51 protein-coding genes, 1 tRNA gene and 1 pseudogene (2 of these 53 only partly in view) are annotated in these 56,745 nt (G+C 66.2%); 20 read left to right on the forward strand and 33 right to left on the reverse strand.

The window, feature by feature from the left end:
- Positions 1-1,210, forward strand: the 3' portion of a protein-coding gene (locus B4K74_RS12100; RefSeq protein ID WP_286693153.1) for a Y-family DNA polymerase. It extends 332 nt beyond the left edge of the window; only the last 1,210 of its 1,542 coding nucleotides appear in the window; the start codon falls outside the window, past its left edge; it ends in the stop codon at positions 1,208-1,210.
- On the forward strand, positions 1,207-4,536 hold the full coding sequence (locus tag B4K74_RS12105) for an error-prone DNA polymerase (RefSeq protein ID WP_286693154.1): 3,330 nt from the start codon (positions 1,207-1,209) through the stop codon (positions 4,534-4,536). Before B4K74_RS12100 ends, B4K74_RS12105 begins: the two co-directional genes overlap by 4 nt.
- 138 nt (positions 4,537-4,674) lie before the next feature.
- Here B4K74_RS12105 and B4K74_RS12110 read toward each other — a convergent pair whose 3' ends face one another.
- The 5 genes from B4K74_RS12110 to B4K74_RS12130 all read right to left on the reverse strand — a co-directional run bounded on the left by B4K74_RS12110 (position 4,675) and on the right by B4K74_RS12130 (position 12,097).
- Complete coding sequence (locus tag B4K74_RS12110; RefSeq protein ID WP_286693155.1) at positions 4,675-5,517, reverse strand: recombinase family protein; 843 nt, start codon at positions 5,515-5,517, stop codon at positions 4,675-4,677.
- Between the two features lie 138 nt (positions 5,518-5,655).
- Complete coding sequence (locus B4K74_RS12115; RefSeq protein ID WP_286693156.1) at positions 5,656-7,326, reverse strand: P-loop ATPase, Sll1717 family; 1,671 nt, start codon at positions 7,324-7,326, stop codon at positions 5,656-5,658.
- 283 nt (positions 7,327-7,609) lie between these two features.
- Positions 7,610-10,288: a DNA polymerase gene (locus B4K74_RS12120; RefSeq protein ID WP_286693157.1), complete on the reverse strand. Its 2,679-nt coding sequence runs from the start codon at positions 10,286-10,288 to the stop codon at positions 7,610-7,612.
- Between the two features lie 446 nt (positions 10,289-10,734).
- Positions 10,735-10,896 carry a hypothetical protein gene (locus B4K74_RS12125; protein ID WP_286693158.1) on the reverse strand — a complete coding sequence of 54 codons (162 nt, stop codon included), beginning with the start codon at positions 10,894-10,896 and terminating at the stop codon, positions 10,735-10,737.
- 235 nt (positions 10,897-11,131) lie between these two features.
- Positions 11,132-12,097, reverse strand: coding sequence for a hypothetical protein (locus tag B4K74_RS12130; RefSeq protein ID WP_286693159.1), 966 nt, complete (start codon positions 12,095-12,097; stop codon positions 11,132-11,134).
- A 134-nt stretch (positions 12,098-12,231) separates the two neighbouring features.
- Between B4K74_RS12130 and B4K74_RS12135 the strand changes: the two genes are divergently transcribed.
- Both B4K74_RS12135 and B4K74_RS12140 read left to right on the forward strand, forming a co-directional pair.
- Positions 12,232-12,456: a helix-turn-helix domain-containing protein gene (locus B4K74_RS12135; RefSeq protein WP_286693160.1), complete on the forward strand. Its 225-nt coding sequence runs from the start codon at positions 12,232-12,234 to the stop codon at positions 12,454-12,456.
- Positions 12,457-12,480: 24 nt separating this feature from the next.
- Positions 12,481-12,759 carry a helix-turn-helix domain-containing protein gene (locus tag B4K74_RS12140; RefSeq protein WP_286693161.1) on the forward strand — a complete coding sequence of 93 codons (279 nt, stop codon included), beginning with the start codon at positions 12,481-12,483 and terminating at the stop codon, positions 12,757-12,759.
- A gap of 80 nt (positions 12,760-12,839) precedes the next feature.
- Here the strand turns inward: B4K74_RS12140 and B4K74_RS12145 are convergent.
- The 6 genes and pseudogenes from B4K74_RS12145 to rdgB all read right to left on the reverse strand — a co-directional run.
- A pseudogene (locus tag B4K74_RS12145) lies at positions 12,840-13,490 on the reverse strand (magnesium chelatase domain-containing protein); the annotation flags it as partial.
- A gap of 82 nt (positions 13,491-13,572) precedes the next feature.
- On the reverse strand, positions 13,573-14,520 hold the full coding sequence (gene gshB, locus B4K74_RS12150) for a glutathione synthase (protein WP_286693162.1): 948 nt from the start codon (positions 14,518-14,520) through the stop codon (positions 13,573-13,575).
- Positions 14,521-14,535: 15 nt separating this feature from the next.
- Positions 14,536-14,955, reverse strand: coding sequence for a YraN family protein (locus B4K74_RS12155; protein ID WP_286693163.1), 420 nt, complete (start codon positions 14,953-14,955; stop codon positions 14,536-14,538).
- An 8-nt stretch (positions 14,956-14,963) separates the two neighbouring features.
- A complete protein-coding gene (gene rsmI, locus B4K74_RS12160; RefSeq protein ID WP_286693164.1) occupies positions 14,964-15,845 on the reverse strand; it encodes a 16S rRNA (cytidine(1402)-2'-O)-methyltransferase in 882 nt (293 codons plus the stop codon).
- A gap of 42 nt (positions 15,846-15,887) precedes the next feature.
- Entirely contained in the window at positions 15,888-17,039 is a 1,152-nt protein-coding gene (hemW, locus tag B4K74_RS12165) for a radical SAM family heme chaperone HemW (protein ID WP_286693165.1), read from the reverse strand.
- A complete protein-coding gene (gene rdgB, locus B4K74_RS12170; RefSeq protein WP_286693166.1) occupies positions 17,032-17,634 on the reverse strand; it encodes an RdgB/HAM1 family non-canonical purine NTP pyrophosphatase in 603 nt (200 codons plus the stop codon). Before rdgB ends, hemW begins: the two co-directional genes overlap by 8 nt.
- A 466-nt stretch (positions 17,635-18,100) precedes the next feature.
- Between rdgB and B4K74_RS12175 the strand changes: the two genes are divergently transcribed.
- The 3 genes from B4K74_RS12175 to B4K74_RS12185 all read left to right on the forward strand — a co-directional run bounded on the left by B4K74_RS12175 (position 18,101) and on the right by B4K74_RS12185 (position 19,486).
- Positions 18,101-18,697 (forward strand): DUF2975 domain-containing protein, encoded by a 597-nt coding sequence (locus B4K74_RS12175; protein ID WP_123286014.1) that lies wholly within the window; start codon positions 18,101-18,103, stop codon positions 18,695-18,697.
- Between the two features lie 23 nt (positions 18,698-18,720).
- Complete coding sequence (locus B4K74_RS12180; RefSeq protein ID WP_123286013.1) at positions 18,721-18,969, forward strand: helix-turn-helix domain-containing protein; 249 nt, start codon at positions 18,721-18,723, stop codon at positions 18,967-18,969.
- Between the two features lie 154 nt (positions 18,970-19,123).
- Complete coding sequence (locus B4K74_RS12185) at positions 19,124-19,486, forward strand: Smr/MutS family protein (RefSeq protein WP_241153085.1); 363 nt, start codon at positions 19,124-19,126, stop codon at positions 19,484-19,486.
- A gap of 76 nt (positions 19,487-19,562) precedes the next feature.
- Here the strand turns inward: B4K74_RS12185 and B4K74_RS12190 are convergent, their stop codons facing one another.
- The gene (locus tag B4K74_RS12190) at positions 19,563-20,045 is read right to left on the reverse strand and encodes an Hsp20 family protein (RefSeq protein WP_123286011.1); all 483 of its coding nucleotides are present in this window, start codon (positions 20,043-20,045) and stop codon (positions 19,563-19,565) included.
- 285 nt (positions 20,046-20,330) lie between these two features.
- Between B4K74_RS12190 and B4K74_RS12195 the strand changes: the two genes are divergently transcribed.
- From B4K74_RS12195 to B4K74_RS12205, 3 genes are all read left to right on the forward strand, one after another.
- Positions 20,331-21,116, forward strand: coding sequence for a class I SAM-dependent methyltransferase (locus B4K74_RS12195; RefSeq protein WP_286693167.1), 786 nt, complete (start codon positions 20,331-20,333; stop codon positions 21,114-21,116).
- Positions 21,117-21,230: 114 nt separating this feature from the next.
- Entirely contained in the window at positions 21,231-22,169 is a 939-nt protein-coding gene (locus tag B4K74_RS12200) for a class I SAM-dependent methyltransferase (protein WP_123286009.1), read from the forward strand.
- Positions 22,166-23,224 carry an alpha/beta fold hydrolase gene (locus B4K74_RS12205; RefSeq protein WP_286693168.1) on the forward strand — a complete coding sequence of 353 codons (1,059 nt, stop codon included), beginning with the start codon at positions 22,166-22,168 and terminating at the stop codon, positions 23,222-23,224. Before B4K74_RS12200 ends, B4K74_RS12205 begins: the two co-directional genes overlap by 4 nt.
- On the opposite strand, the gene B4K74_RS12210 is transcribed toward B4K74_RS12205, so the two are convergent.
- Both B4K74_RS12210 and B4K74_RS12215 read right to left on the reverse strand, forming a co-directional pair.
- A complete protein-coding gene (locus B4K74_RS12210; protein ID WP_286693169.1) occupies positions 23,221-24,363 on the reverse strand; it encodes a serine hydrolase domain-containing protein in 1,143 nt (380 codons plus the stop codon). The genes B4K74_RS12205 and B4K74_RS12210 overlap by 4 nt on opposite strands.
- Positions 24,360-25,637 (reverse strand): NAD(P)/FAD-dependent oxidoreductase, encoded by a 1,278-nt coding sequence (locus tag B4K74_RS12215; RefSeq protein ID WP_286693170.1) that lies wholly within the window; start codon positions 25,635-25,637, stop codon positions 24,360-24,362. The genes B4K74_RS12210 and B4K74_RS12215 overlap by 4 nt, the downstream gene beginning before the upstream one ends.
- Before the next feature lie 352 nt (positions 25,638-25,989).
- Between B4K74_RS12215 and B4K74_RS12220 the strand changes: the two genes are divergently transcribed.
- Together B4K74_RS12220 and B4K74_RS12225 are read left to right on the forward strand one after the other, a co-directional pair.
- Positions 25,990-27,264: a polyhydroxyalkanoate depolymerase gene (locus tag B4K74_RS12220; RefSeq protein ID WP_286693171.1), complete on the forward strand. Its 1,275-nt coding sequence runs from the start codon at positions 25,990-25,992 to the stop codon at positions 27,262-27,264.
- Positions 27,236-27,952: a M48 family metallopeptidase gene (locus B4K74_RS12225; protein WP_286693172.1), complete on the forward strand. Its 717-nt coding sequence runs from the start codon at positions 27,236-27,238 to the stop codon at positions 27,950-27,952. The genes B4K74_RS12220 and B4K74_RS12225 overlap by 29 nt, the downstream gene beginning before the upstream one ends.
- Here the strand turns inward: B4K74_RS12225 and B4K74_RS12230 are convergent.
- Complete coding sequence (locus tag B4K74_RS12230; RefSeq protein WP_286693173.1) at positions 27,949-30,042, reverse strand: transglycosylase domain-containing protein; 2,094 nt, start codon at positions 30,040-30,042, stop codon at positions 27,949-27,951. The genes B4K74_RS12225 and B4K74_RS12230 overlap by 4 nt on opposite strands.
- Positions 30,043-30,172: 130 nt before the next feature.
- On the reverse strand, positions 30,173-31,084 hold the full coding sequence (locus B4K74_RS12235; RefSeq protein WP_286693174.1) for an alpha/beta fold hydrolase: 912 nt from the start codon (positions 31,082-31,084) through the stop codon (positions 30,173-30,175).
- Positions 31,085-31,135: 51 nt separating this feature from the next.
- Between B4K74_RS12235 and B4K74_RS12240 the strand changes: the two genes are divergently transcribed.
- Positions 31,136-32,251 carry an aromatic ring-hydroxylating oxygenase subunit alpha gene (locus B4K74_RS12240; RefSeq protein WP_286693175.1) on the forward strand — a complete coding sequence of 372 codons (1,116 nt, stop codon included), beginning with the start codon at positions 31,136-31,138 and terminating at the stop codon, positions 32,249-32,251.
- A 61-nt stretch (positions 32,252-32,312) separates the two neighbouring features.
- Here B4K74_RS12240 and B4K74_RS12245 read toward each other — a convergent pair whose 3' ends face one another.
- The 3 genes from B4K74_RS12245 to B4K74_RS12255 form a co-directional block, all read right to left on the reverse strand.
- Positions 32,313-32,531, reverse strand: a complete 219-nt coding sequence (locus B4K74_RS12245; protein ID WP_286693176.1) for a hypothetical protein — start codon at positions 32,529-32,531, stop codon at positions 32,313-32,315.
- A gap of 281 nt (positions 32,532-32,812) precedes the next feature.
- The gene (locus B4K74_RS12250) at positions 32,813-33,484 is read right to left on the reverse strand and encodes a TetR/AcrR family transcriptional regulator (RefSeq protein ID WP_286693177.1); all 672 of its coding nucleotides are present in this window, start codon (positions 33,482-33,484) and stop codon (positions 32,813-32,815) included.
- Positions 33,485-33,634: 150 nt separating this feature from the next.
- Positions 33,635-35,509 (reverse strand): cation:proton antiporter, encoded by a 1,875-nt coding sequence (locus B4K74_RS12255; protein ID WP_123285999.1) that lies wholly within the window; start codon positions 35,507-35,509, stop codon positions 33,635-33,637.
- A gap of 165 nt (positions 35,510-35,674) precedes the next feature.
- On the opposite strand from B4K74_RS12255, the gene B4K74_RS12260 reads away from it, so the two are divergent.
- Positions 35,675-37,822 (forward strand): M13 family metallopeptidase, encoded by a 2,148-nt coding sequence (locus tag B4K74_RS12260; protein WP_286693178.1) that lies wholly within the window; start codon positions 35,675-35,677, stop codon positions 37,820-37,822.
- A gap of 306 nt (positions 37,823-38,128) precedes the next feature.
- Here B4K74_RS12260 and hisS read toward each other — a convergent pair whose 3' ends face one another.
- From hisS to B4K74_RS12285, 5 genes are all read right to left on the reverse strand, one after another.
- Positions 38,129-39,646, reverse strand: coding sequence for a histidine--tRNA ligase (gene hisS / locus B4K74_RS12265; RefSeq protein ID WP_286693179.1), 1,518 nt, complete (start codon positions 39,644-39,646; stop codon positions 38,129-38,131).
- Positions 39,647-39,694: 48 nt separating this feature from the next.
- On the reverse strand, positions 39,695-40,945 hold the full coding sequence (locus B4K74_RS12270) for a DUF418 domain-containing protein (RefSeq protein WP_286693180.1): 1,251 nt from the start codon (positions 40,943-40,945) through the stop codon (positions 39,695-39,697).
- A gap of 102 nt (positions 40,946-41,047) precedes the next feature.
- The gene (locus B4K74_RS12275) at positions 41,048-41,617 is read right to left on the reverse strand and encodes a phthalate transporter (RefSeq protein WP_123285995.1); all 570 of its coding nucleotides are present in this window, start codon (positions 41,615-41,617) and stop codon (positions 41,048-41,050) included.
- The gene (locus B4K74_RS12280) at positions 41,614-42,492 is read right to left on the reverse strand and encodes a 3-hydroxybutyryl-CoA dehydrogenase (RefSeq protein WP_123285994.1); all 879 of its coding nucleotides are present in this window, start codon (positions 42,490-42,492) and stop codon (positions 41,614-41,616) included. Before B4K74_RS12280 ends, B4K74_RS12275 begins: the two co-directional genes overlap by 4 nt.
- Before the next feature lie 95 nt (positions 42,493-42,587).
- Positions 42,588-42,911 carry a YggT family protein gene (locus B4K74_RS12285; RefSeq protein WP_164461764.1) on the reverse strand — a complete coding sequence of 108 codons (324 nt, stop codon included), beginning with the start codon at positions 42,909-42,911 and terminating at the stop codon, positions 42,588-42,590.
- Between the two features lie 182 nt (positions 42,912-43,093).
- Here B4K74_RS12285 and B4K74_RS12290 point away from each other — a divergent pair.
- From B4K74_RS12290 to arsC, 4 genes are all read left to right on the forward strand, one after another.
- Positions 43,094-43,169 (forward strand) — tRNA-Ala (locus B4K74_RS12290).
- 81 nt (positions 43,170-43,250) lie between these two features.
- The gene (locus B4K74_RS12295; RefSeq protein WP_286693181.1) at positions 43,251-43,616 is read left to right on the forward strand and encodes an ArsR/SmtB family transcription factor; all 366 of its coding nucleotides are present in this window, start codon (positions 43,251-43,253) and stop codon (positions 43,614-43,616) included.
- Positions 43,617-43,618: 2 nt separating this feature from the next.
- Positions 43,619-44,674 carry an ACR3 family arsenite efflux transporter gene (arsB, locus tag B4K74_RS12300; protein ID WP_286693182.1) on the forward strand — a complete coding sequence of 352 codons (1,056 nt, stop codon included), beginning with the start codon at positions 43,619-43,621 and terminating at the stop codon, positions 44,672-44,674.
- Entirely contained in the window at positions 44,671-45,069 is a 399-nt protein-coding gene (gene arsC / locus B4K74_RS12305; protein WP_286693183.1) for an arsenate reductase (glutaredoxin), read from the forward strand. The genes arsB and arsC overlap by 4 nt, the downstream gene beginning before the upstream one ends.
- Here the strand turns inward: arsC and B4K74_RS12310 are convergent.
- The 6 genes from B4K74_RS12310 to B4K74_RS12335 form a co-directional block, all read right to left on the reverse strand.
- A complete protein-coding gene (locus B4K74_RS12310; protein WP_286693184.1) occupies positions 45,038-46,333 on the reverse strand; it encodes an APC family permease in 1,296 nt (431 codons plus the stop codon). The genes arsC and B4K74_RS12310 overlap by 32 nt on opposite strands.
- Positions 46,317-46,610 (reverse strand): HPr family phosphocarrier protein, encoded by a 294-nt coding sequence (locus tag B4K74_RS12315; protein WP_123286030.1) that lies wholly within the window; start codon positions 46,608-46,610, stop codon positions 46,317-46,319. Before B4K74_RS12315 ends, B4K74_RS12310 begins: the two co-directional genes overlap by 17 nt.
- Positions 46,607-47,011, reverse strand: coding sequence for a PTS sugar transporter subunit IIA (locus tag B4K74_RS12320; protein ID WP_123285989.1), 405 nt, complete (start codon positions 47,009-47,011; stop codon positions 46,607-46,609). Before B4K74_RS12320 ends, B4K74_RS12315 begins: the two co-directional genes overlap by 4 nt.
- A 109-nt stretch (positions 47,012-47,120) precedes the next feature.
- Complete coding sequence (locus tag B4K74_RS12325; protein WP_286693185.1) at positions 47,121-47,570, reverse strand: HPr kinase/phosphorylase; 450 nt, start codon at positions 47,568-47,570, stop codon at positions 47,121-47,123.
- Positions 47,567-49,216 carry an ATP-binding protein gene (locus B4K74_RS12330; RefSeq protein WP_414630939.1) on the reverse strand — a complete coding sequence of 550 codons (1,650 nt, stop codon included), beginning with the start codon at positions 49,214-49,216 and terminating at the stop codon, positions 47,567-47,569. Before B4K74_RS12330 ends, B4K74_RS12325 begins: the two co-directional genes overlap by 4 nt.
- Positions 49,167-49,871, reverse strand: coding sequence for a response regulator transcription factor (locus B4K74_RS12335; protein WP_123285986.1), 705 nt, complete (start codon positions 49,869-49,871; stop codon positions 49,167-49,169). The genes B4K74_RS12330 and B4K74_RS12335 overlap by 50 nt, the downstream gene beginning before the upstream one ends.
- Positions 49,872-50,079: 208 nt before the next feature.
- Between B4K74_RS12335 and B4K74_RS12340 the strand changes: the two genes are divergently transcribed.
- Entirely contained in the window at positions 50,080-51,792 is a 1,713-nt protein-coding gene (locus tag B4K74_RS12340; protein ID WP_286693187.1) for a hypothetical protein, read from the forward strand.
- Between the two features lie 7 nt (positions 51,793-51,799).
- Here B4K74_RS12340 and B4K74_RS12345 read toward each other — a convergent pair whose 3' ends face one another.
- Both B4K74_RS12345 and B4K74_RS12350 read right to left on the reverse strand, forming a co-directional pair.
- A complete protein-coding gene (locus B4K74_RS12345; protein WP_286693188.1) occupies positions 51,800-52,132 on the reverse strand; it encodes a zf-TFIIB domain-containing protein in 333 nt (110 codons plus the stop codon).
- A gap of 275 nt (positions 52,133-52,407) precedes the next feature.
- Complete coding sequence (locus B4K74_RS12350; RefSeq protein ID WP_286693189.1) at positions 52,408-53,595, reverse strand: NAD(P)/FAD-dependent oxidoreductase; 1,188 nt, start codon at positions 53,593-53,595, stop codon at positions 52,408-52,410.
- An 81-nt stretch (positions 53,596-53,676) separates the two neighbouring features.
- On the opposite strand from B4K74_RS12350, the gene B4K74_RS12355 reads away from it, so the two are divergent.
- Complete coding sequence (locus B4K74_RS12355; protein WP_206423361.1) at positions 53,677-54,648, forward strand: calcium/sodium antiporter; 972 nt, start codon at positions 53,677-53,679, stop codon at positions 54,646-54,648.
- Here B4K74_RS12355 and polA read toward each other — a convergent pair.
- Positions 54,645-56,745 carry the 3' portion of a DNA polymerase I gene (polA, locus tag B4K74_RS12360; protein ID WP_286693190.1) on the reverse strand. The gene runs 794 nt beyond the window's last position, so 2,101 of the gene's 2,895 nt are visible here — the last part of the coding sequence; the start codon falls outside the window, past its right edge; its stop codon occupies positions 54,645-54,647. The genes B4K74_RS12355 and polA overlap by 4 nt on opposite strands.

Consider the following 56,745-nt stretch of genomic DNA (forward strand, 5'->3'; position numbering starts at 1 on the left):
GGACGTTACCGGCTGCGCCCACTTGTTTGGCGGCGAGGCGGGGTTGATGCAGGCCGTCCATGCCCTGTCCGGGCGACTGGGGCTGGAGGCGCGTTGCGCCCTGGCCCGCACCCCTCAGGCCGCTCGCGCCTTGGCCCGCTTCGGGCGGCCGGGAGAGATCGTGGCCGAGGGCGGGGACCGCGCCGCAGCTCGCCAGTTGCCGGTCGCGGCACTGGAGCTGGCCCCGTCGGACATACAGGCCCTGAGACGGGCGGGACTTAAGACCATCGGCGATGTCGACGACCGTCCGCGGGCTTCGCTGGCGGCTCGCTTCGGGCAGGAGTTCTCGACCCGGCTGGACCGTATTCTGGGACTGGAGGATGTGCGCATCACGCCCGTCCGGTCCCCCGCGCCGGTTGTGACCGACCGGCTGTTGATGGAGCCGCTGGCCACCACCGAACCGCTGGAGACGGTGATTGGCGACCTGCTGACCGACGTCGCGGCGATCCTGCAGACCCGGCTTTCCGGAGCCCGCCGCTTTCGCCTGTCTGTTTTCCGGGTCGACGGCCACGTCCGCCGCATCGGCCTGGGTGTGGCCCGTCCCACGCGCGATGTCCGAAGCCTGCAGCGACTGTTCCGGGAACGACTGGCGGCGCTCACGACCCCTCTGGACCCCGGCTTTGGCATTGATCATCTTCGGATGGAGGCGCTGGATCTGCAGCGGCTGGACCCCGTTCAGGTCGACATCGACACCGCGACCGAGGGGAGCGAGGCGCTGGACGCCCTGATCGACCGGCTGGCGGCGCGCCTCGGGTCTGCGGCGGTCAGCCGGGTGCGACCGGCGAACTCCTATCTGCCGGAGCGGGCCAGTCAGTTGATCCCCGCCGGACATCCCGGAGAAAGGAAGACCACCTCCTGGCCCGAGCGGGATCCCCAATCCCCACCGCTGCGCCCCCTGCATCTGTTCGACCCGCCCCAGCCGGTCGAGGTCATGTCGCCTGTGCCCGACGGGCCCCCCGTTCGCTTCAAATGGCGGCGGGTCACGCATCGGGTTGTCAGTGCCGAGGGACCGGAGCGGATCGAGGGCGAGTGGTGGCGACGCAAGGGCGGGCGGGTGCGCGACTATTACCGGGTGGAGGATGAGGAAGGCCGTCGCTTCTGGCTGTTCCGGGCGGGCCATTTTGGCGAGCTGCCGCCGCCGCGCTGGTATGTCCACGGCCTGTTCGCATGACCCCGCCTGCCTGGGCCGAGCTGGTTGCCGCCAGTAATTTCTCGTTTCTGAGGGGCGCGTCGCATCCCAAGACCCTGGTGCTGACCTCGCTGCTGCTGGGACAGGCTGGCCTGGGTCTGGCGGACCGCAATACGGTAGCCGGCGTGGTGCGGGCCTGGAGCGCCCTGAAGCAGTTGCGCGAGGATGGCTGGTCCCCGCCTGAGAAGCTGCGCGATGGCGGGTCGCCCGGCGAAATCCGCTGGCAGGAGGACCCGCTGAACGATCCGGCTCTGGTCGATCAGGTCCGGGAACGGGCAGGGGCCTTTCGCCTGTTGACCGGCACCCGGCTGGGCTTTGCCGACGGCTCGCCCGACATCGTCGCCTATCCCGAGGATCGTGAGGGCTGGGGGCGCCTGACGCGGCTACTGACCCTGGGAAACCGCCGCGCGATCAAGGGCGACTGTCATCTCAATCTGGCCGATCTGCTGGCCAATCCCGAGGGACTGCTGCTGATCGTCATGCCCGGGCGGAACAGGGACGGCCTGCCAGCCCTGCTGGACCGTTTGAATGAAGTCCGACCGGGGGCCGTCTGGCTGGGGGCGACCATGCCGCGACGCGGGGACGACCGCCGTCAGCTGGCCCGGTTGGGAGAGATCGCGGCCCGGGCGAGCACGCCGCTTCTGGCGACCAATAATGTGCTTTATCACGCGCCGTCCGAGCGCGACCTGCAGGATGTGCTGACCTGTATCCGCGAGGGGACCAGCATTGATCAGGCCGGGCGTCGTCTGCTGGCCAATGGGGAGCGCCATCTCAAGACTCCGGCAGAGATGGCCCGTCTGTTTGCCGATACGCCCCACGCCCTTGCCGAGGCCATGGAATTGCTGAAGCGGCCGATCTTCGACCTGTCGGACATTCGCTATCAGTATCCGGAAGAGCCGATCCCGCCGGGCCGGACGCCGCAAGCCTGGCTGGAACAGCTGGTCGAAGAACGTCTGCCTCTGCGCTATCCAGAGGGCGTTCCGGACAAGGTTCGGGCCACCCTGGCAAAGGAGCTGGCTTATATCGATGCGCGGGACCTGGCGCCCTATTTCCTGACGATCCACGACATCGTCCGCGAGGCGGATAACCGCCGTATCCTGTGCCAGGGGCGGGGCTCGGCGGCCAATTCGGCGGTCTGTTTCGTGCTGGGCATCACCAGTGTCGATCCGGCCCATCACGACCTGCTGTTCGAGCGGTTCATGTCAGCAGACCGCAACGAACCGCCCGATATCGACGTCGATTTCGAGCACGAGCGCCGGGAAGAAATCATCCAGTACATCTACGGGCGATATGGCCGCGAGCGAGCCGGGATTGCCGCGACCGTCATCCGCTATCGCCCGCGCAGCGCCATCCGCGAGGTCGGCAAGACGCTGGGACTGACCGAGGATGTCACCGCCCGGCTGGCCGGGACCCAGTGGGGCAGCTGGGGCACCGCCATCGCCGACGAACGGATCGAGCAGGCGGGTATGGACCCGGCCAATCCCATGATCCGCCGGGCGGTGGATATGGCGGGGCGGATCATGGGGTTCCCGCGGCATCTGTCGCAACACGTCGGGGGATTTATCCTGACGCGCGGACGGCTGGATGAACTGGTCCCGATCGGCAATGCCGCCATGGCCGACCGCACTTTCATCGAATGGGACAAGGACGATATCGACGAATTGGGCCTGATGAAGGTCGATGTGCTGGCGCTGGGCATGCTGACCTGCATCCGAAAGGCCTTCGACCTGATGCACCTGCATGAGGGCATCGACCATGACCTGGCGACCGTTCCCGCCGAACAGGCCGACGTCTATGACATGCTGTGCAAGGGGGACTCGATCGGCGTCTTCCAGGTCGAGAGCCGGGCGCAGATCAACATGCTGCCGCGGCTGAAGCCGCAGGTCTTCTACGATCTGGTGATCCAGGTGGCGATCGTGCGTCCGGGACCGATCCAGGGCGACATGGTCCATCCCTATCTGCGCCGCCGCTCAGGGACCGAAGCGGTGGTCTATGCCAGTCCTGCCCCGCCTCATGAGCCCGATGAACTGAAAAAGGTCCTGCACCGGACGCTGGGGGTCCCCCTGTTTCAGGAGCAGGCGATGAAGGTCGCCATGGTCGCGGCCGAGTTCACCGACAAGGAGGCCAACGGCCTGCGCAAGGCCATGGGCACCTTTCGCGGTGACGGCACCCTGCACACCTATGAGGACCGCATGGTCGGGCGGATGATCGAACGCGGCTATGATCCGGACTTCGCCCGGCGCTGCTTCGAGCAGATCAAGGGCTTTGGCTCCTACGGGTTTCCCGAAAGCCACGCGGCCAGCTTTGCGCGGCTGGTCTATGTCTCCAGCTACATCAAATGCCGGCACCCGGCGGCGTTTGCCTGTGCCTTGCTGAACAGCCAGCCGATGGGCTTCTATGCTCCGGCCCAGATCGTGCGCGATGCCCAAGAGCATGAGGTCGAGGTCCGTGCCGTCGACGTCAACCATAGCCATTGGGACAATACGCTGGAAGGTCCGGCGGATGCGCTGGCCCTGCGGCTGGGCTTCCGCCAGATCGACGGCTTTCGCGAAGACTGGGCGGATGATCTCGTCCTGGCCCGGACCCGACCGTTCGACACGATCGAGGGGCTGATGCGCCGGGCGCGCCTGCCGGTTGCCGCGATCCGCAAACTCGCCGATGCCGATGCCTTCCGTTCGCTCGGCATGGACCGCCGTGAAGCTCTGTGGGAAGCGCGCCGCCTGCCGGACGATGACGCCCTGCCGCTGTTTGCCGTCGCCTCCGCTCGGGAACTGGGTGAGGAGCCGGACGCCAACCTGCCGCGCATGGGTCTGGGGGAGCACGTCGCCGCCGACTATCAGACCACACGGCTGTCGCTAAAGGCCCACCCCATGGCCATCCTGCGGCCGGCCTTTGCCGCCGAGGGCCTGCTGACCTGTCGTGAGGTCGAGGCCCGCCGGTCCGGATCGGTCGTGCGCACCGCCGGGGTGGTGCTGGTCCGTCAGCGGCCCGGCAACGGCAGGACCATCTTTATCACCCTGGAGGACGAGACCGGGGTTACAAATTTGGTCCTGTGGGTTCCGGTGTTTGAGGCGCACCGCCGCATCGTCATGAGTGCGCGCCTGCTGGGCGTCGAGGGCATCGTGGAAAAGAGCGCCGAGGGGGTAGTGCACCTGATGGCCCGGCGGCTCTGGGACCGGACGGGAGAGCTACAGCACCTGTCCGCCGACCACGACGCAGTGGTCCAGCTGTCAGGTGCCTATGAGTTCATCAAGCCTCAGCACCCCAGGAACCTGCGGGTCCTGCCGGGTTCGAGGGACTTTCACTGACGACTGAGCGCGATCAACACACATCAGCCAACCGCCCATAAGCAGCTGCTCCGAGTGGCTGTTATGAGTCACCTTTCGACTCGGGGACTGCAGGCTCGGATGTCCGCTAAGGGTGGCGGGGGAAGCGGACCTTCGCCATCAGCCCCGAGGCTGACGCTTTGCGGCTCCCCTAGCAGCCATTAGTCGAGCAGCAGTTGAAGCGTGCCATTTAGCGCCGCGTACGGTCGCGATACCTTGTCGGTTGAGCTCGGCCGCCACTGCCGACGGCTTTGTGTTTCCAGCAGACATAATCGCAGCAACGATGGGGGAGAGCTCCCGATACCGTTTAGCTGTTTGGCGCGCACGCGCCCGGCGAGCTAGCGTCAGATCTCCAGCATACCTCCCGAGTGCCTCTTCCGCCCGGGGATTACCCAGCCCTTTAACCGGCCGACCGCTTCGGCTGGATAGGTGAGTCTCCCCACGGGCAATCTTGCTCTTGATTGCTGCTAGAGCTTCGGTGGTTCGGCGGGAAATCATCTCTCGCTCAGCCTGAGCGATAACAGCCAGGACGCCGATTGTAAGGTCGTTCGCGTCCGGAACGTCCGCCGCCAAAAATCGCGCACCGCTGTCTCGCAGGGTCAACAAGAACGCAGCGTTGCGGGACAACCGATCGAGCTTGGCGATCACTAGGGTCGCCTCGGTCAGTTTCGCTCTCGCCAGCGCCTTCTTGAGCACGGGTCGGTCGTCGCGACGGCCTGTCTCGACCTCGGTAAACTCGGCCAGAAGAGACAGACCGCGCTGCACTGCAAGTTGCTGAACAGCGTGCCTCTGGGCAACTAGTCCCAGACCGCTTCGCCCTTGGGAAGCGGTGCTCACACGGTAATAAGCGATTGCCTTCATTGGCGTTTCCCGACCAAAGCTCGCGGCAAATGAACGTTTGCCGGAATGGTCTGGGGTCCGGGATTTATCGGAGAAGGACAACGCTTTGAGTTTGACCAGCACCACAGGCAGGCAGGCAGCTAAACCACGCCGAATAGCGGATGTCGCCCAGAAGGGTCGGCACACTCTCTGTCCGCCATCGCCCCTTGATTTCAGACGCTATTCTCGACACTCAGCCAATTTGGCCAATCACCCGCCATATCACGTGGTCGAGCTTGCGCGCTTCCACTGGCCGTACTCATTGAGCCGATAGGCCCCATGGAGCATCGGATGCACTCGGGCGTGAGTGGAAGAGCCGATTAAGTCGGGTGACACCAAGGGAGCGTCGATATGAGAAACGATGAATCGGTCCTCCTCGCGCGTCTTCAGTGAAACTGCCCCGACGCGGTACAGTATGGACAGGACGGCGGCGAGCAGCGCCTCCTTTGAGTTCCGCTTGGTGTCACAAACCGCTTGGCAGTGATCGTGAATGGGATCGTACGAGATTTTCCTGGCGCTGCCCACGCTGAGCGCCAGCTCTTCAAGCTTTGCGCTGGAGAGAAGCGCTGCGTAAGTGATCGAAACTGACTTTTCACTCGTAATAAATGAGAGCATTTCCGAAAGGCTGGGGAAGGTACTTTTCCACTCTTGCACCAGAGCATCACGGCGCTTTCGTGAATATTCCGCCTCAGCACGCTGTATGTGGGTTGGCGCAATCTCGTACTGACCGTCAGCTACGGTCAAGCATTCATTCACAAACGCAATAAGATCACGAGGGCGCATATGAGACCGCTCGATCATATAGTCGAACGGGTCCTTATTTTTGATATTCTTGGTGAAAACGTCCTTAAATAGAACATTTGTACCAGTGTATTGACGCCTAAGGACTGTTGATATGCGCTTATCAACTAATTGCCTGAGATCGTTCTTAGACCATTTAATATGGATAAAATGATCTTCGAACTTTTCCCGTTGGAAGGTGATATCGCTAGTTTCTTGCACGACGCGCTCAAGTATATCCGTTCTTAAAGCGACCAAGATTTTTAGGTTGCGGACCGCCTTAAACGACTTCAGCGATGCGATAAGTGCTCGGATAAGCCGAAACCGAATTGACTCGTCGACCCACCGTTCGTCCAACTTGTCGATCAGTATAAAACATCTCTGCATATCATCGTTGGATGTCGATGCGAGCATTTCGACGACGCCATGCAAATCCCGCAACTGCTCGGCACTGATTATGTCGCGGGCACGCGCAACTAGTTCGCTCTTTTTCTCTGTACTCAATCTCTTCTCGTACTGCCCACCTGCTTTGAACTTCGAAATCTCTGCTCCAAACACAGCGTTAAGCTTATCTTCGTAAGCTTCGGTGATCTCCTTGATGTTCTGGTCCATCGTGATCCAGAATTTGTTGCCCCACTCTTGCAGGTAGGCAACCGCACGCTTCTTGCGGTCATCTTTGGTAAATTTCGAGACGATCTTGTCGAAGATCGTCGCCGATTTCGCAGCGTTATCCACGCCCCAACGCAACCGTATAAACTCTAGGCAAAGGACGTGCTTCCAGAGAACTTGGAAAAGCAGGTCAAGATCGGCCCCGATGGCATGAAGGAATCTAAGAGCGTCGGAGTTCGCCACGTAGTTCATCGACATCTCGGCCGGATCAACTTCGGATGTGTGGGTTTCCTGCTCTTCAACGTAGCGCAGGATCGCCGTCTTGCCGGAACCAGTCCTGCCCGCGAGAATCATTCCCGCAGAAGCAATCTTCAGCGCCTCATCGACGGGGGGATAGGTAACGAAGCATTCGAACAACAGGTCATCGTCAGACTCGGCATTGCCAGTGCCGATCGACATCCCGGCCTTTAGGATGACTGGGTTTATGCGCTTAATCTTGCTCAACCTATTGCCCCCGCAGTGCCATAGCTCGGCTAAACCCGACCCGACCCGACCTGACCTGACCTGATCACGATCACTCTATGACCGTCGCCGCGTGATGCAACCGGTAGAGGCTAGGGCTTCCGTGACCCTGTGGACGAACAAGCTGACGTGATCCATCAACACGCGTGATGACGACGCTTGGAGGAGCTAGCTGCGGCGAGAGTCGACTTTATCGCTCTTATGACCCCATTCAACTAGTCGACTGGCTACGAGAGCGTCCGCCCTACGTCACTCGTGTCAGGGATCAGATATTGCTGAGCTTGTGAAGCTGCAGTCGCTGGGTGCGTTTCACCGTCTGCAAGGCCAACGGGCTCGATCGAGTGATATCAAGCGCGTGTTCACTTGATGCTAGAAACAGCTCGGTCTGCAGCTCAGGCCATAGCAATTTCAGCTTCTTGAGGGCAGCCAGAACCTCTTCGGTCCCCGCGCATAAGTGCGGTATGAACGGCTTGCTTCGTCCGTTCTCGACATCGTAACGCGAAGCCGCAAGGCCAACGTCAGTCAACAATTGAGCGAAGCCAGAGTTAGAGAGGCCGTCACGGTTTAGCGTCAGGCCGGCGGCGGAGCTGTACCATGCCGAACAGAGGGATTGGCGCAGGCGCGATAGATCCGGTGCATCCTTCTTCAGGTATCGGCCACGCTCGTCGTTGAGCGTGGTGTGGGTGAGCACGAACCTGGCGAAGGCGTGAAAGTCGTCCACCGACTTAAGGCAATGCCGCTCGTCGGAGTTGTAGCGCTCCCAGAGTTCGCGAACTTGGTCGATCTGCTCGATGGTGTCCCAGGGCTCTGTGCAAAATGCGAGGTGACGCGGGGTGATTGCATCGACCGCCGCTGATGGCCGTCGTTTCCAATCGAACTCCATGCTGAGCCGACGATCGGCCTCCTTGCGAACCAGATCGGCATCATATTCTACGATGTCTCGCAGGCCGGTTAGGATCGACATGTTGATCATCGAGTCCGGCCGACGGTTGATGAAGAGATCGACGATGTGCGCGTTGCGCTGCCGGGTCGTTTCGACCCCATCAGGCGACTTGATCCCGCCCTTGGCGAGGACGTAGTCGTAGTCCTCTCCATAGTTCGACCGGCCCGGAACAAGCGTCGCCTGGCCTCGGGTGCGCCACCCGAGGGGTCTGCGGATGGCGTGCTTAGTTTCAAGCACATCGGTCTTTCCTGTCAGAAAGCCTCGGCTTTCCCGGAACAGCGTCGCCAACGGCCCCTGCTGCGCGGCATCGATCTGAGCCTCCGTCGCATTGGTCAGGAACCCGTCAGTCGTGGCGCTAAAGACCGTCACGTCCTCAGGCAACGCGTTCAGGATTTCCGCCAACAGGGCGCGGGGAAACGAAGTGATATAGGCCGCATTGTATGCGTTAGTGATCGCGCTCTCGGGGAGAGGGACGGTCCCGTGTGCACGCATACTGTAGACCCGCTTTTCCATCAGGCCTTGAGCCGTCTTTCCGTAGGTAGCGTTCGCGTTCTCCTTCCAGAACAGGTTCATGAAGGACTTCTTCGGGTGCTCGTTCCGTCGCGCGATGGCGTCCTTGATGAAGGCCCCGTAGATTCGAAAATCGTCTTTGTACGGCACTATCAACCCGTGCTGGATCGTCAGTTTCGCGCCTAGCGCCGCAGCGACAGCGATCTCTGGGGAGGCGCAATAACTTCTCCCTTTGCGAGGAAAGAATAGGCCCCCTTGGCTCCTGACTGGCAATGACGGGAACCGGACCGAGTTCGGAAACTCGAAGTCGACCAGAGCCACCCCGAGTACGTCGGCAGTGAAGTCAGCCACCACCGTGCTCAGCTTCATGTTTTCCCAGTCCGGCGTGCGGATGAGCGACATTGCAGTCGGATACGCCCCGGACAAATCGTAGTCTGTCCACGTGTCCTCAAATCCGGGACCGAACCAGAACTGTTCGTTTCGGCCGCCGTGGTAACACTCTGTCGCCAGCCGCAGATGCAGCTCCACATTTTCTTGGTTCACAACGGTCTTTTTGGTGCGGTACCGCCCCTTACGGGGATCGTAGACCTTCTCCTTGATCAAGGTTTTTCCGAGCAGAGCGAACCGGTCCCTTTGCTCGGTGTCCCAGGCCTTCAGAAGGAGATTCACGCCAATGCCCGTCATCGTGACAGGCAGGACCGCTTCACCGAGCATCTCCTTATGCAGATCCAGCAACATCAGTGCGTATCTTACGCAGATCTGGGCGTCTCGGAGAGCATAGGTCTCGAACAGCTTCGGTTGGTCGGCCAGCAGCTGGTCCATATTCTCCTTGAAGAACTGTTCCTTTGCCGGATCGGGGTCGAGAACGATCTTGGGGGCGCCAACCAGATCACCGATGGCGGCCAGAGACTTTGACCCTTCAGGCGCTAAGAGCATTGTGTCTCTGAGCTGCACCTCCAGCGTCAGACTAGGATCGTCCACCAACGGCGAAATCCAGATTTTCTCCTTTAGAGTAAGGAAGGTGTTTCTCACACTGTCCATAAACACGGTCAGCTTTTTGAAGTCGCTGAGCGCCGGAATATCCGCTCGGGTAAAGTGGCCCACCAAAATGACCGAGGTTGGAAACTTGGACACAGAGCCATCCTTGATCCCGCACTCGACCGCAAAACGCAGCAGAGTGCCTGAATCGATGCGCTCACCCTTTTTAGGGTAAAGCACACCGCCCCACTCGACATCCGGTGCTTGGCCAGCGGGATCATAGATCCGACACCAAACTTGATACGACAGCACCTCAAACTTGGCGTCACCGGCCTTAACATCGGCACGGGAGACCGGCGTGTCAGGCGGCTTGTACTCCGTATCGAACCCCACCAGCAGCACATGGTGCTCCGGATCAGCGGCTCCGTAAAAGTGATGTCTCTTTACCCATACCCCACTTTTACTGAGGTCATTTTCCGGGTCTGGGGCGGGAGGTGAATTAGCGTTGGACATGATGGTGCTCCCCGGCCCGAAGGCCAGTTGTGAATTGATCTGCGTGGAGTGGTGAAAGCCCGAAATCCCGCTACGTCCGTACCGCAGGCGGTGACGGCTTCGGATAGGCTTCGTATTTAGTGCTGAGGCGTCATTTTTTTGAGCTCCTGAAGCGGGTCGGAGCAGGACTAAGGTGCACTTTCGTCGGCAGCGCCATACTAATTCAGCGTTCGAAGAAGTGCCTCATGGACGATGTATTTCGTCGTGATGCAGCGGCGAAACACTTGGCGATCAAGCCACAAGAAAAATGTCGTACACCTGCCAATCTCGATGGCAGGTGCTCATCGCCCGAAAGTTAAACCCCCTCGCCTGACCCCCCGGGAGAATCGATTTTACGCCGTGTTGGATCGGTCGATAAGAACCCAGTGAACGTAGCGTCTGGTGCAGTCAGATTTTGAACAGCGGCGTCATTCAGAGGGCTTCGGCCTGGGCTGATTGGCGAGCGTGTTGAGCGCCTGAATATCCTCATCCGTGTAGCCGTCGGGACGTTCGTCGCTGCGGAAATGAATGGTGGCGAACAGGGCCGGGATGTCCTTCGGTTTCTGGTCGCCTTCAGGTCTATCAGACATCCCTAGCCTCCGATGACATGCCATATGGCGGTAGCGAACAATGCAGTGGGCAACGCCAGCATCACGCAGCATCCGAGTGAAGCCCCCAGCTTGCGCTGTCTGGCCTGACGCCGAAGCGGGACGCCAAGCTGATCAGATGTGTGACGCTTTGCCTTCACCAGCCCTGTCGCTCGGCTGAGGGAGAAGCTGACGCCGGGAGGAAGACGGGAACGTCTCATGATCGGCTGATGGGTTCCTAGGGCTTGGGCTTCGAGCGAGCGAGCTGGAACACCACGAACAGAATGGCGACGACAAACGGCTGCACGACAGACATCGTCACGCCGGTCAGAAGGTCGGTCTTGCGGACGTTCACGGCCAGGACGATGAGCCAGATACCGCCGGCGACCACTAATCCGCCGAAGGGGGAGCCCATTGCTGCCCCGGCCCACAAGGCAAATCCGGCGACCAAGTGAAGGATGTTCCACCAGTTCAGGATCATCGGCCAACCGAACTTCCGCATCGAATGATCAGCTAGGGCCTTGGTCGCTAGCAGCGCAGCCAGAACCGCAACGATGAAGCCGAGGATGAGCCCGCCGCCGGCCATCTGCTCCATGCTGGAAGGTGGGGGGGCGCCAGCGTCCGACGGCGAGACAGCCTCCTCCGCCTGGTCAGGTTCAAAGGATCTATTTTCAGAGGGTCGCACTTCATCGGCGACAGGGTCCGAGACCTCGGTGCCCTCTGCACCCTGACCCATCAAATCCGAAGCGACCTCCAGCGCCTCCTCCAAGGATGGCTCCGTGGGCTGGCGATCAACTGGCGGTGCGGGTCCGTAGGCGGGTTCCGATCCGGGAAACTCGGCTGCTGCAGCCCTCTCCCTGCGGCCCGACGCTGCCGCATACTCCAGAGCGTCGAGCTGTTCGTCCATCGACCGGCCAATGCAGTCACGGTCGCTTCCGCAGACGGAGAGGCTTCTCGTCCATGCGGTATGATTATCTCGTACCCGGTCGGGTTCTGTGGCCTCCTCCAAAGCCGTGCGATAGGCGCTGTCGATCTGCCGATCTTGGGCCGAAAAGGTCGGGTCCTCGCAGACAATGGCAATGGTCTCTGACCTTGGCTGGCGGCAGTCGAAATTGGCCTGCGCCGCCGCCTCATCGGGAAGACCAAAAACGGCTCCAAAGACGACAAGACACGCCGCAGCAGCGGCCCATGGCGATTTGATCATGAAATTCCCCCGATCAGGTTGAGTGGCCGCCCTCCGCCGAAACCCACCAACCGGCAACGCCAGCGCTCAACCCGAATACATACTATAGTTGATAAACTTGACCGACCGAGACGGTCAACTGTGGCCGCATGGACATGCGGAGGCTGCTCGGCCGAAATGTGAGAAAATGTCGGGTTGAAGCCGGGCTGACGCAGGAGCAGTTGGCAGAGCGTTCCGGATTCAGCCAGCAGTACATCAGCGACATAGAGCGGGGCCTTCGCAACCCGACGATCGTCAGCCTTTACGAACTCGCACAAGCCCTCGAGACGACCCCTGTTGTCCTGATCACGCCAGATGGGGAAGAGGGCGCCGAAGGCTGAAAAACGGCCTGTCGGAGGCTGCGCATGTCCGATCAATCTCAGGCCGCAAAGTTCTTTCTAGCCGCCTTGGCCGACCGCATCCGGGATTGGCGTGAGGCCCTGGAGGTGAGCCGAGAAGCGATCGCTGAACGGTCGGGGCTGTCCGTCAGTACGATCCGCCGCATCGAAGCAGGTACTGTCGACCCGAAAGTGACCACGCTATGGGCATTGGCGAAGGCGATGGAGACGGAGGTCTGCGAGCTCGCCGACGTCAGTGGTGAAGAACTGGGGATAGCCGCTGATGGGACGCTTGAGAGCAGGTAGCACCACAGCGCCCAAGGATATGCGCAGTAGGGATGCGATCAGGCGGCCCGCTTTTGAGTGGGCTGTTTAAGAAATGACTTGAGCAGATTGTGTCCGCCTGCCGCCGCGATCTCGAGCGCGCGCTTGGCGCCTTCCTGACCGCGCACCTCGTTCAGGTCGGGCACGGGCCCGTTCGATTTCAGCGGGCCGGGCCGGGGCGCGCTCAACACCTGACTGCCCTTGAAATGGTTGATCAGGCCGATCAGCGAGCGCGGGGCCAGCACCGCCACCTCGGGCCCCGCCCAGGCGGCCTCGGGACCATTGGCCTCGGCGCAGATCAGCCCCAACCCCATGCCGTTGGCGGCAACTGCTGCAGGCAGGGCCCCGCTGACCGGCACAATCCGCCCGTCCAGACTCAGTTCACCCAGCGCGGCCCAGCCGTCCAGCGCATCGGGCGCGATCACCCCCATGGCGGCCAGCAGGGCAAGCGCGATCGGCAGGTCGAAATGGCTGCCTTCCTTGGGCAGGTCGGCGGGCGCCAGATTGGCGATGATGCGCCGCGACGGCAGGGCCAGGCCGATCCCGGAAAAGGCACCGCGCACCCGCTCGCGGCTTTCGGCCACCGCCTTGTCGGGCAGGCCGACCAGGGTGAAGCTGGCCTGGGTGCCTTCGCCGCCCAGAATCTGGACCTCGGCATCGACGCGCCGGGCATCCACCCCGTCGAACGCAACCGTCACCACCCGCGCCACCATGGCCGTCCCTCCACTCCCGCAGAATGGAACAAATCACGAACGAACGCTGGTTGTCAAACGCTGGTTGTCAAATGAGCGGGCTTCAACCCGCCGCGCGCTTCGCCTCGATCACCTGCCACATGCGCGCCGTGGCATCGATGCCGGTAAAGCGTTTCAGCTGCTGGGCCCCGGTCGGCGAGGTGACATTGATCTCGGTCATCCAGTCGCCGATCACATCGATGCCGACAAAGATCAGGCCGCGTTCTTTCAGCGTCGGGCCGATGGCGGCACAGATCTCCTTGTCGCGGGCCGTCAGCTCGACCGGCTGGGCCGTGCCGCCGACGCGCAGGTTGGAACGCACCTGATCCTTCAGCGGCACCCGGTTGATGGCGCCTACCGGCTCGCCATCGACGATCAGGATCCGCTTGTCCCCGGCCGAGACGGCGGGCAGGAATTTCTGGATGACCAGCGGATCGCGCGAGCCCATGGCGTGGATCTCGACCAGCGCTGCCAGATTGGGGTCACCCGCCTTCAGCTTGACCACGCCCGACCCGGCGGCGCCGTGCAGCGGCTTCAGCACCACATCGCCGTGGCGGGCGTGAAAGTCCGCCAGCATGTCGGCGTCGGCCGAGATCATGGTCGGCGGCGTCAAGCCCTGGAACTGCGCGACCAGCAGCTTTTCTGGCGCCGAGCGCACCTCGGCCGGGTCATTGACCACCAGGGTGTGCGGATGAATCATCTCCAGCAGATAGGTGGACGTGACATAGGCCATGTCGAAGGGCGGGTCCTGCCGCATCAGGACGACGTCGACGTCTGACCCCAGATCCAGCTTCACCCATTCCCCGAAGTCGGCGTGGTCGCCGGCCTTGTCGCGCACCTTGACCGGCCGGGCCCGGCAGAACAGCCGTCCATCCTCCAGCGCCAGGGTGCGGAAATCATAGACCCACAACCGGTGCCCGCGTGCCTGTCCGGTCAGGGCCATCAGAAAGGTGGTATCGGAGGCGATGTCGACCGCTTCCATCGGGTCCATCTGGATGGCGACCTTGAGCATGGCGGACCTTTCGGATCAGAGACGATAGCGGCTGTCGAGGTCGGTCTCGGCGGCCAGACCCCGGATATGGCGCGGCAGGCGGCCGGGCGCCAGTGCGATCAGGTCCAGCCGGAGTGTCAGGCCTTTGAGGCCGGGCCGCGCCTTGCGAACCGCGCCCGCCGCCCGCACCAGCCGTCCGTGCTGGACTGGGCCCAGCGCCTCGATGGCCGCCGCCCGCGTCGCGCGTCGCTTGACCTCTACGGCGGCCAGCACCGCCCCCTTGCGGGCGAGGATGTCCAGTTCGCCGTGATGCGTCTTCAGCCGGAAGCCGAGGATCTGATAGCCCTTCAGCATCAGCCAGATCGCCGCCGTCCATTCCGCTGCATGACCCTCCGTGTGAGCCAGCCGCCCCTTGCGCGTGCGCCCTTCGCGACGGTCGGGCGCGGTCGGGGTCACTGGCTTCTTCACTGGCCCGACAGCTCCAGCGCCCGGCGGTAGACCTGCTTCCTCGGCAGGCCAAGGCTGGCCGCCACCCGGGCGGCGGCCTCGGACACCGATCGGTCGGCCAGTTCGGCGGTCAGGGCCTGATCCAGCGTCGCCTCATCCGGCGCGACCTCATCGGCGGGGCCGATCACCACCACCATCTCGCCCTTGGGCGACTGGCAGCGCGGGTCGACCGCCACCTGGTCCAGCGGGCCGCGCACCCAGGTCTCGTGCAGCTTGGTCAGTTCGCGGGCGACCACGGCCTCGCGCGGACCCAGCACCTCGGCCATATCGGCCAGCGACACCGCCAGACGCGGACCGCTTTCGAACACCACCACGGTCTGGCCGGGCGCCTTCAGCCCCTCCAGCGCCGTCCGCCGGCCCCCCGACTTGGCCGGAAGAAAGCCCGCAAACAGCACCCGGTCACTGGGCAGGCCCGCCCCGGTCAGCGCCGCCAGCAGGCTGGACGCACCCGGAAGGGGAAAGACCGGCAGCCCGGCCTCGATCACCGCCTTGACCACCGCATAACCGGGATCGCTGACCAGCGGCGTACCCGCATCCGACACCAGCGCCACCACCTCGCCGGCCGCCAGCCGCGCCAGCACGCCCGGAATGGCGCGCACGGCGGCATGATCGTCGCAGCGCTCCAGTTTGACCCTGAGGCCATAGGCGGTCAGCAGGCGCGCGCTGACCCGCGTATCCTCGGCCAGCACCAGATCGGCGGCCGCCAGCACATCCAGCGCCCTGAGCGTCATGTCGCGCAGATTGCCGATCGGCGTCGCCACCACATACAGGCCGGGGTCGACCCGGCGCGGCGGCGGGGCGGTTCCGGACCACTGGCGGGCGGGATCGGTGTCAGTCATCGACAGACCGTGCCAGCACCCGGCGCGCCCCTCAAGCACAGATCAGGTCAGCAGGGCCTTCAACACCCCGTCCAGCACCGGACGACCGCGCGCCGTTGCCGCCACCCGCCCGTCCGAGAGGGTCAGAAAATCGTCCGCGATCAGGTCGGCCAGTCGACCCCCGGCGGGGCTCATCTGCAGCTCAGCCAGGACGGCCAGCGGCACGCCCTCGACGGTGCGCAGGCCCAGCAGCACCTTTTCTTCGGCGGCCTCGACCGGTGAAAGGGCAGTCTGTTCGGCCCAGGGCGTGCCCGCCCCGACCCCGGCGACATAGTCCGCAACGCCCCGGTGGGCGACGGTTGCCGTGCGCACGCCGTCCAGCGTCAGTCGCCCGTGCGCCCCCGGCCCGATGCCGAGATAGTCGCCGCCCCGCCAGACATGTAGATTGTGGACCGACCGCGCCGCCACGCCGCGCGCATGGTTCGACACCTCATAGGCCTCAAAGCCCGCCTGCCCGAGAACCGACTGTGTCGCCTCATAGAGGTCGGCCGCCAGATCCTCGTCGGGCGGGGTCCAGACGCCGCGCGCCACCGCCCGGCCAAAGGCCGTGCCCGGCTCTATGGTCAGCTGATAGGGCGAGATATGCTCAAAGCCGCTCTCCAGCGCCCAGACCAGTTCGCCGGTCCAGTCGCTGACGGTCTGGCCGGGCCGGGCATAGATCAGGTCGATGGACAGCCGCTCGAAATGGCGGGCGGCCAGTGCCACGGCCCGGCGGGCCTCGGCCCCCGAGTGATTGCGGCCGAGGAATTTCAGCGCCGCATCGTCCAGTGACTGCACCCCCAGCGATAGCCGGGTGACGCCCGCTGCGGCCAGCCCCGCAAACCGCTGTGCCTCTGCATCGGTGGGATTGGCCTCCAGCGTCACTTCGAGGTCGTTGCTCGCCGGAAACAGGGCCCGGGCCCGGTCCACCACCGCTGCCACAGCCTCGGGGGCCATCAGCGAGGGTGTGCCGCCGCCGAAAAAGATCGACACCAGCCGACGCGGTCCGACAAGGGCGGCCTGTGCTTCCAGATCGTCGAGCAGGGCGGCGACCAGCCCCGCCATCTCGCCCTCGCGCCCCCGGGCCCGCACCACGTTGAAATCGCAATAGGGACAGATGCGCGCGCAATACGGCCAGTGGACATAGAGGGCCGGACTGTCGGGCGTGTCAGTCAATCAGGGCGTCTTTCAGCAGGTCAAAGGCCCGGGCACGGTGGCTGATCCCGTCCTTGAAGGCGGGCTCCATCTCGCCGAAGGTCTGGTCGTGGCCTTGGGGCACGAAGATCGGATCATAGCCAAAGCCCCGGTCGCCGCGCGGCGGGAAGGTCAGGGTCCCGTCGACCCGGCCCTCGACCACCACGGCTGGCCCCTGCGGCCAGGCCACCGCGAGGGCGGAGGTGAACCAGGCCGCCCGGTCGTCCGAGCCGATCTCCTCAAGCCTTTGCTCGACCTTGGCCATGGCGTGGGAGAAATCCTTCTCCGGACCGGCCCAGCGCGCCGAAAAAATGCCCGGTGCCCCGTCCAGCGCCCGCACTGAGAGACCCGAGTCATCCGCCAGCGCCACAAGGCCCGAGGCCTCGGCCGCATGGCGGGCTTTCAGCAGCGCATTGCCGCAAAAGGTCGTCTCGGTTTCGTCCGGTTCGGGCAGATTTTGATCACTCATTGTGACGACGTCGTAATTTCCATCCAGCAGGGCCGCGATCTCGACCGCCTTGCCCGGATTGTGGGTCGCGACCAGCAACCGCATCCCCTTGATTAATTTGAGATTCATGAGGCGACACTTTCAAACGGGCAGGATTGCCAAAGTTTAACATCGTTAAACGATATGTAACGTGATTTTTTGCCGCGGCAGGCCTATCTATTATTTCAAGGACGCGGGGTTGCAGCGTTCTTGTCAAAGGCTCATAGCGCAACCACATTGCTGATCTGAACAAAAACACGCAAAACCAGCCCTCTCAGGGGCAAGATGGAGAACTACAATGAACACCATGCCTGTCACCATGCTGATGGACCGTATCGGTCACGTCGTGCTGAACGTCGCCCTGCTGGCCGCCATGCCGACCGCCCTGGTCGCCATTCTGGTCCAGTCCTTCTGATCCGGCCCGCCTTGAAGTCCTCGACTTTGACGCTGCAGACAAACACCGCGATTGTAAAATCCGCGCGGGCCTGAACGGCCGGATACCCGCGCGGCGATCGCCCCTGATCGTCCCTTGTCGATCCGGCCGGCGAGATCCCCGATGCGCCCACCTTCGCTTCGCTTCGCCTCCCGCCTCGGCACCCGGCTGGGACAGGGCCTGCCCGGTTTTCGGGCCCTTGGCCCCGGCTCCGTGTCCAGCCTGCTCAAGACCGCCCTCGACATCACCTATGGGCTGCTGATCTTCCTGACCTTGCTGACCTGCCTGGTCTTTGCCGTGGTCGCCATCATTCCGATGGACCAGGTCGGCCTGACTGTCACCTCTGACACCGGCGGCACCCGTATTCCCCTGCCGCGCGCCCATGCCCTGTTCGGGATCGGCGCCTTCGTCGGCTATTTTGGCGGTTTCGCCCTGATCCTGCGCCATCTGCGGCGCATCTTTCGTACCCTGACGCTGGGCGACCCCTTCCATCCCGACAATGTCAGCCGCCTGAAGCAGGTCGGCTATATCCTCGCCATCGTCACCGGCGGCGTCTGGCTGGGCCAGCTGCTGGTGTCGCGCCTCGTGCGGGGCGTGATGGACCCGCCCAGCCTGTTCAATCTGGTGACCCCGGCCTTTTCCGTGCTCGTCGTGTTCGTCCTCGCCGAGGTCTTCCGTGAAGGCGCCCGGCTGAGGCGCGAATCCGAACTGACGATCTGATCCGCATCGACTAGAGTTTCCCCATGGCCATCCGCGTCCAACTTGATCGACTGCTGCAGGAGCGGCGCATGTCCCTGACGGAGCTCAGCGACCGCGTCGGTGTGACCGTGGCCAATCTGTCCATCCTCAAGACCGGAAAGGCGCGCGCCGTCCGGTTCTCGACGCTGGACGCCCTGTGCCGCGAACTGGGCTGCCAGCCCGGCGATCTGCTGTCCCGCGATCCGGGCCCGGCCGGGGTGGGGGACGAACCGGTCGATGACCCGCAAATCTGATCGCCCAACTGAAGATGGCGAACGACTGTGGCAGCGCGTGGCCTCAACCGTCACGCCGCTGGCCCCGCGCCGCATGCCGGTCCCCCCGCCCATAGCCGTCCAGACCGCCCCCACGAATCGGCCCCGGCCAGCCTCCGGAGGGGCTCCAGCCCCCTTGCCATCGCCCGCGCCCCGGCCCCAGTCGGCACCGTCCGATCTGGACCCTCGCCGCCACCGCCGCGTGTCGCGCGAGCGAGAGCCGATCGAGGCGCGTCTGGATCTGCACGGCCATGGCCGCTTCCAGGCCGAGGACGTACTGACCGGCTTTTTGTTGCGCGCGCACCAGCGCGGCCTGCGCGTAGTGCTGGTCATCACCGGACACGGCCGCCGGGCCGGCGGCGGAGAGGGCGTCATTCGCGCCTCCCTGCCCGAATGGTTGCGCAGCCATGCCCTGCGCGGCGTCGTGGCCGCCTACGCCCCGGCGCACCGGCGTCACGGCGGCGAGGGGGCCTGGTACATCACGCTCAAACGCAGCTGACGCAAGAAAAGCGGCCCGGAAGCGAAAGCCTCCGGGCCGCAGGTCGATTGGGGATTTTACAGGAAGACCGCCGGGGTTATGCGGCCTTCTTCTCGATCTTCGGCTGGGCCTTCGGTTCGGCCTTGCCCTCAATCGTCGGGGAGCCGGTGACGATCTCGATCCGGCGGGGCTTGAGCGCCTCGGGCAGCTCGCGCTTCAGATCGACGGTCAGCAGGCCGTTCACCAGCCGGGCCTCGGTCACCACCACATAGTCGGCCAGCTGAAAGCGACGCTCAAAGTCGCGCTCGGCCAGGCCGCGATGCAGATAGGTCCGGTCCTCGCCGGTGGTCGCCTTCTTGCCCGTGACGGTCAGCAGGTTTTCCTTGACCTCCATCGTCAGCTCTTCCGGGGCAAAGCCCGCCACGGCCAGTTCGATCCGGTAGGCGTTCTCGCCTGTCGTCTCGATATTATAGGGGGGCCACCCCGCTTCGCTGGTGCGCGCGGCGCTTTCCAGCATGCCGGCCAGACGGTCAAAGCCGACGGCGGAACGGTAGAGGGGGGTCAGGTCATAGGTACGCATATCATCCTCCTGGGATCAGCAAGGTTGAACCGCCCGGCGATTTGCCCGGACGGCGGGGTTATGGGCGACACGACCCGCTCTGCGGCGTCGCTCGTCCCGGGAGCCCGACATCGGCGCTCCCGGTCAGGGATTTGGGGTGACACAGGGCGACGTCAAGAGGGCCCACGCCGCCGACTGCATTTTTGGCGCGACGATTTGTCTCCCCCGGAAAAGCTATCCGGCTTGCCCTCCGGGCGCAGCCGCTTAAGGCTGAGGGTCACCTTTCAGCATGACCGGATCCGTCCCATGACCCACGCCCTTCGCCCGCTTGTCCTGATGGCCACCGTCGCCGGTCTGGCGCTCGCATCGTCGGCTGTCGCCCAGACGTCCCGCGCTGCCCAGGACCCGGCACTGATCCAGCCGATGACCCAGGAAGACGAGGTGCTGAAGGCGGCCATCGCCTCGGGCAGCCGCTCCGAAGCCGACCGGGCCCGCGACGTCTATCGCCGCCCATACGAGAGCCTGACCTTCTGGGGCCTGCAGCCCGGCCAGACCGTGGTCGAGATCCAGCCCGGCGCCAACGGCTGGTGGACCCAGATCCTGCAGCCGTATGCCGAGGCCACCGGCGGGACCTATGTGCCGGTCAACCGTATCCAGGACGGCCTGGGCGTGTCCGACGGCTCGGCCGATTTCATCCTGGTGGCGCGCGCCTTTCACAACTGGCACCGCGCCGGGCGCACGGACGAGTTCATGGCCATGTTCTTCGCCGGCCTGAAGCCCGGCGGCATTCTGGCGGTGGAACAGCACCGCGCACCCGAAGGCAGCGACGTCGATCAAAGCGCCCCGACCGGCTATGTGCCCGAGTCCTACGTCATCGCCGCCGCCTTGGCGGCCGGGTTTGAACTGGACGCGTCCAGCGATCTCAATGCCAATCCGGCCGATGACCACAGCCATCCGTTCGGCGTCTGGACCCTGCCGCCGGTACGCCGCAGCGAGCAGGACGGTCGCGTCCTGACCGAGGCCGAGCGGGCCGCCTATGACGCCATCGGCGAAAGCGACCGGATGACCCTGCGCTTTCGCAAGCCGGAATGATTGCACACGGCGGCTTTGACCCTGCCTGCGAAGCTGGCTAAGCCGGTCGGGCCGTCGGCCTGCCCGGCGTCGCCCACCCGTGACCGAGCCGAGAAAGTGTCCCAGGAACGCGACATGTCCGATCCGACCTTCCGAGCCGCCCGGTTGCCTGCCTCTGGCCTGATGCGACCGTCACGCCGCGGCCTGATCCTCGGCGCCGGCATGGCCGGTCTGGTCGCGGCCTGCGATAACCGCAAGAAGGCCGCCGAGCCGGCACCGGATACTCCCGCCGTTCCCGAGGGTCCGCCTGAGGGCAGTCTCGCCTGGGCCATCGCCGGCGCCTGGCGCGGGGAAGAGAGAGCGCGCGATGAATGGCGCCACCCGTTCGAGACCCTGCGCTTCTTCGACCTGCAGCCCAAGATGACCGTGGTCGACTTCTGGCCGGGCAGCGGCTGGTACACAGAGATTCTCGCCCCCTATCTGGCATATAATGGCGGGAAATATGTGGCCGTGAACTTCCAGGCCGGCCTCGGCAATGATCCGGCCCAGGCGGCTCTGGTCACCGCCTATGAACAGCGGTTCGGTGCCAACCCCCGCCTGTATGGCGAGATCGAGTACAGCGACTTTGGCCCCACCAGCGGCCCGGTGGCCGAGGCCAACACCGCCGATCTGGTGCTGTTCATGAGCCGGCTGCACTACTGGATGGCGGCCGGCATCGCCGAGAAAGCCTTTGCCGACGCCTATTCCGTGCTGCGTCCGGGCGCGACACTGGGCATTGAGCAGCACCGCCTGTCCGCCGAGAAAGACCAGGACCCGATCGCCGCCAGCGGCTATGTCCAGGAGGCCTATGTCCGCCAGCTGGCGGCCGAGGCCGGCTTTATCTTTGTGTCCGCTTCCGAAATCAACGCGAATGAAAGGGATGACCGCGATCATCCCTTCGGCGTCGACACCCTGCCCCCGATGCGGCTGACCGCACCCCAGGGCCAGCCGCCGGACCCGGACTTCGATCGCACGGAATATGATGAAATCGGCGAGAGCGATCGGATGACGCTCAAATTCAGGAAGCCCGAGTGAACCGAGTCGCTGCCTATGCTGCCAATGCCCCCCTGATGGGCGTTCCCGGAGCGTCGCCGCCGCCGCATGGCGAGGGCGAATGGTTCCGGGGCGCGGGCGGCCTGCGCCTGCGCGCGGCCTTCTGGACGCCCTCCACCCTGGTGGCGGCCAAACCGCGCGGCACGGTCATCCTCAGCCCCGGTCGCACCGAGCCGATCGAGAAATACTTCGAACTGATCGGCAATCTGTTGGCGCGCGGCTTTTGCGTTCTGGCGCACGACTGGCGCGGGCAGGGGCTGTCGGCGCGGCTGCTGCCCGACCGGCTTAAGGGGCACGCCCGGGCGGTCGAGGAATTCCTCGACGACTATGCCCGCCTGCTGGACGCGTTCGAGGAACGGGCGCCAAAGCCCTGGATCATGGTCGGCCATTCCATGGGCGGCGCGCTGAACCTGATGAGCCTGCAGATGGGCGAGAGCCGCATCTCCGGCGCGTTGCTGAGCGCGCCCATGCTCAAGATCAAGACCGGCAAGCGCTCGATGTGGTCGGTCAAGCTGGCGGTGCGCTGGAACCTGCGCCACGGCAAGGCCGGCGACTATGTGCTGGACGATCCGGACGATCCCTTCGAGCACAGCTTCGAGAACGATGCCCTGACCTCGGACGAGACCCGCTATGAGCTGTGGCGGCAGCAGCTGTACGCCTGTCCCCACCTGGCAGTCGGCGGCCCGACCTGGGGCTGGCTGGGCTTTGCCATCGACCTCGGCGAACGGGCGCTAAAGCCCAAGGCGCTCAAGGCCGTGAAGATCCCGGTCGCCATCGTCCAGCCGGGCGAGGACGACCGCGTCTGGAAGCAGACCAACCGCTGGGCCTCCAAGCGGCTCGGGCGTGGGCGCTATGTCGAGGTGCCGGGCGCGAAGCACGAGGTGCTGATGGAGACCGACCCCATGCGGGCCGTCTTTCTCGAGGAGTTCGACGCCATGGCGGACTATGTCTCGCCGGTGCAGGACCTGTCGCCGACGCCTCAACCCAAGGCCGACCCGCTGGCCATGCCGGAAACCCCCGGACAGCAGGCCTCCTAGAGGGCGGCGTAGAGCGCGCGGATCAGGGCCGCCGGCCTCGGATCCCCGATCAGATGCGGCGACTGGCGGGTCATGACATAGGCGGCGGCCAGCCTGGTCACAGGGTCGGCGAAGGCACACGATCCGCCCCAGCCACAATGGCCGACGGTCTCGGGATTGGGACCGAACACTGCCCCCCCGCCCTGATTGCGCATGACTCCGGCGCCCCACGACAGGTCAAAGGGCAGCACCCGGTCCGGCCCGGAAATCCGTTGTTGCATCAGGGCCGTGCGCGTCGCCGGCGACAGGGTCTTGCCCGCCACCCCTTCCGGCAGGGCCAACGCCAGCATGCGGGCCAGGGCCTCGGCGGTGGCATGCATATTGGCCGAGGGGATCTCCATCTTGCGCCACTCTGCCGATCCGCGTCCGGCGGGGGCCGAGCCCTTGTCGAGGAAGGCCGCTGTCTTGATGGCGTCGATCGGTCCCAGATCGGGCGCGGCGGTCGGCTTCTTCATGCGGGCGACGCGGGCGTGCTCGGCCTCGGGCAGGCCCAGCCACAGGTCCAGCCCCGCAGGATCGGCAAAGTCGGCCTTCAGCGCCTGCCCCATCGTTCGGCCGTCGGCGCGGCGGAACACTTCGCCCGCGAGATAACCGACCGTGATCGGGTGATAGCCCGAGGCCGTGCCTGGTTCCCACAGCGGGGCCTGACGGCACAGGACCTCCAGCACCTTTTCCGGCTCGAACCACAGGGTGGGGTCGATGGCCGGAGACGGTCCTGCAAGGCCGGCCTGATGGCTCATCAGCTGGGCCAGGGTGATGTCCGCCTTGCCCGCCTGACCGAACTCGGGCCAGATCGCCGCGACCGGTGCCTCATAGTTCAGAAGGCCGCGCTCGACCGCCCAGCCAATCATCAGCGCCATGACCGCCTTGCCGGTCGAGAACACGGGGGCGAGGGTGTCCGGCCCGAACGGCTGGTCGCGGACGCTGTCGGCCTGCCCGCCCCACAGGTCCAGTACCACCTCGCCCGCGCGACAGACGGTGAAGCGCGCGCCGACCTCGTCCAGCCCCTCGGGGCCGTCGGTGAAGTTGCGGGCGAAGGCGTCCCTGACCGGGGCGAAGCGGTCGGGACAGGTGCCGTGGATCTCGGGGGCGTCGGTCATTCCGCTTCCCTAACGGGGCCGGCGCCCGCGATCCAGTCCAGCGCGGCGTCGGCGGCGACCACGCCGGACGCCATCACCGCCTGCAGCAGATAGCCACCGGTCGGGGCCTCCCAGTCCAGCAGTTCGCCCGCCACAAATAACCCCGGCTGATCCACGACCATCAGACCCGGCGTCAGCGCCGCCAGGTCAATCCCGCCCGCGCTGGAAATGGCGCGCTCCAGTCCCTGAAGGCCGGTGATCGCCAGCGGCACACCTTTGAGACGCTCGGCCAGCGCCCGGTCGTTGGCCCCGGCAGGCAGGGGCGACGCCTGACGCAGCAGGGCAGCCTCGACCGGCCTCAGGCGTGCGGCACGACGCAGGCGATTGGCGCGCGACAGGCTGGCCGGCGCCTTGGCCAGCCGGGCCGCGAGCGCCTCGGCCGTCTCGGACGGTCGCAGGTCAATATAGAGCCGGGCCGGCTCGCCGCCGTCCTGCGCCTTGGCCAGCGCCTGACGCAGCTCCGGGCCGAGGTCATAGATGGCGCCGCCCTCCAGCCCGTATCGGGTCACCATGGCCTCGCCGCGGACCCGGCGTCGCTCGAGCGTCAGGGCCACGGCCTTGAGTGGCTGACCGGCATGGGCCGCGATGAACTCCTCCGACCAGTCCAGCCGCACCCCGACATTGGCGGGCCGGAAGCCGGTGCAGGGGACGCCGAGGTCGGCCAGCACACCCCGGCCCTGTCCGTCCGACCCCAGCCGGGGCCAGCTGGCGCCGCCGGTCGCCACCACCACCGCCCGGGCCGGGATACGGCGACTCTCGCCGGCCTGCTCGAACACGGGCGCGCCATTTTCGAACCCGATCCAGCGAGAGCCGCTGTGCAGGGTCACGCCCTGATCCTGCAGACGCTGCAGCCATGCCCGCAGCAGGGGTGAGGCCTTCATCGCCTTGGGGAAGACCCGCCCGCTGGACCCAACAAAGGTCTCGGCGCCCAATCCGTCGGCCCAGTCGCGCAGATCCTGCGGCCCGAAGCGGGACAGCCAGTCCATGACCCCCGGTGCCGCCTCGCCATAGCGGGCGGGGAAGCGGTCCAGCGGCTCGCTGTGGGTCAGGTTCAGCCCGCCACGCCCGGCCATCAGGAGCTTGCGCGCCGGCGAGGGCATGCTCTCATGCACTTCGACCGTCAGGCCCGCCGACGACAGCCGCTCGGCCACCATCAGCCCGGCGGGCCCCGCGCCGATGACGACGACGGGCGATCGGGGACCGGTGTCAGGGTGAAAGGCGAGCGAAGAGGTCACACCATGGGCCTTAAAGGATCCCGGCGGGGCAGGCGAGGGTGCGTCGGCCCGAACGGCCCAGCTATCCGGGCGCAGACAGAATTGCCATGCGTATTCAACAACCCTGCCGCTTCCCGAGCCCTTCTGTCCGACCGGGCCGGCATCTCCCCCATACTATGCGGTTGCCACGCGGCCTGCCGGACGGGGGTGCGAAATCAGACCATTCAGACGGTTCAGACGGTATTTTCCACGACCCCCGGCCCAGACCACCCCCTCACGATTACGCCATGCCCGATAATCCTTTTGCAGTGCCTCACGAACTATGCTGCGCTGCATTGTAAGGCAGGCCATCCGCCGCCATTTGAAGAGACGCATGCTCTACTCCCTTCACGAATTCTCCTACTACTCCGCCGCGCCGTATCGACTGGGGGCCCAGCTGGCCCGGTCGTTCTGGTCCTCGCCCTTCAATCCGGCCGCCGAGACCGCCATCGGGCGCACCGCCTATGCCGCCGCCGAGGTGTTCGAGGGGCTGACGCGTCGCTATGGCAAGCCAGCCTGGAATCTGGACGTGGTCACCATCGACAACCTGCCGGTGCGCACGACCCAGCAGACCATCTGGACCTCGCCCTGGTGCCGGTTGATCCGCTTTGCCCGGGATCTCGGCGACCTCAAGCGGGCCGGCAAGCCGGCCGACGGCCCGGCCGTGCTGATCGTGGCGCCCCTGTCGGGCCACTATGCCACCCTGTTGCGCGGCACGGTCGAGGGCTTCCTCCAGGACCACGACGTCTATGTCACCGACTGGGTCAACGCCCGTCAGGTGCCGATGCTGGAAGGCCGGTTCGACTTCTTCGACTACATCGACCACATCCGCGAGATGCTGACCGCCATCGGCCCGCGCGTCCACGTCGTGGGCGTCTGCCAGCCGGGGCCGCCGGTGCTGGCCGCCTGTGCCCTGATGGCCGAGGACATGGACCCGCACCGCCCGCTCAGCATGACCTATATGGGCTCGCCCATCGATGCGCGGCTGTCGCCGACCGTCACGAACCGTCTGGCCGAGGCCCGGCCCTTCGCCTGGTTCCGCTCGAACATGATCCACACCGTGCCCCTGCCCTATCCGGGCGCCGGACGGCGGGTCTATCCGGGCTTTGTCCAGCTCTACAGCTTCATGTCGATGAACGAGGATCGCCACCGCGACGCCCAGCACGACTATTTCCAGAACCTGGTCGCGGGCGACGGCGACGAGGTCCAGAAGCACGAGGAATTCTACGACGAATATCTGTCGGTTCTGGACCTGACCGAGGAATTCTATCTCCAGACCATCGACATCGTCTTCCAGAACCACCTGCTGGCCCGCAACGAACTGGAACACCGGGGCCGCAAGGTCGATCTGACGAAGATCACGGACATCGGCCTGATGACGGTCGAGGGCGAAAAGGACGACATCTCCGGCGTCGGCCAGACCCAGGCGGCGCATGGCCTGTGCCCCAATGTGCCCGAGGACCGGCGCACCCTCTATGTCCACCCTGAGGTGGGCCACTACGGCGTGTTCAACGGTCGCCGCTTCCGCGATGACATCTACCCCCGGGTGCGCGATTTCATCGCCCGCAACGAGGCCGCCGGTGACGTATCGCGACGGGCAGCGGCTTAGCCTCGAGGCGGACGGCGCGCCGCTGCGCCTGTCGGTCAACCGGCGGGCCCGCCGCGTGTCGATCCGCATCGACGCCCGCGCGGGTGAGGCCGTGCTGGTCGCGCCCAGCGAGCGCAGGCTTGCGGATGCCGTTGCCTTTGCCCGCACCCGCACCGACTGGATCCGCGAGCGGCTGGCGGACCGCCCCGCGCCCGTCGGCCTCGCGCCGGGCCAACGCCTGTCGGTGGAGGGCGAGGACGTCACGCTCGCGACCCTGCCCGGCGCCGGCGCCGCTCGCCTGACCGACACTCCGGACGGCCCGGTTCTGGCGGCGGGGGGTGAGGGCGCGGCCTGGAGCCGGCGCATCCTGACCTTCCTCAAGCGCCGGGCCCGAGAGGTGCTGATGGCCCGGACCGAGGTCCACTGCCGGACGCTGGGCCTGCCGCTGCCGAAGGTCTCCATCAATGACCCCCGCTCGCGCTGGGGCTCCTGCACCCCGGGCCGGGGCACGATCCGCTACTCGTGGCGGGTGATTCTCGCGCCTCCTGCCGTGCTGGACTATCTGGCCGCGCACGAGGTCGCCCATCTGGTCCACGGCGACCACAGCCCCCGCTTCTGGGCGGTCGTGGCCCAGCTGATCGGCGACCCGGCGCCGCACCGCGCCTGGCTGAGACAGCACGGCGCGGGTCTGCACGCCCTGGCGGTCTAGAAGAAGAGCGGGTCGGCCTTTTTCTCGGGCGGCAGGCCCGGTTCAGGCCGCTGGACTTCCGGATCCCGCCGCTCGGGCTGGGGCGTGGTCGGGCGGATGACCGGCTGGTCGGGCGAGGGCCGCTCGGGCTGACGCGGCTCCGGCGTCGGCTCGATGCCGCGCTCGATCTCATCGGCATAGGGGTCTTCCATCGCACCGATCAGCTCACCGACCGCATCGGGCGGCTGCCAGCCCTCGGGCAGGGGCGGGCCGTCCGGGATACGCGGCGCGTCCAGCCGGGGCAGGGCGGCGGTCATGAAGGCGCGCCAGATGGCCGCCGGGGCCTGTCCGCCGGTCACGCCGCGCATGGCCGTGTTGTCGTCCTTGCCGACCCAGACCGCCGTGACGAAGCCACCCGTGTAGCCGACGAACCAGGCGTCCTTGTAGTCCGAGGTCGTGCCCGTCTTGCCCGCCAGATCCCGCCCGGAGATGGCCACCGACCGCGCCGTGCCCGAGGTGATCACTCCGCGCAGCATGTCGTTCATGTACAGCAGGGGCGGGTTGGCGATGGCCTGGATCGGCCGGCTCTCGCGGGCCGAGCGCTGATAGATCACCCGCCCCTCGCGGGTGCGGATGCGGCTGATGCCATAGGCCGTGACCCGCTTGCCGCCATTGGCAAAGGCATCATAGGCCTGGGCCATCTCGACGGGCGAGACCTCGACGGCCCCCAGCGCCATGGCGGGCTCAAGCCCGATGCGGCTGGTGATCCCCAGCCGCCGCGCCGTGCGGGAGACATTGTCGCGGCCCAGACTGTCGGCCAGCGAGACCGCCACCGTATTGGTCGACTGGGCAACCGCGTTCGACAGGGTCGTGCGACCGATGAACTGGCCGGAGTAGTTGCGGGGCTCCCACGATCCGATGCGGATCGGCTCGTCGATCACCGGAGTCTGGGGCGTGTAGCCGGCCTCGACGGCCGTCAGATAGACGAAGGGCTTGAAGGCCGATCCCGCCTGACGCCTCGCGTCGACGGCCCGGTTGAACTGGCTGTCGGCATAGGAGGCGCCGCCGATCATGGCGCGCACCCGCCCGTCGCCGTCCAGTGCCACGAGGGCGGCCTGTTCTACCCCGCGCGAGGCATTCTCTCGCAGCACGCCGGTGACGGCCCGCTCGGCGGCGGTCTGCAGCGTCAGGTCCAGGGTCGTCTCGACAATCAGGTCCTCGGTCGGCTCCCCGACCAGGCCCCGGATCTCCTTGTCCAGCCAGTCGACGAAATACTGGGCGTGCTGGGTCGCCAGCGTCCGCGACACCCGCACAGGCTCAAGCACGGCGGCGGCCCGCTGCTCGGGCGTGATGACCCCGCTCTCTTCCATCTCGTCGAGCACGACGGTGGCACGCGCGGCGGCGCGTTCGCTCTCCGACACCGGGGAATAGCGCGACGGGGCCTTCAGCAGGCCGGCCAGCAGCGCGGCCTCACCGACCGTCAGGTCCTTGGCCGACTTGTCGAAATAGCGCTGTGACGCCGCCTCGATGCCATAGGCCCCGGCTCCGAAATAGACCCGGTTGAGGTACAGGGCGAGGATCTCGTCCTTCGAGAATTTCATCTCCAGCCAGACGGCCAGCATCAGCTCCTGGCCCTTGCGGCGCAGGGTCTGATCCGGCGTCAGGAACAGGTTCTTGGCCAGTTGCTGGGTGATGGTCGAGCCGCCCTGGACCACCCGGCCGGCGCGCATATTGGCGACCATGGCGCGAACCATGCCGACGGGATCAAAGCCGGGGTGCCAGCGGAAGCGCTGGTCCTCGATGGCGATGAAGGCCGCTGGCACATAGTCGGGCAGGGCCTCAAGGTCGGCAGGCGGGGCCTGCTGGCTGCCGCGCACGGCGATCAGGGCGCCGTTCCGGTCCAGATAGGTCACCGAGGGCTGGCGGTCGATGTCGTAGAGGGCGGAGGTGTCCGGCAGGCCGCGGGCGAACACGGCGAAGAAGACGACCAGGAAGATCAGACCCCAGACGCCGGCCACGACGCTCCAGTACAGGATACGCTGCAACAGGTTACGCTGGCCCGTTCCACCGGGGCCGCGCTTCAGTCGATCCAGAAAGGCGTTGCCCGCCATCGTCACCCTCTCGGCCGTTCAATGCCCCTCAACGCTTCTAGCGCCGAAAAGCGATAACGGAAATCACCCCGGAAACCTTGTCAGGTCACCTTCCGGGGGATTTCCGTCGAAAGCATGACAATGGCGACGATCAGTCGAGAAAGTCGTTAATCGCCGCGGCCAGCGCATCTGGTTGATCCTGCATGATGAAGTGGGCGCTGTCGTCGATGCGGGTCAGGACCACGCCCTCCAGATTGGCGAACGAGGCCGCATAGATCCCGTCTGTGATCTCGGCTGTCATTCCGGGGTTGTTGAAGGTGACATAGATCACCTCGGTCGGGGCCGTGATCGCCGCCAGTTCGGGGCGCAGGTCGGTGACGATCAGCTCGCGCATGGCCCGCCCGGCAACGTCGGGATCGCTGGTGACGCTGTGCTCGATCGGCCCGGCGCGCAGGCTCTCGGTCTGGACCATGCCGGTGATGCTGGCCGTGGCCGAGGCCCGCCATTGCTCGGGGGTCGAGGCCGCCATGCCCGCGCCGATCTGGTCGGCGATCGGGGTGACGGAGGCGGGGGTGGCGGCGGCGCCGCCGAAGATGTTGCCCATGAAGGGGATCATGTCGATGACGACGAGGCGGTCGACGAGGTCGGGGTGGCGGGAGGCCAGCATCATGGCAATGGTGCCGCCCATGGAATGGCCAACAACTACAGCGTCTTCGAGGCCTTGTTCGCGGATGTAGCGGGCGATGTCCTCGGCGACGGGGGCCGAGACGGGGCCGTCGATGTTGTCCATGGCCGGAGCCCCGGCGAAGCCCTGAATATGGATCATATGGACGCGCCAGTCGCCCTCAAGCCGCGCGACCAGCGGCTCCCAGATGTCGGGATGCGAGGTCAGGCCGGGGATCAGGATGATGTCGCGCCCCTCGCCCTCGACCCGCACGTGAAAGCGGCCCGACTCGAAATCGGCATGGACATGGCCATGGTCGGCCGGCGCGGCCGCCGGCGTCTGGGCACAGGCCGCGAGCGGCATCATGACAAGGGCGGCGGCGAGGAGAAGGCTTTTCATGCGGGATATCCAACTGGCGTTGCGGCGGCTCTGGTCCTAACACTAGCCGACATGACGGCCGTTGAGACCCCCTCCCCGACAGAGACCCGCACCAGGGCAGCCCCCTTGCCGTTCGGACGCGGTTTTCTGAAGGACACCTGGTATTTCGTCGAGACCGCCGCGGCGCTCAAGCCCGGCCGCCAGGCCCGCTATATGCTGCAGGACGAGCCGGTCCTGCTGGGCCGCACCCGCTTGGGTCAGCTCTATGCCCTGCGCGACATCTGCCCCCACCGGGCCGCCCCCCTGTCGGCCGGCCGACAGGTCGAGCATGCGGGCGAGGGCGAGACGATCGAATGCCCCTATCACGGCTGGCGGTTCCGGCTGAACGGCCAGTGCGCGGCCATCCCGTCCCTGACCGACGACGCCGAGTTCGAGGTCGACCGCATCCGCGTGCGCGCCTATCCGGTCGCGGAAGGCCAGGGGATGGTGTTCGTCTGGATCGCCTCCGACCCGCGCCGCCCGGCCGAGCCTGACCATCCGCCGCCGACCTTTCCGGGCGCCGACGGCCCCGCCCCGCGTCTGGTCGAGGCCATGGTCTTCGACAGCCATATCGACCATGCGGTGGTCGGCCTGATGGACCCGGCCCACGGCCCCTATGTCCATCAGCAATGGTGGTGGCGCTCGCGCCACTCCATGCACGACAAGCAAAAGGCGTTCGAACCGCGCGAGCAGGGCTTTGCCATGGTCCGCCACCGCCCCTCATCCAACAGCCGCGCTTACAAGCTGCTGGGCGGTACGCCCGAGACCGAGATCACCTTCCGCCTGCCCGGCTATCGCTGGGAGCACATCCAGGTGGGCGACAAACAGGTGCTGGGCCTGACGTGCCTGACGCCCGAGACGGCCGACCGCACCCGCATCACCCAGCTGTTCTGGTCGGACCACTGGATCTTTGCCCTGGCCCGGCCGATCATGCGGCAAGGGGTGCGCGCCTTCCTGAAACAGGACGGCGGCATGGTGAACCTGCAGAACATGGGCCTCGCCTTCGACCCCGCCATGCTGTGGATCGACGACGCCGACCGTCAGGCCAAATGGTACCAGCAGCTAAAACGCGAATGGGCCAGCAGCCGCGCCGAGGGGCGGGCGTTTGTTAATCCGGTCAAGCCCGAAACCCTGAGGTGGAAGAGTTGAAGGGTTGGCCTTCCAGCCCGAAGGTCCCGTCGGGCACGGCCTCCGCGCCCGCCGAGTGGCGTCAGCCGCCACTGCGCTTTTTGCCAAGGTTGTCGCCGACGCGCGGAGTCGGGGCGTCCCTTGCCGTGGACGGGACGTCGTCGCCATCCATAGGGGCAGCGGGGCGAAGGCCAGGTTGATCGCCGAACACAACGAAGCCGGAGACCGCGAGCGTGCCTATGATGCAGAACGCGATGAACAGTTTGAAACCCGGCGACAGTGATTTTTTGGGACGGCTCATTGGTGCCTCCAGTCTGATGTCGACCCGTGATACCTGAGAATGCCGCCTCTGCCCTGCCGAAAATTCATCAGGCGGTTCCCGAATGCAGGGTCAGTCGGACACGCCTAATGACTCCAGAGGGGTCCACGATCTTTCCGTCGTCCCGTACGCGGGCTTGACGTTCATAGACCGGCGTTGGCCGACCCTCACCAGCCGCCATCTCTGCGCGCCGAACCCGCGCAGCGAAAAGGCCGCGACGAGGGTCGCGGCCTTTCCGGGGGATCGCCGGGGGGACGGTCCGGTTAGCGGGCGCGCTGGCCGGACAGGATGATGTCGATCTGCTGCTCGAGGTGCGACTTGAGGGTGTCGATCGTCCAGCTGTCGTAGGCGGCGCGGCGATAGTTCGAGAGGTAGGCGACCCAGACCAGTTCGGTGACCAGGGCGGCGTCCGTGGTGGGCTTGAGTTCACCCGCCTTGATGGCGTCGGCGACGAGGCTTTCGAGGCCTTCGATGACTGGGGCGATCAGTTCGCGGCCCTTCCGGGCGTCCTGCAGCGGCTGGTGCCAGGCGCGGGCGACGACGGCCTGGACGAGGGGAAGCTGGTCCAGCGTCGCCTCATAGCCGGCGACAAAGCCGCCGAGCAGGCGCGACTTGAGGTCGGTGCCGGTCTTGATGCCGCGCGTCAGGGCCTCGGCCAGACGGGCCAGATCCTCGGCCAGCACGGTGTCGAACAGTTCCGACTTGTCATGGAAGTTGGCGAAGACGGCGCCGGTCGACATGCCGGCCTCGCGGGCGATGTCGCGGATGGTGGCGGCGTCATAGCCGCGCTGGGCGAACAGATTGCGGGCGGCCTCGATGACCTTGCCGCGCGTGCGCTGCTTGGCCACCTGGCGGCGGTTCAGCGGGCGGGCGCCCGTGTCCGAGCCTTGGGCTTCGGGGGCATCGACGGGCGGGTTCAGAACAATATCACGCATGAAAGGGGGGCACTCACAGGGGCTTTGGCGGTCAGGCCGGATCAGGCTCCTGACCGGAACGACCGTTGGGGGCAGAGGGTTGCTGTCGCCGGGGAGGGCGGAAACGGCGCTTTCAACACCGAACCATGACCAAAATGCGAACGGCCGGGCTTAACCCTCGCCCTCAGGCTCTGGATCGGTGCGGCCGGTGGTCGCAGCCGACACATGACGGCGCAGGGCCCGGTTGGGTCGCGCGGAGGTTCCGGGCTGGGCGGCCTGGAACAGATCGCGGTAGCGGTCGCGCCGCTCATGGATCGAGGCCAGCACCAGCCCCATGGGCACGCCGAGGTCAACCAGGGTGTTCTCGGCCAGCTGCAGACTGGCCTCGGTGGTTTCGGGGACCGCGTCGGTGACGCCATAGCTGTAGAGGCGCACCGCGTGGCGGTCGTCGCGGGCGCGGGCGATGATGATCAGGTCCTTGCGCAGGGCCCGGGCCGCCTGGACCACCTCATCCACCTTGCCGGGGGCGTCCATGGTCACGACCAGCGCCCGGGCGGTGGCGATGTTGCACAGCTCCAGCATCTCGCGGCGACCGGCGTCTCCGTAGTGGACATTCAGCCCCTCGCGCCGGGCGCCGGCGACGATCCCCGGCTCGGTATCGAGGGCGACGAAGGTCTGGTTGTGCTCGGTCAGCATCTCTCCGATCAGGCGTCCGACCCGTCCATAGCCAACCAGAAGGACCTGACCGCTGGAGTCGGGGGGCTGAAGGGCGGCGGCCGGCAGATCGACCTGGGTCTCTATGCGGCGGGTGGCCAGCTTCTGACCCAGCAGGGCGAGGAAGGGGATGCTGAACAGGCTGATCGTCGCCGACAGCAGGACCGACTGGGTGATGCCCGGCGGGGCGACACCCTCGACCATGCCGGCGGTCAGGATGACGAAGGCGAACTCGCCGGCGGGCCCCAGCACCAGAGCGGTCTCGAGCGCGGCCAGAGGGCCGAGGCCCCAGCGACGCGCGAGAGTGAAGATGACGCCGATCTTGGCGACGGTGATGGCGATGGCCAGCGCCACGACCCCCCACGGGTCGGCGGCCACCGCATCCAGATCAAGGCCGCTGCCGACGCCGATGAAGAAGACGCCCAGCAGCAGGCCCTTGAACGGATCGATCGAGATTTCGACCTCGCGCCGGAACTCGGTCTCGGCCAGCAGGACGCCCGCGACGAGGGCGCCGAGACTCATGGACAGGCCGACCGCCTGGGCGCCGAGGCCGGCAGCCACCACGACCAGCAGGCTGGCGGCGACGAACATCTCCTGCCCCTGACCGCGGGCGCGGGCCTTGGCGACCGAGCGGAACATGGGGCGCAGCACCAGCCGCCCCAGCAGGATCAGGGCCGCCAGTCCGATGGCCGCAGGGGCGAGGGTCAGCAGGGCGGCGCCCAGCACGGCCGGGTTCAGGTCGCCGCCGCTCTGGGCGAGGGTGGCGAGGACGGTGACGGTGATCAGGATCGGCGCCACCGCCATGTCCTGGGCCAGCAGGATGGAGAAGGTGGCGCGCCCGGCGGCGCCGTGCAGCCGCTTGCGCTCGGCCAGCACCGGCATGACCACGGCGGTCGAGGACAGGGCGAGACCCATGCCCAGCACCATGGCCGAGACGAAGGTCTGGCCGGTCAGCATGAAGCCGGCGGCGATCACGGCAGTGGCCAGCGCGATCTGGCTGAGCCCCAGGCCGAACACCAGCCGCCGCATGGACTTGAGCCGTTCCCACGACAGCTCCAGCCCGATCATGAACAGCAGGAAGGCGACGCCCAGTTCGGACAGCTGGGCGATCTGGTCGCGATCCTCGAGCGTCAGCCAGCCCAGCCAGGCCAACCAGGGCGCGTCATTGGCGAACCGGCCCAGCCCGTCGGGTCCCAGCAGTACGCCGGCGGCCAGAAAGCCCAGCACCGGGCTGATCTTGATCCGGTTGAACAGGGGCACGACCACACCGGCCGCCGCCAGAAAGACCAGCAGGTCCTTGTATTCCGAGCCGTCGCCGTGGGGTGAAGCCATGCCTGTGCATACTGCAGTGCGGTACGGCGGAACAACCGTAGTTTCCGATCTCTGCTACCGATCATGAATTTTTTTTAAGGAGAATCCGGGCCACAGCGGACTAGGGTCCGGAACTGGAAATTTCCGGGCGTGGCCCTGCTGCGTCAATCCACGAGAGGTTCAAGAATGAAACGCCTTCTGATCGGTGCCGCTGTCGGCGCCCTGATGCTGCCCGCCACGGCGACCTTCGCCCAGCAGATGCACACCTTTGACGACGGTCATGCGCACGAGTGCCTGAACGAGTCCTGCACCGTCTTCTCGCTGTTCCCGACCGCCGACCAGGATCCGGCCGGTTCGGGCTGGCAAGGCACCGAGGCGCCGAAGTTCGGGACCTGGGGCTTTGATCTGGCCGGTCGCGACCTGTCGGTGGCGCCGGGCGATGACTTCTTCCGCTATGCCAATGGCCTCGCCTTCGACCGGCTGGTCATTCCGTCGGACCGGACCTCGTACGGGTCGTTCGCCATCCTGCGCGAGCTGTCGGACAACCGCCTGAAGGTGATGATCGATGAACTGACGGCCAGCACCGATCTGGCTGCGGGCTCTGATGAGCTGAAGATCGCCGATCTGTACCGCGCCTATATGGACACCGACCGCATCGAGGCGCTGGATGACCAGCCTCTGCAGCCCTATCTGGCCGACATCCGCGCCATCGACAGCCACGACGCCATGGCGGTCTATATGGGCGGCACCCAGGGCCGCTTCGGCTCGTCCTTCTTTGGTGTCGGGATCGGTGACGATGCCCGCAACCCCGACCGTTACATCACCTATGCCAGCCAGGGCGGCCTCGGCCTGCCGAACCGCGGCTATTATCTGGAAGAGCGTCTGGCCGACAAGAAGGCCCTGTATCTGGCCTATGTCGAGCGCATGCTGACCATGATCGGCTGGGACAATCCGGCAGAAACCGCGGCCGAGATCGTGGCGCTGGAAACCCGGATCGCCGAGGCCCACTGGACCCCGGAAGAGAACCGCAACCGCGACGAGACCTACAACCCCTTCACCCCGGCCGAGCTGGCGGAACAGGCGCCGGGCTTCAACTGGTCGGCCTATCTGGACGCCATGAGCCTGGGCGGCATCGAGACGATCGTCGTGCGTCAGGACACCGCCCTGCCCAAGATCGCCGCCATCTATGCCGAGACGCCGCTGCCGCTGCTGCAGGCCTGGCAGGCCTTCCACACCGCCGACGACATGGCCCCCTATATGTCGCAGCGCTTCTCGGACGCCCAGTGGGAGTTCCGCGGCCGCGACCTGTCGGGCCAGCCGGAACAGCGGGCCCGCGACAAGCGCGCCGTCAGCTTCGCCGAAGGGGTGATGGGAGAGGCCTTCGGTCGCCTGTACGTCGCCGAATACTTCCCCGCCGAATCCAAGGCGATGATGGAAGAGCTGGTGGCCAATCTGCGCGTGGCGCTGGCCGCCCGCATCCGCCAGCTGGACTGGATGGGCGCCGAGACCAAGGAGCAGGCCCTCTACAAGCTCGACAACTTCACGGTGAAGATCGGCTATCCGGACAAGTGGCGCGACTATTCCGCGCTTGAGGTACGGGCCGATGATCTGGTCGGCAATGTCGAACGGGCCGGCGTGTTCCGCTGGCAGTACCAGCTGGGCCGCATGGACGGTCCGGTCGATCGCGACGAGTGGGGCATGACCCCTCAGACGGTCAATGCCTACTACAACTCGACCAAGAACGAGATCGTCTTCCCGGCCGCCATCCTGCAGCCGCCCTTCTTCGATCCGACGGCGGATCCGGCGGTCAACTATGGCGCCATCGGCGGCGTGATCGGGCACGAGATCGGTCACGGCTTCGACGACCAGGGCCGCAAGTCCGACGGCGACGGCGTGCTGCGCGACTGGTGGACGTCCGAGGATGCGGCCCGCTTCGAGGTTCGGGCCGACATGCTGGGCAGCCAGTATGCGACCTATGAGCCCCTGCCGGGCTATCCGATCCGTCCGGCGTTGAGCATGGGCGAGAACATCGGCGATCTGGCCGGTGTCACGCTCGGGCTGGAAGGCTATCTGGCCTCGCTGGACGGCGCGGAATCGCCCGTTCTGGACGGCACGACGGGCACCCAGCGCGTCTTCCTCGGCTGGGCCCAGGTCTGGAACACCAAATACCGCGACGAGGCCCTGCGGAACCAGATCGCCACGGGCCCGCACTCGCCCGCCGAGTTCCGGGTGGTGGGACCGATCCGCAATCTGGACGCCTGGTATGAAGCCTTCGACGTCCAGCCCGGCCAGAAATACTATCTGACCCCGGAAGAACGCGTCCGCCTCTGGTAGGCCGCGTCAGGATGAAATGAACGAGGGGCCGTTCGAAAGGGCGGCCCCTTTTTCATGGGCAGGACAAGCGGGCGAGGATGCGCGTCGGGCACGAAAAAGCCCGCCGCGGGGGATACATCGCGGCGGGCTTCTTTCGCTCGTCTAGGAGCGGACGTTTCCTCCCCGAAACGCCTACGAAGTTTGCGCGTCGCATCGCGTCGCGCGCTTCGAGAGCCCCATTCATACGATCCGGACCCGACAAGTCAATCAAACCGAAGGCGAAATCCGGCGTTTTCTTGACTGATCGTCGATAAGTCAGCGACCGGATCAGTCGCTTATTGACGATCCTTCGAGAATCGCACGGATCGCGGCCACCATCTGGTCGCGCGGCAGGGTCTGTTGTCCCGGACGCGCCTGTTTCCATTCGGCATTATCGGAGACGGCCTGCGACAGGCGACGACCGGCGTCGAGGTCCTTGAGCGTGACCGTACCGGCGGCGATTTCGTCGCCGCCCAGCATGACGGCGACCGGGGCGCCCCGTCGGTCGGCATACTTCATCTGAGCCTTCATGCCCGCGCGGCCGAGGTAGAGTTCGGCGGCGATGCCGGCGGCCCGCAGCTCGGCGACGGCGCCCAGATAGTGGGCCATGTCGGCGTCGGAAAAGGCGATGACCACGACCGGGCCGCGCGCCTCGCCCGCCGGATCACGCCCACTGGCGCGCAGGGCCGCCGCCAGCCGCGAGACGCCGAAGGAAAAGCCGGTCGCGGGCACACTCTGGCCGGTAAACCGCGCGACGAGATCGTCATAGCGGCCACCGCCGCCGATCGAGCCGAACCGCACGGGCCGGCCCTTTTCATCCGTGGTCGGGAGCAACAGTTCGGCCTCGAACACCACGCCAGTGTAATACTCCAGCCCGCGCACGACCGTGGGATCGAACCGGACGGCGGTCTGGTCGACGCCCATAATGCCGAGCGCCGCGTCGATGGCCTGCAGCTCCTTCAGAGCCTCCTCGCCGGCGGCGCCCAGATCGCCCGCCCCGGCCACGGCGGACAGCGTATCGGCGCGGCTGAGGTTTGCCCGACCCGCCGAGGCGAGGAAGCGCTCGACGGTCGAGATGACGGCGGTCGGCAGTTGGGCGCCCTTGGTGTAGTCGCCGGACTCATCCAGACGGCCCTCGCCCAGCAGGGCCGAGACGCCCTCCCAGCCCAGCCGGTCGAATTTGTCGATGGCGCGAAGGGCGGTCAGGCGCTGGGCCGGATCGTCGATGCCGCCCGCCCCGAACAGGCCGTCGAACAGCTTGCGGTTCGAGACCTTGATCTGGGCCTGATCGCGATCAAGACCGGCCGCCGTCAGCCCCTCGACGGCCAGCGCCAGGATTTCGGCATCCGCCTCGGGCCGGTCAGAGCCGACGGTGTCGGCGTCGCACTGGATGAATTCGCGAAAGCGCCCCGGTCCCGGCTTTTCGTTGCGCCAGACGGGACCGAAGGCATAGCGCCGGAACGGCTTGGGCAGGGTCTCCCAGTTCTGGGCGGCATAGCGGGCCAGCGGTGCCGTCAGGTCGTAGCGCAGCGCCATCCACTGGTCGTCGTCGTCCTGCAGGGCAAAGACGCCCTCGTTCGGACGGTCGGCATCGGGCAGGAATTTGCCGAGCGCATCGGCATATTCGAAGGCCGAGGTTTCCAGCGGTTCAAAGCCCCAGCGCTCATAGACGGCCGAGACCCGCTCGACGATGCGGCGTTCGGCGATCAGGTCCGGTCCGCGCCGGTCCTGAAAGCCTCGCGGACCCCTCGCTTCGGGGCGGGGGGCTTCAGCGGTCGGGGCGTCGGAGGGGGCTTCAGTGTTCATGGGGGGCGATTACGCCATCCCCCCCCGTCCCGCAATGCGACCCTCGGTTCAGTCGCCGCCCTTCGAGATGCGGACCATCCGGCCATAGGTCAGACAGCGCCAGGCCCATTCCAGCGGCCCCATACGGAACACCGACAACCACAGGGGCGACCAGATCAGTTGCGCCAGCCAGACCGCACCGACCACCATCCACATCTGGGAGGTGCTGTGGGTGCCGAACCACAACGGCCCCCAGGCCGCGTAATAGAGGGTCACCATGATCAGGGTCTGGCTGAGGTAGTTGGTGAAGGCCATGCGACCGACCGGCACCAGCACCTGGGTGATGACCCTGAACCCGAACTTCGTCAGCAGGATCAGGACGGTGACATAGAAGAGGGTGACGAGCGGCGCCGCGCCGGTCGACGCGGCGGCCCAGCCACCGGTGGGGTCGATCCCATCGGGGGCCATCGCCTTCTGCCAGCCCCAGTATGCCGAGACTGCCAGATTGGCTCCCCCGGTCACGAGCACCATCAGATAGACCCACATCGGTGACTGGCCGGTCAGAAAGCCGGATTTGAACAGCCCAAGGCCCACCATCATCAAGGGAACCGTGACTGGGATCATGATGAGCATGAAGGCGGCAAAGGTCGCCCAGGTCGTCAGGTTCGCCATGAACCCGGCAAAGCCGCCCGAACGATAGGTATCGACGATGGCCTGGATCATCTCGGGTGTCGGAGCGGACATTGCCCCATCGAGCTCTGCGGCCATTTCGGGCGGGATGTTGCCCATGGCCCAGTAGAAGCCGACAGCCAGCAGGGCCCAGAAAAGGGTGATCAGGCCCCCGACCCACAAAAGGCGCCGGGCCGACCATGACCGGAACAACAGGAAGAGAAAACCGCTGACGGCGTAAAGCAGAAGGATGTCGCCAAACCAGAGCAGCGCTCCGTGCAGGGCACCGATCAGGGCCAGCCATCCCAGACGTCGGCGGAGGAGAGCGCCACGATCCAGATCACTGCGTTCACCGCCGACGAGGAAGATCGACACGCCGAAAAGCATGGTGAACAAGGTGCGCATCTTGTCGGCGAAAAAGACGTCGATCACCCACACGCCGATCGTATCCGCCATGGTGCTGTCGACCGGCGGCGGCGTTTCTACAGGTGCAATCAATATGTGCGGCCAGGCAAATGCCAGGGCATTGACCGCCAGAATGCCGAGGATCGCCCAGCCGCGCAGCATGTCCAGATTGAAAATCCGGTCCTTGGGCGCGACGGGCGCGAGCCGCGCGGATGCCGGTTCGGTATGCAGGTCTGTGGATGTCATGGTGTGATGTCCCCCCCGACGGTCACTCGATATCAGGCGGGGAAGGTCGCAGCGTGTGCGGACGAAGGAAAGTAAATTTCCTGTAACGTCGTTCAGCGGGGCCTAAAAGGTGTCGCGTCCGCTGAGGCCCAGCCGGTCTCGAACCGGCGCCGGGCGCGGCATGAAGGCCAGAAAGGCTGCGCACAGGCCCGCCCACAGGGCGTAGCTGATGCCCACCAGGATCGCCAGCGGCACCCCGCCGACGCCAAAGATCAGCAGGGCCGTTTCGGCATAGCCCATGGCCTGGCCGATATCGGCCGAGCGGGCGGCGCCTATGCCGGAGAGCACGAGGGCGTTGAACCCCTGCAGGGCGGCGGCCAGCAGACCCCCGTAGAACATGAAGCGCCAGACGATGCCGAGCCGGGTGGCCGGTCGACCCGTGCGGATCCGCTCCTGATTCAGCAGCCACAGACACAGAGGCACGGCGAAGATGCCGACCGCCAGAACCAGGATCCGCCAGTCGGTGCTGAGGCCATCCAGCCAGGTCTGGGGCGGCCAGACGAAGAAGGTGATGATCAGGGGCGGCCAGGCAATGCCTAGCAAGGCGGCGAGCGCAATCCAGCCGCCGGACCGGCGCCAGGTCACCTGACGCTGGCCGGGCAGGTCCTCAAGCGTTTCGAAACGGGCCTTCATCGTGTCGGCACCGGAACGTCGCCGGAATAGTCATAGAAGCCGCGCCCGGTTTTGCGACCCAGCCAGCCGGCCTCGACATATTTCACCAGCAGGGGACAGGGCCGGTATTTGCTGTCGGCCAGCCCGTCATAGAGCACATTCATGATGGCCAGCACGACGTCCAGACCCATGAAGTCCGCCAGTTCCAGCGGCCCCATCGGATGGTTGGCGCCCAGCTTCAGCGCCTTGTCGATCGAGGCGACGTCGCCGACCCCCTCATAGAGGGTGAAGATCGCCTCATTGACCATCGGCACCAGAATGCGGTTGACGATGAAGGCCGGGAAATCTTCGGCATTGGTCGTGGTCTTGCCGAGGCTCTGGGCAAAGGCGACGGCGGTCTCATAGGTGGCGGGCGAGGTGGCGATGCCGCGGATGATCTCGACCAGCCGCATGGCGGGCGCCGGCTTCATGAAATGCAGGCCGATGAAGCGGTCGGGCCGGTCGGTGGCCGAGGCCAGCCGCGTGATCGAGATGGACGAGGTGTTGGACGCGACCAGGGTGTCGGGCCCCAGATGCGGGGTCAGCGCCTGCAAGATATCGGTCTTGACGGCTTCGTCCTCGACGGCCGCCTCAATCACCAGATCCGCCGTGCCGACGGCGGCCAGATCGGCAGCGTCGGTGATCCGGCCCAGAATGGCCTGGGCCTCGTCCGCGCCAAGGCTCTCACGCTCGACGCGGCGCGCCAGACTGTTGGCGATGGTGCCATGCGCCAGTGGCAGCCGCGAAAGGTCGGCGTCATACAGGCGCACCGCATAGCCGCCGGTGGCCACCGCCTGGGCGATACCCGATCCCATCTGTCCCGCGCCGATGATGGCGACCGTCCTGATCGTGGTCATGACCTTCGAAATTCAAGGGCGCCGGAGCGCCGGGGGACGGGCACCTTAGGCGTTCCGGTCGGACGGCGAAAGCACCCGGGCGTGACCCGACTGCATCAGAATCCGCCCAGCAGCTGATACAGGGCCGCGCAGCTGGCTGGCAGGATGTAGGAGCGGATGCCCGAGATGATCAGCAGGGCGATGATCGGGGTGATGTCGATGCCGCCCAGCGACGGAATGATGCTGCGCAGGGGTGCCAGGATCGGGGCGGTGATGCTGTCCAGAAAATGGGCCAGCTGGGCCACGAAGCGGTTGCGATAGTTGATCACGTCGAAGGCGAACAGCCAGCTCATGACGGCCGAGACGATGATCGCCAGCCACAACAGCAGGAAGACCGAGTCGACCAGAAAACAGATGAAGCCGGCGATGGCGGGGCCCATGTCGATCCTTGTTGGCAGCGGCAATTGCGTCAGAGGTCCGCTTCTAGCCTGAGCCGGGCCTTGCGGCCAAGGCCGACGGTGTCGTGCTCCGGAACGGACAGGGCGTGATCCCCGCAAGACGGCATTGACACCACAAGCCCCGCCCGACTATGTCCCGCGCTCGCCTGTGCCCGACCATGATCGGGGCCGTAGCTCAGTTGGTAGAGCGCGTCGTTCGCAATGACGAGGTCAGCGGTTCGATTCCGCTCGGCTCCACCAGGCTTTTCACCCTTCCGGACAGTGACATCGGCCGCATGCGGCTCACTTGGCGGCAGCTAACAATTCGATTATCCATGAAATATGGAAACGAATGCCGCCGTCGAGACGCTGTCCGCGCTTGCCCATGAGGGCCGGCTGGCGCTGTTTCGTGTCCTGATCAAGGCGGGGCCCGGGGGGCTGGCCGCCGGGCGGCTGGGCGAGGCGGTCGGCATGGCGCCCAGCACCTTGTCGAATAACCTGGCCGTCCTGACCCGTGCCGGGCTGGCGACCTCGGTGCGGGACGGGCGCTCCATCATCTATGCCGCCGACTATGGCCGGATGAGCGATCTGCTGGCTTTCCTGATGGAAGACTGCTGTGACGGCGCGCCAGAGATCTGCGCGCCGCTGGGCGATGTGCTGGCCCGGATGGCCTGCTGTCCGCCCGAACTCCGATCCGGGATGTCCTGAGCATGTCGATTTTCGAACGCTATCTGACCCTGTGGGTCGCCCTATGCATCGTCGTGGGTGTGGGGCTGGGCGCCCTGATGCCGGGCGTGTTCGCCGGTCTGGGCGGGATGGAGGTCGCCTCGATCAACCTGCCGGTCGCGGTGCTGATCTGGCTGATGATCGTGCCGATGCTGGTGCGGATCGATTTCGCCGCCCTAGGCCAGGTCAGCCGCCACTGGCGCGGCATCGGCGTGACCCTTTTCATCAACTGGGCGATCAAGCCGTTCTCCATGGCCCTGCTGGCGTGGCTGTTCATCGGCGGCCTGTTTCGCGAATGGCTGCCGGCGGATCAGGTCGACAGCTACATCGCCGGGCTGATCCTGCTGGCGGCGGCGCCGTGCACGGCCATGGTGTTCGTCTGGAGCCATCTGACGAAGGGCGAGCCGCATTTCACCCTGACCCAGGTGGCGCTGAACGACGCCATCATGATCGTGGCCTTTGCCCCGATTGTCGGCCTGCTGCTGGGGCTGTCAGCGATCATAGTGCCGTGGTCGACCCTGACGCTGTCGGTGCTGCTCTATATTCTGGCGCCGGTGGTGGTGGCCCAGATCATCCGCCGGCTGCTGCTGGCCCGGGGGCAGGACCTGTATGAGCGCACGCTGGCCCGCATCCAGCCCGTGTCGCTGGCGGCCCTGCTGATCACCCTGGTACTGCTGTTCGGATTTCAGGGCGAGCAGCTTCTGGCCCAGCCGCTGGTCATCGCTCTGCTGGCCGTGCCGATCCTGATCCAGGTCTATCTGAATGCGGGCCTCGCCTACGGCCTCAACCGGCTGACCGGCGAGGCACATTCGGTGGCGGGCCCCTCGGCCCTGATCGGGGCCAGCAACTTCTTTGAGCTGGCGGTGGCGGCCGCGATCGGCCTGTTCGGGATCGGCTCGGGGGCGGCGCTGGCGACCGTGGTCGGGGTGCTGATCGAGGTGCCGGTGATGCTGTCGGTCGTCGCTATCGTGAACCGCTCGCGCGGCTGGTATGAGGCAGGCCGCGCCGTCCAACGTGTCCAGAAGGAGCCCCGTCCATGACCGTCACCGTCTATCACAACCCCAAATGCGGCACCTCGCGCAATGTGCTGGAGATGGTCGGGGCCTCGGGTGTCGAGCCGGAGGTGGTCGAGTATCTGAAGACCGGCTGGACGCCTGACCAACTGACCGATCTGGCCGTTCGCACCGGAGAGGGGCTGAAGGGCCTGCTGCGGGTGCGGGGCACCACGGCCGAGGCGCGCGGCCTGACCGCCGATAACGTCAGTGATCAGGCCCTGCTGGCGGCCATGGTTGAGGATCCGGCGCTGGTCAACCGCCCGATCGTGGTGACGCCGAAGGGCGCCGCCCTGTGCCGTCCTTCGGAACGGGTGCTGGATTTGCTGGATGAGCCACCGTCGCGCTTCGTCAAGGAATACGGCGAAATCGTGGGCGGCTGAGCACGGCGCGGAGGGCCAGAGCGGCCGCGATCAGCGCCAGCCCCGTGGCCCAGACTGGCCAGGGCACCTGAAACGCCAGAAAAACACACCCGCCCAGCCCCAGCGCCGGCACGATCGGTGGGTAGAGCCTCTGCGCCCGCGACAGGCGCAGGGCCGCCAGATTGTTGATCGCGTAATAGATCAGCACGGTGAAGGCGCTGAAGGTCCACGCGAGGCGGATATCGCCGATCAGGACAAGGGCGGTGATGCCCGCACCGACCAGCAGCACGGCCGGGGTGGGCACGCCCCGCGCATCGACATGGGCCAAGGGGGAGGGGAGGTCGCCCCGCCGCCCCATGGCCAGCACAATTCTCGACAGGCCGAGGACGAGATTGAGCAGCACCCCCAGCATGGCGGTCAGCGCACCGACCGCGACCAGCGCTGTCAGGCCGGGACGCTCAAGCGCCTTGGCCACGGCCTCGAGCGGGGCGCCCCCGGCGGCATCGAGCGCCACGCCCGCCTCTGAGGCCTGAACGACCGCCCAGCCGACGCCGATGTAGAGCGCCGCCGAGATCGCCAGCGTCAGCAGGATGGCCAACGGAATGATCCGAGCGGGGTCGCGGACCTCTTCGGCCAGGGTCGCGATCCGCCCATAGCCGGTATAGGCGACGAACATCAGGGCCGTGGCCGAGGCGAGGAGGCTCCAGTCGATGCCGACGCCGGGGCTCGGGATATCGATCGCGGGCTGGCCCGGGCGCAAAAGGCTGGCTCCGATCAGCGCAATCAGCGCCGTCGCGGTCAGGGAGACGATGACCATGTTGACCGCATTGGATCGCCGGAGGCCCGACACCACGAGGGCCGTGACGCCGATGCCGGTCAGGACGGCCAGCGGCACGGCCAGACTGTCGGCATCCCCTCCGGTCAGGTGGCGGAGGTAGGCCGAGACCCCCAGGGCCGCGGTGGCCGCCGAGGCGGACTTGGCCAGCAGGAAGACCCAGCCGGCGACAAAGCCCAGCGAAGGCGTCAGCCAGACGTGGCCGTATTCATAGGCGCCGCCGCTGACAGGGTGGGCGGCCGCCAGCTCGGCACTGGCGAGGGCATTGAACAGGGCCAGCACCGCCGCCAGCAGAATGGCGGGCAGCAACAGGGCCCCACTGATCTCGGCGACAAGCGCCAGGCTGACGAAGACGCCGGTACCGAGGATGGAGCCGAGGCCAAGGCCGATGGCACCGGGCAGGCCCAGCTGGCGGGTCAGCGGTGTCGCTGGCCTATTGATCCTCGTCAAAGCGACGGGCTACGAGGTCGCGGAGGGCGGCGACGGCGGCCTCGGCATCGGGGCCCTCGGCCGCGATGGACAGGCCGCAGCCATTGCCTGCGCCCAGCGTCAGCAGGCCCATGATCGAAAGGGCATTCACGGTGACGCCGTCGCGGGTCACGCGGATGTCGGCCTCGAACTCGGACGCCAGTTTGACGAACTTGGCCGAGGCCCGGGCGTGCAGGCCGCGGGAGTTGCAGATGTCGACGACCGTCGCTGCGGTCGGAAGGGTATCGCCGCCGCTCATTTTTCCCCCGACAGAACCCAGGAGGCGACCGAGATATATTTCCGGCCGGCATCCTGTGCATGGGCGACGCAGGCCTCCATCGGCTCACGGGCGCGGACGCTGGCCAGCTTGATCAGCATGGGCAGGTTCAGACCGGCGATCACTTCGGCGCGGGTTTCTTCCATGACCGAAATGGCGAGATTGGAGGGCGTGCCGCCGAACATGTCGGTCAGCAGGATGACGCCGTCTCCGTCGTTCACGGCACCCGCAGCATCGACGATGTCGCGACGGCGGCGCTCCATGTCGTCGTCCGGGCCGATACAGATGGCCGCGACCCCGCGCTGGGGGCCGACGACGTGTTCCATGGCCGCGAGGAATTCCGAGGCCAGGCCGCCGTGGGTTACGATCACCAGTCCGATCATGAAGGCTTCACCAAGACAGGACCCATCCCCGGCGTCATTCTCTGGCCAAGGGTCGTGACCCGGACCGTGAGCCGCGCTTGATAGGGCAATCTGACGTCGGTTTAAAGCGTCAAGGTGAGACCGGACGCCGCACGGCCTCGGCAAGGGCCATGGTCACGATGGACGGGGCCGCCGCCGCGCGGGCCTGAATCGCGATGGTGCGAAGCGGCAGGCCCAGCCAGGGTTCGAACGCCGGATCGGGCAGGCGCTCGGGCTCATCCAGGCTCAAGGTCACGGCCAACCCGAGCCGACAGAGGTCCCGATGGGGCGTGAAGACCAGCCCCAGACCTCGCGCCTCGATCAGGCCGGCGGTTGCCCGGGGCGCCCGGGCCCACAGCTGGCCACCACTTGCCCAGATCAGGGCCGCATCATCGCCGACCAGCTGCCAGCCCTGAGCCATCAGCCTGAGCGCCAGACCGGTTTTCCCGACGCCGGACGGCCCGGTCAGGGCAACGCCGACCCAGTCCTCGCCCTGACGCAGGGCGACGACGGTGGCCTGAACCTGTGTCGGGCCGGTCATGGCCGGGTGTGAAGGGGCGTCAGGGTGATGACGAAGCGGGCCCCGGTGATGTGATCGGGATCGTCGGGATCGGTGATGTTCTCGGCCCAGACCCGGCCGCCGTGGGCCTCGATAATCTGGCGCACGATCGACAGGCCGAGCCCCGAATTGGAACCGAACTGGGTGCCCTTGGGCCGCGAGGTGTAGAAGCGCTGGAACACGGTTTCCAGATTCTCGACCGGTATGCCGGGCCCGTCATCCTCCACCCGGATGCGGATGTCCTGCGACCCATCGGGCGCCCGGTCGAGGGTCAAGCGCACGGAGCCGTCCGGCGGGCTGAAGGAGCGGGCATTGTCGATCAGATTGCGGATCACCTGTCCCAGAGGTCCGTCGCGACCGACGATCCGGGTCGGCCCGGGCGTGTTGATGGACAGATGCAGCGGCACATCGCCCGGCTTGGGCGAGGTCTGGTATACATCGACGATGTCGCTCAGCAGGGCGGTCAGATCCACGGTGCGGGGGCGATCGCGGGCCAATTCCGCATCCAGCCGAGAGGCATTGGAAATGTCCGTGATCAGACGGTCCAGTCGGCGCACATCCTGTTGCAACAGGGCGGTCAGCTTTTCGCGCTGGGCTTCGGCCTTGACGAGCGGCAGGGTCTCCAGCGCCGAGCGGATCGAGGTCAGCGGGTTCTTGATTTCGTGCGAAACATCGGCGGCGAACCGTTCGATCGCCTCCATCCGGTCGGACAGGGCGCGGGTCATGGTCTCGAGCGAACGGGCCAGATCGCCGATCTCGTCACGACGCTCTTCGAGGTCGGGCATGGAGATGGCGCGGGTCTGTTGCAGGCGCACGCTGTCAGCGGCAGCGGACAGACGCATCACCGGTCGCGCCACGAACAGATGCAGCAGCAGCGACGAGAACAGCGACACGACCAGGGCCACAATGGCAAAGGGCATCAGGGCGGCGCGCTGGGCGGCCAGGATTTCATCGACGTCGGCAGCCTCAAGCGTCAGCACCCCCAATTCCTGGCGGACATGCCGGATCGGCAGGGAGACGGAAATGACGCGGTTGCCGCTCTCATCGCGGCGGACGCCCGCCTGGGGCCCCTCGGTCAGGGCGGTCTCGATCTCGGTCGCCAGTTCCAGACGGGCCTGTTCCAGACGGCGGTCCTCCTCGACCTCGGCCTCGAGGTCGGGTTCGGGCACCGGGGTTGCGGCGGGCAGGGCGGGATCCAGCGGCGCGCCGGGAATGGCCTCGGTGACCATATAGCTGTCGGCCACCGGCAGGCCGTCACGGTCGAACACGCGGGCCCGCTGGCCGACAGGCACGAAATTGTCGCGCAGCCATCGGGCGGTTTCATATTCGTCGAGGGCCGGAGTCGGCACGCCCGTTGTGATGCCCAGCTCGCCCAGAACATTGGACATCAGCTCGGCCTGGGCCATCAGCGATTCCTGACGCGCCTCGATCAGGCCGCGTCGCCATTCGTTCAGGGCCAGGGCTCCGACGAACAGGATCAGCAGGCTGAGCAGATTCAGCGCAAGAATAAGGGCGCCGAGACGCGATCCAACCGGCCGGAATCGCGGTCGCGTGCGGGCCTCACGGCCGTCTTCGGTTTCAGCTTTCGCGGTATCTGTAGCCAACGCCGTACAGGGTCTCGATGGCATCGAACTCCGGATCGACGACCCGGAACTTCTTGCGCATGCGTTTCACGTGGCTGTCGATGGTGCGGTCGTCGACATAGACCTGATCGTCGTAGGCGGCGTCCATGAGGTTGTCGCGGCTCTTCACAAAGCCCGGGCGCTGGGCCAGGGCCTGAAGCAGCAGGAATTCGGTGACGGTCAGCTTGACCGGCTTGCCGTCCCAGGTGCTCTCGTGGCGGGCGGGATCCATGGTCAGCTTGCCCCGGCGGATGGCGCGGGCGGCGGCGTCGCCCTGGGCCTCGCCCTCACCCGTGCCGATGCCGACGCGCCGCAACAGGGCCTTGACCCGCTCCAGCAGCAGGCGCTGGCTGAACGGCTTGTGGATATAGTCGTCGGCCCCGAGGTTGAAGCCGAGGATCTCGTCGATCTCCTCGTCCTTGGAGGTCAGCATGATCACCGGAATCTGCGAGGTCTGACGCAGCTTGCGCAGCACCTCCATGCCGTCCATGCGCGGCATCTTCACATCCAGAATGACCAGATCGGGCGGCGTGGCCAACAGGGCCTCAAGGCCCGAGGCGCCGTCATGATAGGCCGTGATCTTGTGCCCATGGCTTTCCAGCGCCAGCGACACGGAGGCGACAATGTTCTCGTCGTCGTCGACCAGGGTGATGTTGGCCAAGGTTCACTCCTCAGAGGCTTCGACGCATCGCGCCGTCGACCGGTGTAACGCGCCCGAAGCGTAACCGTTCGGATTCAATCGGGGTGACATTAGGGCGCGCCGGGGCGGGCGGCTAGAGCCTGATCGCTTCCGACAGGGCCGGTGAGCGAAACCCGGCCTTAAGCCCTCATCCGGCATGATCGAGGCTTGTAGCGTTTTCAGGTATATCATGGCCGGCCTCGTCCACTACGAAGTCTTCATCCGAAAGACCGCACCCGCGCCATGGGCTTTGCTGATGGCGACGGAGAGCCGCAACCACGCGATCGAGGCGGCCGAAGATATCTTGAACGACAACCGGGCGGCGGCGGTTCGGGTCACCAAGGAGACGCTGGACGCCGAGACCATGGAGTTCTCCAGCCTGACTGTCCTGACCAAGGGCGCACCCGAGGTCCGGCAGAAGCGGGTCATCCCTGACGATGAGGTCGGGCCGCGCTGCACCGGAATCCAGGACTTTTACGCCCCCCATGCCCGGGAGCTGATCGGTCGGGTGCTGGAGGACTGGCTGATCCGGCGCGGGGTCACCGCTTTTGAACTGTTGCACCGTCCGGATCTGGCCGAGGTGCTGGAGGCGTCGGGCGTCGAACTGCAGCACGCTGTGCAAAAGGTCGCCGTTCCGGAAAGCCAGGCAGTAGGCCAGCCGGTTCATGAACTGATCCGCCACTATCAGAAACTGGCCGATTCCGTGATCGAACGTCTGGTCGCGGCGGGACGGGCGCAGAGGTTTCCGACGCTGGAGGGCCGGTCCCTGGCGGATCTGGCCCACCGGCTGGCGGGGACCTCCGACCGGGCCTTCATCATGGGGGGGGTCGTTTCAGGAGCCTTGGCAGGCCTGAAGACGCCCCGGACCCGGCTGGACCGGATGATGGATCTGGCCGCGGCGGCGCCGATGGATGGTCCGCCCCGCGCCATAGTCATGGTCGCCATTGAGCAGATACTTTGCGAAATGATGGCCCAGAGGACCAGTTTGGCCGACATCCTCGGACCTTCACTGGATCAGGGCGCCAGCCTGGCCGCTGTGGTGCGCATGGTCGCCCCCGCCGAGATCGAGGCCCTGATTGCCCGGGATCACCGACTGCGCCTGTTGGTTCCGACCATTGAGGGGCCGGCCCGTCGTCTCGGCGAACGACTTCAGGCGGGCGAGTATCCCCTGTTGTCTGCGGTTCTGGCCCGGATGGTTCTGCGCGAACTGCGCTCGCCGCGCCGACTGCGACCCGCGGACCCCGAAGGCGAAATCGACATCCTCCGGGCGCTGGCCATGACACTTACAGCAACCGCCGGTCGGCTGTTGACCCTGGAGGAGGTGCAGGACGCCTTCATCGAACGCTCCAAGAGCCTGATTACGGCCGATTTCGTCGCCGCCTTTGTCAAGCCGTGCAGCACGGTAATGTGCGAGGCCGAACATCTGATGCGGCTGTGCGAGAACGTCACGGGTACTGCCAACAAGCGATCTGCGGCGCGCTGGCTTCACGCCTGTCTCAGCTCGCTCAGGTTCGAGACGGAAATGCGCCGGTCGGAGCTCCCGCCCGGTCAGGTTCTGGCCACGCTGGCGGGCCTGCAGCGCGCTGCGGGCAAAGTCGAGCTGTCGGACTCCGACGAAGGACAGATCTGTGAGGCCCTCGGCAAGGTGGGGGCGTCTGTGGAAGCTTCGGCCCGGCTGATCGACCAGATGGTCCGCGCCCCCGTGCCGGTGCCGCACAAGTTGCAGGTGTTGCTACGGCTGGCGGCAGGCGAGACTGGTCCGCGCGGTCCGGTAACGGAGCGGGCCCGCGCCGAGGCCCTGAAGCTGTTGCGTCACCCCAAGGTGCGGGCCGAGCTGGGATCGACCCCCGCCGCGCTGGAGCCGATCCGAGAGCTGATGCGCACCGTCGGGCTGGCGGCCTGAGGTCGGTTCAGTCGAACTCGAAGATGTCGAAGATGCTGTCGCGCTTCTTTTTGCGCGGGCGGCCCCGGTCGTCATAGTTGCGGTCGTCGCGGTAGCGCTCATCGCGCTGAGGCTCGTGGCGCGGCGGCGCGGACCAGGCCTGGGGCTGCGGTTTCGAACGGCCCGGCGCGACCGGGGGCGCCGCAGCGCGGCCTTCGTCCACAGCGGCGGCCATCAGCTTTTCCAGCTCCCCGCGATCCAGCCAGACGCCGCGACAGGTCGGACACATGTCGAACTGCACGCCGGACCGCTCCAGCGTCTGCATGGCGGCATTGTCATTGGGGCACATCAGAAGGGGCATCGTCTCTCCACGCACAAAACCGCAGGGCCCTGGTCGAGCCCCGCAGGTCAAAGAAGGAATGAAATGCGCCCGGCGCCGGCTTTTGTCCGAATTGGGCCCGGACCGACACCGGGCGCACCCGATGCGGTCCGACATCACACGATCCGGGACCGGAGGACGAGGGGGGCCCCGGAACGCGCCAGAGGGGCCCGTCCCGCACCGCTACTGTTGCGGACGAAGGCTGGAGAGACAAGGCGACAGGTGGTCACAGTTATGTCAGAGCGCCGTTATCGCAGCTAGGCGACCTGTCCGGCGGCCCAGCCCGAACTCCAGGCCCACTGGAAATTATAGCCGCCCAGCCAGCCGGTGATGTCGACCGCCTCGCCGATCACATAAAGGCCGGGGACGCGCTTTGCCGCCATCGTCTGCTGATCCAGCTGGTCTGTGGCGACGCCGCCGAGGGTGACCTCGGCCGTTCGATAGCCTTCGCTGCCGACCGGCTTGACGCTCCAGCCGTTGACCGCCTGGTCCAGTCGCCGCAAGGCCCTGTCCGACAGATCGGCAAGATTGCCGACGGCCTCCTCCTGCTCGACCAGAACCTCGGCCAGCCGCTTCGGCACGATCTGCCCCAGCGCCGTGTGCGCCGCCTGCCGACCGTTGCCCGCCTTCATCGCCTTCAGCTGCGCGAACACCTCCACGCCCGGCGCCATCGCCACGGAGATTGTCTCGCCCTCGCGCCAGTAGGAGCTTATCTGCAGCACGGACGGTCCGCTCAGCCCCCGGTGGGTGAAGAGCAGGCCTTCGGCGAATTTCGTCTTGCCGTGGCTGACGACCGCCTCGACCGACACCCCTGCCAGCGGCTTCAGCCGCTCCAGCAGCCCCGCCTCGAAGGTCAGCGGGACGAGGGCCGGGCGCGTTTCGGTGACTCTCAGGCCCAGCGCCCGCGCCGTGTCATAGGCCCAGCCGGTCGCGCCCATCTTCGGGATCGACTTGCCGCCAGTGGCCAGGATGAGGGAGGCGCAGCGCAGGTTGCTGCCGTCCGACAGGGCGACCTGAAACCCCTCGCCCTCACGCGAAAGCCTGTCTACCGAAGTGCCGAGCGACAGGACCGCTCCGGCCTCACGCATCTGGTCCGTCAGCATACGGATGATCAGCTTGGCGCTGTCGTCACAGAATAGCTGGCCGAGCGTCTTCTCATGCCAGGCGATGCCGGCCTGATCGACCCGCTTGATGAAGTCGTGCTGGGTGAAGCGCTTCAGCGCCGAGGTGGCAAAGCGCGGGTTCTCGCCAAGGAAGGCATGCGGCCCGCACCCCAGATTGGTGAAGTTGCAGCGTCCGCCGCCCGAGATGCGGATTTTGTCGCCCGGGGCCCGCGCATGATCGATGATGCGAACCCTTCGGCCGCGCCGCCCGGCCTCGATGGCCGCCATCATGCCGGCGGCCCCCGCGCCGACGATCAGCACATCGATGTCGGTCGAAGGCAAAATGCCACATCCTTTTCCGGCGACCGGCGTTGTCCGGCGCGCCCGTTTGTGAGAGGGCGGTTCTAGCGGGGGGGATCACCGATGACCATGACCTATGGCCTGTTGGCGCTGGGGCTTGTGCTCCTGGTCGCCGGGGGCGACACGCTGGTGCGGGGCGCGACGACGGCCGCCCGCAGTCTGGGCGTTTCGCCCCTGTTGATCGGCCTGACCCTGGTCGGCATGGGCACTTCGGCGCCGGAGCTGGTGACCAGCCTGACCGCGGTGCTGGCGGGCTCGCCCGGAATCGCCATGGGGAATGTCATTGGATCGAATACGGCCAATATTCTTCTGATCCTTGGCGTCGCCGCGCTGATTTCGCCCATTGCTGTCGACCGGGACGCCTTCCGGCGGGACGGCTGGGTGTTGATCGCTTCGACAGCCCTGTGCGTCATCGCCGTGATCGCCGGCACGATTGACTACCGTTGGGGTCTGGCCATGCTGGCGGGACTGGCCGTCTATCTGCTCTGGGCCTGGATGGGAGAGCGGCGCCATCGGGACCGCGAGGCCCGTAAATACGAGCATCTGACCGAGGATGCCCCGGATGCCCGCGGGGGCGTCTGGTCGGGTCTGGGGCTGGCCGTCATCGGCATCCTGCTGACCGTCGGGGGGGCGCGCCTGCTGGTCGACAATGCCATAGTCGTCGCCCGCGATATCGGGGTCTCGGACACGATCATCGGCCTGACGGTGGTGGCGGTGGGAACGTCGCTGCCCGAGCTGGTGACCTCGGCCGTTGCCGCCTTCCGGCGGCATTCCGACGTGGCGCTGGGCAATATCATCGGCTCGAACATCTACAATGTGCTGGGCATTCTCGGGATCACGGCCCTGGTCGCGCCGATCCGGGTGCCGCCCGAGATCATCCGCCTCGACATCTGGGTGATGGTGGCCGCCACCGCGCTGGTCGTGCTGTTCGTACGGACGGGTATGCGAATCGTCCGGCTGGAGGGCCTGGCCCTGCTGCTCGCATACGCGGTGTATCTGGGTTGGTTGGCCCGCGACCTGCTGCCCTTTGGCTAGTGGGCGTCATCCCAGTTTGAAGCCGCGCGGGCATCGACCACCAAAGGCACGCTCAGCGAGATCGCCGGCTCGGCCGCCGCTTCCATAATCCGGCGGATGATAGCGATGGCGCGATCCGCTTCGGCCTCGGGCGCTTCGAACACCAGTTCGTCGTGCACCTGCAGCAACATGCGGGTCTCCAGACCCTCAGCCGCGAGGGCGTCCGGCATCCGCATCATGGCGCGCCGGATGATATCGGCCGCTGTGCCCTGGATCGGGGCATTGATGGCCGCCCGCTCGCCGAACTGCCGCTCGGCCCCCGACTTCGAATGAATCGCTGGAATGTGGATCTTGCGGCCGAACAGGGTGGTGACGAAGCCCGCCTGTTTCACCTCGCCCTTGATGCGATCCATATAGGTCCGGATGCCGGGGAAGCGCTCGAAATAGGTCTTGATATAGGCCCCGGCCTCGCTGTTATCGATGCCCAGCTGGGCGGCCAGACCAAAGGCCGAGATGCCGTAGATGATGCCGAAATTGATGGCCTTGGCGCGCCGGCGGGTCTCCGACGACATGCCCTCGATCGGCACGCCGAACATTTCCGAGGCGGTCGCCGCGTGAATGTCGAGGCCGGCCTTGAAGGCGGCTTTCAGTTCGGGGATGTCGCCGATGTGGGCCAGGATGCGCAGCTCAATCTGGCTGTAGTCGGCACTGATCAGCACCTGTCCGGGTGAGGCGATGAAGGCCTGACGGATCTGACGCCCCGTCTCGGTCCGGATCGGGATGTTCTGAAGGTTCGGGTCCGAGCTGGCCAGTCGCCCGGTCGAGGCAGCCGCCAGCTGATAGGAGGTGTGCACACGGAAGCTGGTCTTGTCCGCCGCCTCGGTCAGGGCGTCGGTGTAGGTGCCCTTCAGCTTGGCCAGCTGGCGCCAGTCGAGGATGACGCGCGGCAGCTCATGGCTCTCGGCCAGGGTCTCCAGCATGGCGGCGTCCGTGCCCCATTGTCCCGAGGCGGTCTTCTTGCCGCCGGGCAGGTCCATCTCCCCGAACAGGATCTCGCCAATCTGGCGGGGGCTGGCGATGTTGAAGGGCCGGCCGGCGACCTCATGGGCACGGGTTTCCAGCTCGGCCATCTTGAGTCCGAACTCGGACGACAGACGCTTCAGACGGTCGGGATCGACGCGAATGCCGGTCAGTTCCATCTGCGCCAGAACGGCGGGCATGCCGCGTTCCAGCGTCTCATAGACGGTGACCAGCCGTTCCTCGGCCAGCTGTGGCTTCAGCAGCCGCCACAGCCGGAGCGTCACATCCGCATCCTCGGCCGCATAGGCGGTGGCGGGCTCCAGCGCGACATGGCGGAAGCTCTTCTGCGACTTGCCGGTGCCGCAGACCGATTTGAACGGAATGGGCTCGTGGCCCAGATGCAGGCGGGATAGTTCGTCCATCCCGTGCCCGTGCACACCGCCCTCCAGCACATAGGAGATCAGCATGGTGTCATCGATCGGACCGACGGTGATGTCGTGCCGGGCCATGACCGCCAGATCGTATTTGATGTTCTGGCCAACCTTCAGGACCGCAGGGTTTTCCAGCAGGGGCTTCAGCAGGGCGAGAGCCTGATCCATCGGGATCTGGTCGATGGCCTCGGGCGGGGTCTCGCCGTCGAAGTCCAGCCCGCCCGACTGGGCGCGGGGCTCGGCCTCATGCGTCAGGGGCACGTAGCAGGCGTCACCGGGCGCCACCGCCAGCGACAGGCCGCACAGGCCCGCGTGGCTGGAGGACAGGGCATCCGTCTCGGTGTCGAAGGCGACCACGCCGGCCTCGGTGGCGCGCGCGATCCAGCGTTTGAGTTCATCGACCGTCCGGACACAGGCGTACGCTGTGGTGTCGAACGTCTCGGGGACCGTCAGTTCGGTTGCAGGCCTGGGCGCATGGCGTGGGGCGGCGACCGGGGCGTTCAGGGCTCTGGGCCGACCATTGGGTGCGGGTTCAAGCGGTGTGGCCTTGCCGTCCCCGACCCGCCGCGCCAGCGACCGGAACTCCATCTTTTCGAGAAAGGCCGCCAGGGTCGCCGAGTCCGGATCGCGAACGGCAAAGTCGGCAATCGGCTCGGGGGCAGGCGCA

The sequence above is a fragment of the Brevundimonas sp. UBA2503 genome (genome assembly GCF_002341485.1).
Lineage (GTDB): Bacteria > Pseudomonadota > Alphaproteobacteria > Caulobacterales > Caulobacteraceae > Brevundimonas > Brevundimonas halotolerans.

Coding starts and splice junctions, on each gene's coding strand:
- B4K74_RS12105 (WP_286693154.1), top strand. CDS start 1,207: ATGACCCCGCCTGCCTGGGCCGAGCTGGTTGCCGCCAGTAATTTCTCG.
- B4K74_RS12120 (WP_286693157.1), bottom strand. CDS start 10,288: ATGTCCAACGCTAATTCACCTCCCGCCCCAGACCCGGAAAATGACCTC.
- B4K74_RS12125 (WP_286693158.1), bottom strand. CDS start 10,896: ATGTCTGATAGACCTGAAGGCGACCAGAAACCGAAGGACATCCCGGCC.
- B4K74_RS12130 (WP_286693159.1), bottom strand. CDS start 12,097: ATGATCAAATCGCCATGGGCCGCTGCTGCGGCGTGTCTTGTCGTCTTT.
- B4K74_RS12135 (WP_286693160.1), top strand. CDS start 12,232: ATGCGGAGGCTGCTCGGCCGAAATGTGAGAAAATGTCGGGTTGAAGCC.
- B4K74_RS12140 (WP_286693161.1), top strand. CDS start 12,481: ATGTCCGATCAATCTCAGGCCGCAAAGTTCTTTCTAGCCGCCTTGGCC.
- gshB (WP_286693162.1), bottom strand. CDS start 14,520: ATGCTCAAGGTCGCCATCCAGATGGACCCGATGGAAGCGGTCGACATC.
- rsmI (WP_286693164.1), bottom strand. CDS start 15,845: ATGACTGACACCGATCCCGCCCGCCAGTGGTCCGGAACCGCCCCGCCG.
- rdgB (WP_286693166.1), bottom strand. CDS start 17,634: ATGAATCTCAAATTAATCAAGGGGATGCGGTTGCTGGTCGCGACCCAC.
- B4K74_RS12175 (WP_123286014.1), top strand. CDS start 18,101: ATGCGCCCACCTTCGCTTCGCTTCGCCTCCCGCCTCGGCACCCGGCTG.
- B4K74_RS12180 (WP_123286013.1), top strand. CDS start 18,721: ATGGCCATCCGCGTCCAACTTGATCGACTGCTGCAGGAGCGGCGCATG.
- B4K74_RS12190 (WP_123286011.1), bottom strand. CDS start 20,045: ATGCGTACCTATGACCTGACCCCCCTCTACCGTTCCGCCGTCGGCTTT.
- B4K74_RS12195 (WP_286693167.1), top strand. CDS start 20,331: ATGACCCACGCCCTTCGCCCGCTTGTCCTGATGGCCACCGTCGCCGGT.
- B4K74_RS12200 (WP_123286009.1), top strand. CDS start 21,231: ATGTCCGATCCGACCTTCCGAGCCGCCCGGTTGCCTGCCTCTGGCCTG.
- B4K74_RS12210 (WP_286693169.1), bottom strand. CDS start 24,363: ATGACCGACGCCCCCGAGATCCACGGCACCTGTCCCGACCGCTTCGCC.
- B4K74_RS12220 (WP_286693171.1), top strand. CDS start 25,990: ATGCTCTACTCCCTTCACGAATTCTCCTACTACTCCGCCGCGCCGTAT.
- B4K74_RS12230 (WP_286693173.1), bottom strand. CDS start 30,042: ATGGCGGGCAACGCCTTTCTGGATCGACTGAAGCGCGGCCCCGGTGGA.
- B4K74_RS12235 (WP_286693174.1), bottom strand. CDS start 31,084: ATGAAAAGCCTTCTCCTCGCCGCCGCCCTTGTCATGATGCCGCTCGCG.
- B4K74_RS12240 (WP_286693175.1), top strand. CDS start 31,136: ATGACGGCCGTTGAGACCCCCTCCCCGACAGAGACCCGCACCAGGGCA.
- B4K74_RS12245 (WP_286693176.1), bottom strand. CDS start 32,531: ATGAGCCGTCCCAAAAAATCACTGTCGCCGGGTTTCAAACTGTTCATC.
- B4K74_RS12250 (WP_286693177.1), bottom strand. CDS start 33,484: ATGCGTGATATTGTTCTGAACCCGCCCGTCGATGCCCCCGAAGCCCAA.
- B4K74_RS12255 (WP_123285999.1), bottom strand. CDS start 35,509: ATGGCTTCACCCCACGGCGACGGCTCGGAATACAAGGACCTGCTGGTC.
- B4K74_RS12260 (WP_286693178.1), top strand. CDS start 35,675: ATGAAACGCCTTCTGATCGGTGCCGCTGTCGGCGCCCTGATGCTGCCC.
- hisS (WP_286693179.1), bottom strand. CDS start 39,646: ATGAACACTGAAGCCCCCTCCGACGCCCCGACCGCTGAAGCCCCCCGC.
- B4K74_RS12270 (WP_286693180.1), bottom strand. CDS start 40,945: ATGACATCCACAGACCTGCATACCGAACCGGCATCCGCGCGGCTCGCG.
- B4K74_RS12275 (WP_123285995.1), bottom strand. CDS start 41,617: ATGAAGGCCCGTTTCGAAACGCTTGAGGACCTGCCCGGCCAGCGTCAG.
- B4K74_RS12280 (WP_123285994.1), bottom strand. CDS start 42,492: ATGACCACGATCAGGACGGTCGCCATCATCGGCGCGGGACAGATGGGA.
- B4K74_RS12285 (WP_164461764.1), bottom strand. CDS start 42,911: ATGGGCCCCGCCATCGCCGGCTTCATCTGTTTTCTGGTCGACTCGGTC.
- B4K74_RS12295 (WP_286693181.1), top strand. CDS start 43,251: ATGGAAACGAATGCCGCCGTCGAGACGCTGTCCGCGCTTGCCCATGAG.
- arsB (WP_286693182.1), top strand. CDS start 43,619: ATGTCGATTTTCGAACGCTATCTGACCCTGTGGGTCGCCCTATGCATC.
- arsC (WP_286693183.1), top strand. CDS start 44,671: ATGACCGTCACCGTCTATCACAACCCCAAATGCGGCACCTCGCGCAAT.
- B4K74_RS12315 (WP_123286030.1), bottom strand. CDS start 46,610: ATGAGCGGCGGCGATACCCTTCCGACCGCAGCGACGGTCGTCGACATC.
- B4K74_RS12320 (WP_123285989.1), bottom strand. CDS start 47,011: ATGATCGGACTGGTGATCGTAACCCACGGCGGCCTGGCCTCGGAATTC.
- B4K74_RS12325 (WP_286693185.1), bottom strand. CDS start 47,570: ATGACCGGCCCGACACAGGTTCAGGCCACCGTCGTCGCCCTGCGTCAG.
- B4K74_RS12330 (WP_414630939.1), bottom strand. CDS start 49,216: ATGCCATCGAGACCCTGTACGGCGTTGGCTACAGATACCGCGAAAGCT.
- B4K74_RS12340 (WP_286693187.1), top strand. CDS start 50,080: ATGGCCGGCCTCGTCCACTACGAAGTCTTCATCCGAAAGACCGCACCC.
- B4K74_RS12345 (WP_286693188.1), bottom strand. CDS start 52,132: ATGCCCCTTCTGATGTGCCCCAATGACAATGCCGCCATGCAGACGCTG.
- B4K74_RS12355 (WP_206423361.1), top strand. CDS start 53,677: ATGACCATGACCTATGGCCTGTTGGCGCTGGGGCTTGTGCTCCTGGTC.